Origin of the sequence: Mycetohabitans sp. B8, from assembly GCF_021991875.1 — a bacterium.
Classification (GTDB): domain Bacteria; phylum Pseudomonadota; class Gammaproteobacteria; order Burkholderiales; family Burkholderiaceae; genus Mycetohabitans.
This window is the reverse complement of the sequence record NZ_JAHLKR010000008.1, coordinates 1-57671: the sequence shown is the minus strand read 5'-3', so window position 1 is coordinate 57671 and position 57671 is coordinate 1. Positions and strand designations below refer to the sequence as shown.

Annotated in this window: 54 protein-coding genes and 1 pseudogene (1 of these 55 running past the window's edge); 28 read left to right on the top strand and 27 right to left on the bottom strand. The window is 62.3% G+C overall.

From position 1 onward, the window contains the following. On the top strand, nt 1–1183 hold the 3' portion of the coding sequence (locus KQH60_RS02775; protein ID WP_237575068.1) for an acetylornithine transaminase. Its footprint begins 5 nt before the window's first position; only the last 1183 of its 1188 coding nucleotides appear in the window; its start codon lies off the left edge, out of view; the stop codon is at nt 1181–1183. A gap of 194 nt (nt 1184–1377) precedes the next feature. Here the strand turns inward: KQH60_RS02775 and KQH60_RS02770 are convergent, their stop codons facing one another. From KQH60_RS02770 to KQH60_RS02745, 6 genes are all read right to left on the bottom strand, one after another. Then, complete coding sequence (locus tag KQH60_RS02770) at nt 1378–2094, bottom strand: ABC transporter ATP-binding protein (protein ID WP_237575283.1); 717 nt, start codon at nt 2092–2094, stop codon at nt 1378–1380. A gap of 25 nt (nt 2095–2119) precedes the next feature. Then, on the bottom strand, nt 2120–2896 hold the full coding sequence (locus tag KQH60_RS02765) for an ABC transporter ATP-binding protein (protein ID WP_237575067.1): 777 nt from the start codon (nt 2894–2896) through the stop codon (nt 2120–2122). A 28-nt stretch (nt 2897–2924) separates the two neighbouring features. Next, nucleotides 2925–4094: an ABC transporter ATP-binding protein gene (locus tag KQH60_RS02760; protein WP_237575066.1), complete on the bottom strand. Its 1170-nt coding sequence runs from the start codon at nt 4092–4094 to the stop codon at nt 2925–2927. Between the two features lie 22 nt (nt 4095–4116). Continuing rightward, the gene (locus KQH60_RS02755) at nt 4117–5067 is read right to left on the bottom strand and encodes a branched-chain amino acid ABC transporter permease (protein WP_237575065.1); all 951 of its coding nucleotides are present in this window, start codon (nt 5065–5067) and stop codon (nt 4117–4119) included. 1193 nt (nt 5068–6260) lie between these two features. Further along, nucleotides 6261–7214 (bottom strand): 4-hydroxy-3-methylbut-2-enyl diphosphate reductase, encoded by a 954-nt coding sequence (ispH, locus tag KQH60_RS02750; protein WP_237575064.1) that lies wholly within the window; start codon nt 7212–7214, stop codon nt 6261–6263. Between the two features lie 8 nt (nt 7215–7222). After that, entirely contained in the window at nt 7223–7678 is a 456-nt protein-coding gene (locus KQH60_RS02745) for a peptidylprolyl isomerase (RefSeq protein WP_237575063.1), read from the bottom strand. 91 nt (nt 7679–7769) lie between these two features. Here KQH60_RS02745 and radC point away from each other — a divergent pair, with 91 nt between their 5' ends. The 4 genes from radC to nadB all read left to right on the top strand — a co-directional run bounded on the left by radC (nt 7770) and on the right by nadB (nt 10832). Beyond that, nucleotides 7770–8489: a DNA repair protein RadC gene (radC, locus tag KQH60_RS02740; protein WP_237575062.1), complete on the top strand. Its 720-nt coding sequence runs from the start codon at nt 7770–7772 to the stop codon at nt 8487–8489. A 133-nt stretch (nt 8490–8622) separates the two neighbouring features. Next, nucleotides 8623–8856, top strand: coding sequence for a 50S ribosomal protein L28 (gene rpmB, locus KQH60_RS02735; RefSeq protein WP_104076087.1), 234 nt, complete (start codon nt 8623–8625; stop codon nt 8854–8856). An 11-nt stretch (nt 8857–8867) separates the two neighbouring features. Continuing rightward, complete coding sequence (rpmG, locus tag KQH60_RS02730) at nt 8868–9035, top strand: 50S ribosomal protein L33 (RefSeq protein ID WP_013434320.1); 168 nt, start codon at nt 8868–8870, stop codon at nt 9033–9035. Between the two features lie 198 nt (nt 9036–9233). Further along, nucleotides 9234–10832, top strand: coding sequence for an L-aspartate oxidase (gene nadB / locus KQH60_RS02725; RefSeq protein WP_237575061.1), 1599 nt, complete (start codon nt 9234–9236; stop codon nt 10830–10832). 39 nt (nt 10833–10871) lie between these two features. On the opposite strand, the gene nadC is transcribed toward nadB, so the two are convergent. From nadC to purN, 6 genes are all read right to left on the bottom strand, one after another. Next, entirely contained in the window at nt 10872–11699 is an 828-nt protein-coding gene (gene nadC, locus KQH60_RS02720; RefSeq protein WP_237575282.1) for a carboxylating nicotinate-nucleotide diphosphorylase, read from the bottom strand. A 98-nt stretch (nt 11700–11797) separates the two neighbouring features. Then, a complete protein-coding gene (gene nadA, locus KQH60_RS02715; protein WP_237575060.1) occupies nt 11798–12937 on the bottom strand; it encodes a quinolinate synthase NadA in 1140 nt (379 codons plus the stop codon). Between the two features lie 168 nt (nt 12938–13105). After that, the gene (locus KQH60_RS02710) at nt 13106–14302 is read right to left on the bottom strand and encodes a fatty acid desaturase (RefSeq protein ID WP_237575059.1); all 1197 of its coding nucleotides are present in this window, start codon (nt 14300–14302) and stop codon (nt 13106–13108) included. 259 nt (nt 14303–14561) lie between these two features. Continuing rightward, nucleotides 14562–15878, bottom strand: coding sequence for a mechanosensitive ion channel family protein (locus tag KQH60_RS02705; RefSeq protein ID WP_237575058.1), 1317 nt, complete (start codon nt 15876–15878; stop codon nt 14562–14564). A 1-nt stretch (nt 15879) separates the two neighbouring features. Then, complete coding sequence (locus KQH60_RS02700) at nt 15880–17166, bottom strand: RsmB/NOP family class I SAM-dependent RNA methyltransferase (protein WP_237575057.1); 1287 nt, start codon at nt 17164–17166, stop codon at nt 15880–15882. Beyond that, nucleotides 17163–17804, bottom strand: a complete 642-nt coding sequence (purN, locus tag KQH60_RS02695; RefSeq protein ID WP_237575056.1) for a phosphoribosylglycinamide formyltransferase — start codon at nt 17802–17804, stop codon at nt 17163–17165. The genes KQH60_RS02700 and purN overlap by 4 nt, the downstream gene beginning before the upstream one ends. Before the next feature lie 158 nt (nt 17805–17962). On the opposite strand from purN, the gene KQH60_RS02690 reads away from it, so the two are divergent. The 6 genes from KQH60_RS02690 (at nt 17963) to dut (ending at nt 25428) form a co-directional block, all read left to right on the top strand. Beyond that, nucleotides 17963–19021 (top strand): bifunctional riboflavin kinase/FAD synthetase, encoded by a 1059-nt coding sequence (locus KQH60_RS02690; RefSeq protein ID WP_237575055.1) that lies wholly within the window; start codon nt 17963–17965, stop codon nt 19019–19021. 146 nt (nt 19022–19167) lie between these two features. After that, a complete protein-coding gene (gene ileS, locus KQH60_RS02685; protein WP_237575054.1) occupies nt 19168–22005 on the top strand; it encodes an isoleucine--tRNA ligase in 2838 nt (945 codons plus the stop codon). After that, the gene (gene lspA / locus KQH60_RS02680) at nt 22006–22512 is read left to right on the top strand and encodes a signal peptidase II (protein WP_237575053.1); all 507 of its coding nucleotides are present in this window, start codon (nt 22006–22008) and stop codon (nt 22510–22512) included. Between the two features lie 58 nt (nt 22513–22570). After that, nucleotides 22571–23773: a bifunctional phosphopantothenoylcysteine decarboxylase/phosphopantothenate--cysteine ligase CoaBC gene (gene coaBC, locus KQH60_RS02675; RefSeq protein WP_237575052.1), complete on the top strand. Its 1203-nt coding sequence runs from the start codon at nt 22571–22573 to the stop codon at nt 23771–23773. A 70-nt stretch (nt 23774–23843) separates the two neighbouring features. After that, nucleotides 23844–24863 carry an LLM class flavin-dependent oxidoreductase gene (locus KQH60_RS02670; RefSeq protein WP_237575051.1) on the top strand — a complete coding sequence of 340 codons (1020 nt, stop codon included), beginning with the start codon at nt 23844–23846 and terminating at the stop codon, nt 24861–24863. Nucleotides 24864–24978: 115 nt separating this feature from the next. Beyond that, complete coding sequence (gene dut, locus KQH60_RS02665) at nt 24979–25428, top strand: dUTP diphosphatase (protein ID WP_199180390.1); 450 nt, start codon at nt 24979–24981, stop codon at nt 25426–25428. A gap of 55 nt (nt 25429–25483) precedes the next feature. Here dut and clpA read toward each other — a convergent pair whose 3' ends face one another. Beyond that, on the bottom strand, nt 25484–27784 hold the full coding sequence (gene clpA / locus KQH60_RS02660; RefSeq protein ID WP_237575050.1) for an ATP-dependent Clp protease ATP-binding subunit ClpA: 2301 nt from the start codon (nt 27782–27784) through the stop codon (nt 25484–25486). Beyond that, nucleotides 27781–28095: an ATP-dependent Clp protease adapter ClpS gene (clpS, locus tag KQH60_RS02655; protein WP_237575049.1), complete on the bottom strand. Its 315-nt coding sequence runs from the start codon at nt 28093–28095 to the stop codon at nt 27781–27783. Before clpS ends, clpA begins: the two co-directional genes overlap by 4 nt. Before the next feature lie 515 nt (nt 28096–28610). Between clpS and cspD the strand changes: the two genes are divergently transcribed. Beyond that, nucleotides 28611–28817, top strand: a complete 207-nt coding sequence (gene cspD, locus KQH60_RS02650) for a cold shock domain-containing protein CspD (RefSeq protein ID WP_237575048.1) — start codon at nt 28611–28613, stop codon at nt 28815–28817. A gap of 70 nt (nt 28818–28887) precedes the next feature. Here the strand turns inward: cspD and KQH60_RS02645 are convergent, their stop codons facing one another. From KQH60_RS02645 to icd, 3 genes are all read right to left on the bottom strand, one after another. Continuing rightward, nucleotides 28888–31035 carry a TonB-dependent copper receptor gene (locus KQH60_RS02645; RefSeq protein ID WP_237575047.1) on the bottom strand — a complete coding sequence of 716 codons (2148 nt, stop codon included), beginning with the start codon at nt 31033–31035 and terminating at the stop codon, nt 28888–28890. Nucleotides 31036–31123: 88 nt separating this feature from the next. Beyond that, nucleotides 31124–31492: a DUF2946 domain-containing protein gene (locus KQH60_RS02640; protein ID WP_237575046.1), complete on the bottom strand. Its 369-nt coding sequence runs from the start codon at nt 31490–31492 to the stop codon at nt 31124–31126. Nucleotides 31493–31771: 279 nt separating this feature from the next. After that, nucleotides 31772–33025, bottom strand: a complete 1254-nt coding sequence (gene icd / locus KQH60_RS02635; protein ID WP_237575045.1) for an NADP-dependent isocitrate dehydrogenase — start codon at nt 33023–33025, stop codon at nt 31772–31774. Between the two features lie 274 nt (nt 33026–33299). Between icd and KQH60_RS02630 the strand changes: the two genes are divergently transcribed. The 7 genes from KQH60_RS02630 (at nt 33300) to KQH60_RS02600 (ending at nt 41135) form a co-directional block, all read left to right on the top strand. Beyond that, entirely contained in the window at nt 33300–33869 is a 570-nt protein-coding gene (locus KQH60_RS02630; protein ID WP_237575044.1) for a pseudouridine synthase, read from the top strand. A gap of 331 nt (nt 33870–34200) precedes the next feature. After that, complete coding sequence (locus KQH60_RS02625) at nt 34201–34389, top strand: hypothetical protein (RefSeq protein ID WP_237575043.1); 189 nt, start codon at nt 34201–34203, stop codon at nt 34387–34389. Nucleotides 34390–34642: 253 nt separating this feature from the next. Further along, nucleotides 34643–35128, top strand: coding sequence for a DUF192 domain-containing protein (locus tag KQH60_RS02620; protein WP_237575281.1), 486 nt, complete (start codon nt 34643–34645; stop codon nt 35126–35128). Between the two features lie 259 nt (nt 35129–35387). Continuing rightward, nucleotides 35388–37499, top strand: a complete 2112-nt coding sequence (fusA, locus tag KQH60_RS02615; protein ID WP_237575042.1) for an elongation factor G — start codon at nt 35388–35390, stop codon at nt 37497–37499. A 130-nt stretch (nt 37500–37629) separates the two neighbouring features. After that, nucleotides 37630–37923, top strand: coding sequence for an ABC transporter substrate-binding protein (locus tag KQH60_RS02610; RefSeq protein WP_237575041.1), 294 nt, complete (start codon nt 37630–37632; stop codon nt 37921–37923). 257 nt (nt 37924–38180) lie between these two features. Continuing rightward, the gene (gene mdtD, locus KQH60_RS02605; protein WP_237575040.1) at nt 38181–39629 is read left to right on the top strand and encodes a multidrug transporter subunit MdtD; all 1449 of its coding nucleotides are present in this window, start codon (nt 38181–38183) and stop codon (nt 39627–39629) included. 201 nt (nt 39630–39830) lie between these two features. Next, nucleotides 39831–41135, top strand: coding sequence for an EAL domain-containing protein (locus KQH60_RS02600; protein WP_237575039.1), 1305 nt, complete (start codon nt 39831–39833; stop codon nt 41133–41135). A gap of 46 nt (nt 41136–41181) precedes the next feature. On the opposite strand, the gene sodB is transcribed toward KQH60_RS02600, so the two are convergent. After that, nucleotides 41182–41766 (bottom strand): superoxide dismutase, encoded by a 585-nt coding sequence (sodB, locus tag KQH60_RS02595; RefSeq protein ID WP_237575038.1) that lies wholly within the window; start codon nt 41764–41766, stop codon nt 41182–41184. Nucleotides 41767–42060: 294 nt separating this feature from the next. Beyond that, nucleotides 42061–43437, bottom strand: a complete 1377-nt coding sequence (xseA, locus tag KQH60_RS02590; protein WP_237575037.1) for an exodeoxyribonuclease VII large subunit — start codon at nt 43435–43437, stop codon at nt 42061–42063. Between the two features lie 435 nt (nt 43438–43872). Here xseA and lpxK point away from each other — a divergent pair, with 435 nt between their 5' ends. The 4 genes from lpxK to adk all read left to right on the top strand — a co-directional run bounded on the left by lpxK (nt 43873) and on the right by adk (nt 46754). Then, entirely contained in the window at nt 43873–44898 is a 1026-nt protein-coding gene (lpxK, locus tag KQH60_RS02585) for a tetraacyldisaccharide 4'-kinase (protein WP_237575036.1), read from the top strand. Beyond that, on the top strand, nt 44879–45073 hold the full coding sequence (locus tag KQH60_RS02580) for a Trm112 family protein (RefSeq protein WP_104076066.1): 195 nt from the start codon (nt 44879–44881) through the stop codon (nt 45071–45073). Before lpxK ends, KQH60_RS02580 begins: the two co-directional genes overlap by 20 nt. A 4-nt stretch (nt 45074–45077) precedes the next feature. Further along, nucleotides 45078–45893, top strand: a complete 816-nt coding sequence (gene kdsB / locus KQH60_RS02575) for a 3-deoxy-manno-octulosonate cytidylyltransferase (protein ID WP_237575035.1) — start codon at nt 45078–45080, stop codon at nt 45891–45893. Between the two features lie 198 nt (nt 45894–46091). Further along, nucleotides 46092–46754 (top strand): adenylate kinase, encoded by a 663-nt coding sequence (adk, locus tag KQH60_RS02570; RefSeq protein WP_237575034.1) that lies wholly within the window; start codon nt 46092–46094, stop codon nt 46752–46754. A gap of 220 nt (nt 46755–46974) precedes the next feature. On the opposite strand, the gene KQH60_RS02565 is transcribed toward adk, so the two are convergent. Then, complete coding sequence (locus KQH60_RS02565; protein WP_237575033.1) at nt 46975–47817, bottom strand: SirB1 family protein; 843 nt, start codon at nt 47815–47817, stop codon at nt 46975–46977. A 7-nt stretch (nt 47818–47824) separates the two neighbouring features. Next, nucleotides 47825–49375 carry a murein biosynthesis integral membrane protein MurJ gene (murJ, locus tag KQH60_RS02560; RefSeq protein ID WP_237575032.1) on the bottom strand — a complete coding sequence of 517 codons (1551 nt, stop codon included), beginning with the start codon at nt 49373–49375 and terminating at the stop codon, nt 47825–47827. A gap of 357 nt (nt 49376–49732) precedes the next feature. Between murJ and rpsT the strand changes: the two genes are divergently transcribed. Next, complete coding sequence (gene rpsT, locus KQH60_RS02555; protein ID WP_013434237.1) at nt 49733–50008, top strand: 30S ribosomal protein S20; 276 nt, start codon at nt 49733–49735, stop codon at nt 50006–50008. 252 nt (nt 50009–50260) lie between these two features. Here the strand turns inward: rpsT and KQH60_RS02550 are convergent, their stop codons facing one another. After that, on the bottom strand, nt 50261–50608 hold the full coding sequence (locus KQH60_RS02550; protein ID WP_237575031.1) for a DUF3579 domain-containing protein: 348 nt from the start codon (nt 50606–50608) through the stop codon (nt 50261–50263). Between the two features lie 584 nt (nt 50609–51192). Between KQH60_RS02550 and argF the strand changes: the two genes are divergently transcribed. Further along, entirely contained in the window at nt 51193–52125 is a 933-nt protein-coding gene (argF, locus tag KQH60_RS02545; RefSeq protein ID WP_237575030.1) for an ornithine carbamoyltransferase, read from the top strand. A 230-nt stretch (nt 52126–52355) separates the two neighbouring features. Here the strand turns inward: argF and murB are convergent, their stop codons facing one another. Continuing rightward, entirely contained in the window at nt 52356–53405 is a 1050-nt protein-coding gene (gene murB / locus KQH60_RS02540) for a UDP-N-acetylmuramate dehydrogenase (RefSeq protein ID WP_237575029.1), read from the bottom strand. 203 nt (nt 53406–53608) lie between these two features. Between murB and KQH60_RS02535 the strand changes: the two genes are divergently transcribed. Then, a complete protein-coding gene (locus KQH60_RS02535) occupies nt 53609–54094 on the top strand; it encodes a YajQ family cyclic di-GMP-binding protein (protein WP_237575028.1) in 486 nt (161 codons plus the stop codon). A gap of 12 nt (nt 54095–54106) precedes the next feature. Here KQH60_RS02535 and plsY read toward each other — a convergent pair whose 3' ends face one another. Both plsY and KQH60_RS02525 read right to left on the bottom strand, forming a co-directional pair. Further along, nucleotides 54107–54745 (bottom strand): glycerol-3-phosphate 1-O-acyltransferase PlsY, encoded by a 639-nt coding sequence (gene plsY / locus KQH60_RS02530; RefSeq protein WP_237575027.1) that lies wholly within the window; start codon nt 54743–54745, stop codon nt 54107–54109. Nucleotides 54746–54881: 136 nt separating this feature from the next. Then, nucleotides 54882–55373 carry an aminoacyl-tRNA deacylase gene (locus KQH60_RS02525; RefSeq protein ID WP_237575026.1) on the bottom strand — a complete coding sequence of 164 codons (492 nt, stop codon included), beginning with the start codon at nt 55371–55373 and terminating at the stop codon, nt 54882–54884. Between KQH60_RS02525 and KQH60_RS02520 the strand changes: the two genes are divergently transcribed. Then, a complete protein-coding gene (locus tag KQH60_RS02520) occupies nt 55372–55680 on the top strand; it encodes a hypothetical protein (protein WP_237575025.1) in 309 nt (102 codons plus the stop codon). The genes KQH60_RS02525 and KQH60_RS02520 overlap by 2 nt on opposite strands. Before the next feature lie 30 nt (nt 55681–55710). On the opposite strand, the gene KQH60_RS02515 is transcribed toward KQH60_RS02520, so the two are convergent. Together KQH60_RS02515 and KQH60_RS02510 are read right to left on the bottom strand one after the other, a co-directional pair. Continuing rightward, nucleotides 55711–55962 (bottom strand): hypothetical protein, encoded by a 252-nt coding sequence (locus tag KQH60_RS02515; protein WP_237575024.1) that lies wholly within the window; start codon nt 55960–55962, stop codon nt 55711–55713. Then, nucleotides 55959–56837: a hypothetical protein gene (locus KQH60_RS02510; protein ID WP_237575023.1), complete on the bottom strand. Its 879-nt coding sequence runs from the start codon at nt 56835–56837 to the stop codon at nt 55959–55961. The genes KQH60_RS02515 and KQH60_RS02510 overlap by 4 nt, the downstream gene beginning before the upstream one ends. A 593-nt stretch (nt 56838–57430) precedes the next feature. Here KQH60_RS02510 and KQH60_RS02505 point away from each other — a divergent pair. Then, nucleotides 57431–57671 (top strand): annotated as a pseudogene (locus tag KQH60_RS02505) (IS110 family transposase); the annotation flags it as partial.

Here is a 57671-nt window from a genome sequence, read left to right as displayed (position 1 = left end):
TTTTCAGGATTACCCCATGCAGTCGCTGATGTACATCACCGATCGTCCCGACATCGTTTTCACGCACGGCAAGGGATCGTGGCTACACGACAACAACGGCAAGCGCTATCTGGACTTCATCCAGGGCTGGGCGGTCAATGCGCTCGGGCACTGCAACGACGCCATGATCGATGCGCTGAACCGGCAGGCGCAACGATTGATCAACCCGAGTCCGGCGTTCTACAACGAGCCGATGGCGCGGCTGGCAAAGTTACTGACCAGCAACAGTTGCTTCCATAAAGTGTTCTTCGCCAACAGCGGCGCCGAAGCCAATGAGGGCGCGATTAAGCTCGCGCGCAAATGGGGCCGCAAGTTCAAGGGCGGCGCATACGAGATCATCACGTTCCACCACGGTTTCCACGGCCGCACGCTGGCAACGATGTCGGCAAGCGGCAAGCCCGGCTGGGACACGCTGTATGCGCCGCAAGTACCTGGCTTCCCGAAGGCCGAGTTCAACGATATCGGCTCCGTCGAGAAGCTGATCACCGACAAGACCGTTGCGGTGATGCTCGAGCCAATACAGGGCGAAGCCGGCGTGGTTCCCGCGTCACGCGAGTTCATGCAGCAATTGCGGGCCCTCACGCGCGAACGCGGCGTGCTGCTGATCGTCGACGAGGTGCAAAGCGGCTGCGGCCGTGCTGGCACGCTGTTCGCCTATCAGCTCAGCGGCATTGAGCCGGACATCATGACGCTGGGTAAAGGTATCGGCGGCGGCGTGCCGCTGGCCGCGTTGCTCGCCCGCGACGAGATCGCGTGCTTCGAAGCCGGCGACCAGGGCGGCACGTATAACGGCAACCCGTTGATGACCGCGGTCGGCGAAGCGGTGATATCGCAGCTCATCGCGCCCGGCTTTCTCGAGCGCGTGCGCGAGAATGCTCGTTACCTGAGCGATCGGTTGCTCTCGCTGTCCGAGGCGCGCGGGCTGGCCGGCGAACGCGGCGAAGGCCTGCTGCGCGCGTTGCTGCTCGGCCGGGACATCGGGCCACAAATTGTCCAGAAAGCACGCGAGCTGGCACCGGAAGGCCTGCTGCTCAATGCCGCCCGCCCTAACCTGCTGCGCTTCATGCCGGCATTGAACGTGACGCGCGCAGAGATCGACCAGATGTTCGCGATGCTCGACGACGTGCTGGACCCGTTGCTTTGAGCCGGGGGCGGCGCCGGCATGCGGGCGGGTGCCCGGTTGCCGGCAGTGTAGGTTGCCCTCGTCTTTAAAAAGGCGTGGGCTGCGCCACCCGTCCTTAAGCAGTATGGATGAGGTTCACCCGCGGTATCGATGGGGTGTTCACCGACGCCGGCCCGAAGTGCCGGGCGCCGGCCACGCGTCGACGCCTGGCTGGCTCACTCGCCGAGATAGGCGGCGCGCACCTTTGAATCGTCCAGCATCTGTTTGGCGTCGCCCGACATCGTGATCATGCCGGAGTCCATCACGTAGCCGCGGTTGGCTGCCTGCAGCGCAAGGCGGGCGTTCTGCTCGACCAGCAACACCGTCGTGCCTTCCGAGGAAATCGTCCGTACCACGTCGAAAATTTTCTCCACCATGATCGGCGACAGGCCCATTGACGGCTCGTCGAGCAACAACAGCTTTGGCCGCGACAACAGCGCGCGCGCCATCGCCAACATCTGCTGCTCGCCGCCCGAAAGCGTGCCCGCCAACTGCGTGGCGCGCTCCTTCAAGCGCGGGAAGAAACCAAACATGCGCTGCACATCGGCCTTGATGCCATCCGAGTCGGTACGCAGATACGCGCCCATCTGCATGTTTTCCAGGATCGACATGCGCGCGAAAATGCCTCGGCCTTCCGGCACCATCACTAAGCCCTGTTTGAGCAATTCGTGCGTGGGCACGCCCTTGATCGACTGGCCCAGGTAGAGGATATCGCCACCGGCCCATTCCTTGATCCCGGTGATCGCCTTCATCGTCGTGGTCTTACCCGCGCCATTGGCACCGATCAGCGTGACCAACTCGCCCTGCCCGACCTTCAGGTCCACTCCTTTGACCGCCTGGATGCCCCCGTAGGCCACCTGCAGCCCGTTGATCTCCAGCATTGCCCCGGTCATTGCGTTCACGTCGCTCGTTGCCATCTCAATGCACTCCTGCGCCCAGATAGGCTTCGATCACCTTCGGGTCCTTGCGCATGTCCTGCGGTAGGCCATGCGCGATGACCTTGCCATAATCGAGCACGGTCATGCGGTTGCACAAGTGCATCACCAGCTTCACGTCGTGCTCGATCAACAGGATGGTCTTGCCATCGTCGCGGATCTTCTCCAGCAGTCGCGTGAGTTCGACCTTTTCGGTCGCGTTCATCCCCGCGGCCGGCTCGTCCAGGGCGAGCAGCTTTGGGTCCGTCGCCAGCGCCCGCGCGATCTCCAGCCGCCGCTGGTGACCGTATGACAAATTGCAAGCCGTGTAGTCGGCGTACTGCAGCACGCCCACATAATCCAACAATTCCAGCGCGCGCGCCTTGATCTCGCGCTCTTCCTGCCGCTCAGCCGGCGTTTGTAATATTGCGCCGATCAACCCGTGGCGTGTGCGCACGTAACGCCCGACCATCACGTTCTCCAGCGCCGTCATCCCACCAAACAACCGGATGTTCTGGAAAGTGCGCGCGATGCCGGCCTTGGCCACCTGGTAGACCGCGGTTGGCGTGTACGGGCTGCCGTCCAGCATGAACTCGCCCGAATCCGGGGCGTACAACCCGGTGATGACGTTGAAGAACGTGGTCTTGCCCGCTCCGTTCGGGCCGATCAGCCCATAGATCTCGCCCGAGCGGATCTCCAGCCCTACATTGGAAAGCGCCTGTAGGCCGCCGAAACGCTTGTTGACGCCCTTCACGGATAGTCGAATCGTGCGTTCACTCATGGCTGTTGACTCCGTGTCTACAGGCACGTCACGCACGCCAGGACTTCTTGCCGTTGCGCCGCGTGATCTTGGCGATCTTATCCTCATGCTTGGCCGCCGGCCACAGCCCTTTTGGCCGATATAGCATGATCACCACCATCGCCAAACCATACAACAACTGTCGGATCACTTCCGTGTCGAGGATGGGCTGGCCAAAAATCGCATTCTGCAACGGTCCCATCGTCGAGCGCAGAAATTCCGGAAACACCGCGAGCAGCACCGCCCCGAGGATCACGCCGGGAATATGCCCCATGCCGCCGAGCACCACGCATGCGAGTACCACCACCGATTCCCAAAAGGTGAACGACTCCGGCGAGACGAATCCTTGGAATGCACCGAACATCGCGCCGGACAGCCCACCGAATGAGGCGCCCATTGCGAACGCCAGCAACTTCACGTTGCGTGTGTTAATGCCCATCGCTTTCGCGGCGATCTCGTCTTCCCGGATCGCGGCCCAGGCGCGGCCGATACGTGAGTGCTGCAGTCGCGTGCAGACGAAGATCACGAACAGCGAACAGAGCACGAACAAGTAGTAATACAGGTAGACCGTCGGGAATTTAAGGCCGAACAGTTCGTGGGTCTGCGCGAGATTGAAGCCGCCGATCTGCACCGGATCAATGCCCGTGATGCCCTTCGGACCGTTGGTCACGTTCACCGGACGATCCATGTTGTTCATCAAGATCCGCACGATTTCACCAAAGCCCAGCGTGACGATCGCCAAGTAGTCGCCCCGCAGACGCAGCGTCGGCGCGCCGAGCAACACGCCGCATACGGCGGCCAAGGCCATCGCCACCGGCACGATCAGCAGAATCGATACGTGCAACCCGCCGGGCGCCAGATGCGCGATCCACTCGAATTGGGTGGTGAGATGGGGCGAGGACAGCAGTGCGGCCGTATAAGCGCCCACCGCATAGAATGCGATGTAGCCCAAATCCAGCAGTCCACAGAATCCCACCACCACGTTCAGCCCCAACGCCAGCATCACGTACAGCATCGCGAAGTCCAGCACACGCACCCAATAAGTCCCGCCCGCGGCGCCAATGAGCAGTGGCGCGCAGACAACCAGCGCTGTCACCAGCAGCATGACCCTATGGTTCTTGGCCGTCTTTTTGACCGGAATCAGTGTCGTGGACGGCTCGATGGGTTGAATGGAAGTCATATCGATTGTTCCTCAAGACGCGTCAGGCACGATCGGCAACGCGCTCGCCCAACAAGCCGGACGGACGCAAGACCAGCACGATGATCAGCACAACGAACGCAAACACGTCTTGGTAGTTACTACCGATCACTCCGCCGGTGAGATCGCCAATGTAGCCAGCGCCCAGTTGCTCAATCAGCCCCAGCAGCACGCCCCCCACCATTGCGCCGCCCAGATTACCAATGCCCCCCAGCACCGCTGCCGTGAATGCCTTTAGGCCCGGGATGAAGCCCATGTAGAAGTGCACGTTGCCGTACTCGGAGGCGATCATCACGCCAGCCAGGGCCGCCAGCGCCGAGCCAATCATGAACGTCGCCGAGATCACGAAGTTCGGGTTCACGCCCATCAGGCTGGCCACATTCGGGTTCTCCGCGATCGCGCGCATTGCCCGTCCGAGCTTAGTCTTATGCACTAGCAGCAGCAAAGCGACCATCACGACAAACGCCGTGACGATGATCACCCCTTCTGTGGGCGAGATTACGGCGCCGGGCGACGTATCGGTGGCCTGGATGACATTGATCGGATCGGTGGAAATCAACTGCGGAAACGACAGCGGATTGCGTCCCCAAATGATCATCGCTAACGTCTGCAACAGGATGGAAGCGCCGATGGCGGTGATCAGCGGAGCCAGTCGCGGCGCACGACGCAGCGGCCGATACGCCACCTTCTCGATTATGAAACCAAGGCACGCACATACGGCGGCGGCAATCACTAGTGCAATGACCAGCGTGAGCACGCTGCCCAACCCGGGGAAATGTGCCTGCAGCACGCTGATCGCCGAGAGCGCGACCATCGCGCCCACCATCAGTACGTCACCCTGTGCGAAGTTGATGATGCCTAGAATCCCGTACACCATCGTATAGCCCAACGCGATGATCGCGTAGACGCTGCCCAGCACCAGACCATTCAAGATCTGTTGGATGAAAATATCCATCGAATGCTCCTTGGACCGTACGCGACGGAACGCAGCCTGGCCGCAGGTGGTGCGGCATGGTGATACGCAGCGCGCGGTGCGCCTGGTATCTAAAATGAACCGATAAAGATCTGCCGCCGGCGACATGGACGTATTCGTCATCGGAATACGCGAATGTACATGGCAGATACAAAAACGGCACCCAGGGCCAGCCCGGTGCCGTAGCGTTACACGCCGTTCCAACAAGTTCGATGTGGCGCGTTACCCCGCCGTAGTCAGTGAGCCGCACCCGGCGTGGCGCCGCGATCCGCATGTCGGCCTCGACCCAAAAACCGTTGCGCACGCATGACCGGTGACGGGCAAGCTGGATGCCGATTGCCCGATAAGCCACGTGGACAGCATTTAAGGAGTCGATCATTTCGTCAGTGGACAACTGTTTTCTGCCTCGTGCGAATAGCGGTCCCACTTTCCGAATATGACGATGCCGCACAATCTGCCAGTCTTCGTTTCATCTTGCTGCATGCGATCGATCGCCGCCGCAAGCGCTTCCCGGATGCAACGCCAGTCAATCCGCTCTGCATTCGTCAGCGCTTTCGCGCCTTACCACAAGACGACTCTCGTCCCTAGATAGGTCACGAAACGCGCGCATTGTAACGCCATTCCCGCGTTGAACAATATTCAAAAATGACAGGGTTTTCCTGCATTGCAACCTTAATTTAAGCGCAATAAACCGCAAAATGTGCAACTCGGTTGCACTCGATTCAATCCTCGAAGTTGCACTCGAGCCGCGCTGAAATTGAGCGCGATTGCACCGTATGGGATAAGCGGGCATTCCCCTAAAGTCATCGAATGAAGGAATGGACATCGTCGTATGGCTGCTGAAGCTGCCGCCGCCCGCTTCGGCCCATATTCAGACAACGTCATCATGGAAAGGGAAGACTCTTTGGCGTACTCGTCCAAACGCGGAACGCACGCGTTCCCGTCAAGGCTGGCAACTCGCACCTAGCAATTGGCAGCGATATCTGGCGACCGGTTTGATGGAATATCGGGACAAGACTTCATGCGCGCGCCGCGGCACACGAGCCCAGACGCCGCACACAAACATGAACACCCCGCCATTCGGGGGGCGGCCCGCTGGCTACACAAGAGGCCGCACGCGAAACACTGCGCGCGCGTCAACGTCGCGTCAGGCGCAAAGCGGCGCGACAGCGCGCTCAGGAGAGCAGCGCCAGTCCTTTGGGCAATGGAAAGGAAACGTTTTCCTGGGCGCCATCCAGCGTCCGGACATAGCAAGCGCCCAATTGGCGCAGCCGCTCGACGACCGCCTGCGCCAGTGCCTCGGGTGCCGAGGCGCCCGCCGTCACGCCAATGCGTTGCTTGCCACCCAGCCAGGCAGGATCGATTTGCTCCGGCGCATCCACCATGTAGGCCGGCACACCACGCTTTTCCGCCACTTCGCGCAGGCGGTTCGAGTTGGAACTGTTCGGGCTGCCGACGACGATCACGACATCGCACTGCGGCGCCATGAATTTCACCGCATCCTGCCGGTTCTGCGTCGCGTAGCAGATGTCTTGCTTCTTCGGCTCGCGAATGGCGGGAAAGCGCGCCTTCAGCGCACCGATCACCTCCATTGCATCGTCAATCGACAGCGTGGTCTGCGTCACGTAGGCAAGCCGGTCGGGATCGGCGACCTCCAGCGCAGCAACGTCCGCCGCGGTCTCCACTAGGTGCATGCCCGCACTGGCTTGCCCCATCGTACCTTCGACCTCCGGGTGGCCACGATGGCCAACCATCACGATCTCGAAACCTTCGGCACGCAGCTTGGTCACCTCCATGTGTACCTTGGTGACCAGCGGACAGGTGGCGTCAAAGACGCGCAATCCTCTGTCAAGCGCGCGAGCGCGCACTGCCTTTGGCACCCCGTGTGCGCTGAATATGAGCGTTGCGTCGTCCGGGACGTCGTCGAGCGATTCAACGAATACCGCGCCTTTGCGACGCAGGTCGTCCACGACATAGGCGTTATGCACGATCTCGTGACGCACATAGATCGGCGAACCGAACAGCGTCAACGCACGCTCGACGATCTCGATTGCCCGGTCGACTCCCGCGCAGAATCCACGCGGCTGTGCCAGCAATATTTCGCTCGGGTATCCAGTTGTTGCGGTCATGGCGCTTCCTACAGAATGCCGATGATCTGGACCTCAAAGGTCAGATGCTGGCCGGCCAGCGGGTGGTTGAAGTCGAACAGCGCGTACGTCTCGCCGACCTCCTTGAGCACGCCGGCATAGCGCGCTCCGCTGGGCGCGTTGAATTCGACCAGATCGCCAGGGGAGAAATCCTCGTCGATCATCGAATTTTCACGCAGCGTGGCCAGCGAGACCTTCTGCACCAGTTCCGAATTACGCAAGCCGAATGCCTGCTCCGGTGTTAGCCGAATGGTCGAGTGGTGCCCAACCTTCATGCCAAGCAGAATGTCCTCCAGAGGTCCCGCGAGCTGTCCCGCGCCGAGCAACAGCGTCGCAGGCTTGTCGTCGAACGTGTTGACGATGTCCGCGCCTCCCTCCAGCGAAAGCCGGTAGTGCAGCGTGACATGGGAACCGGGCTTCACCTCGGAAATATCAATGATGCTCATGCGCAAGTTTCGAATACCGTGCGTCGCGGGCTGCGACCACGCAAGCTGTCATTGTAAGCCACCGCAGCGACACCCACATGGAGGTTAATCAATGCAACCCGGAACCGACGATTCGACGGCGCGCCGACATGTGCCGATCCCAATCCGCCAATGGCCGGAAAATGAACGGCCGCGGGAGCGATTGTTCGTTGCCGGTGCAAGCGCGCTGACCGACGCGGAGCTGGTCGCACTGTACCTGGGCAGCGGTAGTCGCGGCCGCGATGCGGTCGGACTGGGTCAGCAATTGCTAGCGCGCTTCGGCTCACTGCGTGGGTTGTTCAGCGCGTCCCATGACGAGCTGATTCAGGTGACCGGCGTCGGGCCGGCAAAGATTGCACGATTACAGGCGGCCACAGAGATCGCGCGACGCGCGCTGGGCGAGCAATCGCGCGAGCAAGCAACACTGGATCGCCCCGAGATCGTCGAGGACTATCTGCGCCTGATGATTGGCACCCGGCCCTATGAGGTGTTCGTTTGCTTGTTCCTCGACACCCGGCTTCGTATGATCCATGCGGAAGAGCTGTCCCGCGGTTCGTTGTCACATGCCGCGGTCTATCCGCGCGAAGTCGTCAGGCGCGCGCTGCAGACCAACGCCGCCGCGCTGATCATTGCGCATAATCACCCATCCGGCGCGGCGCAACCCAGTGCGGCGGACCTGTCGATGACCCGCACGCTCAAGGATGCGTTGTGCCTGATGGACATCAAGCTGCTCGATCATTTCATCGTGACATCGGACACCATTTTGTCGCTCGCGCGCCACGGACTGCTATAACCGGGCGCGCGCGGCGGCCCGTTCGGATAACGCAAAGCAGGTTGATTTTTCTTGCCTTTTTCTGCTAGACTTGCGGTTTGCCCGTACCACCCCTTTCGTATCACCCGAATTTAAGCGTATTAGGAGTGCTCTGATGGCACGCAAATGTCAAGTTACTGGGAAAGCGCCGATGGTCGGCAATAACGTTTCCCACGCGAACAACAAGACCAAGCGTCGCTTCCTCCCGAACTTGCAAAGCCGCCGGTTCTGGGTGGAAAGCGAAAATCGCTGGGTGCGGCTGCGCGTTTCGAACGCGGGCTTGCGCCTGATCGACAAGAATGGCATCGACACCGTGCTCGCAGACCTGCGCGCGCGCGGTGAAGCTTAAGGAGCTGCGACATGGCCAAAGGCGCTCGCGACAAGATCAAGCTGGAATCGACGGCCGGAACCGGTCACTTCTACACCACGACGAAGAACAAGCGCACGATGCCTGAAAAGATGGCGATCATGAAGTTCGACCCGGTCGCGCGCAAGCACGTGGAATACAAGGAAACGAAGATCAAGTAATGGATCTACGGGACCTCCGATCGGCTCACCGGTCGGAAGCTCAACGTCTCTCTCGAGACTGCAGAGCCTGACGAAGAGCAAAAGACCCCGGACTCCGGGGTCTTTTGCTTTTTGCATGTCGTGTCGCATCGGGGTATGCTCCTTCGTTTCGGCGTACGGGTCCTAACCCATCACGTAGGGTATGAGGAGACCATCCCAATGAATTTCGACGTCGTCATCGTCGGTAGTGGGCTGGCCGGGTTGAGCGTGGCGCTGAACCTGGCGCCCACTTGCCGGGTCGCCGTCATCGCGAAGCGGGCCCTGTCCGACGGTGCTAGCGACTGGGCACAAGGTGGCATCGCAGCCGTGCTGGACTCGGCAGACAGTATCGACAGCCATGTCCGCGATACGCTGGTCGCCGGCGCAGGCCTATGCGACGAATCCGCGACGCGCTTCATCGTCGAGAACGGACGCACGGCGATCGAATGGTTGATCGGCGAAGGCGTGCCGTTCACCAAGGACAATAACACCGAATTAGGATTTCACCTGACGCGCGAAGGCGGACACAGCCATCGGCGCATCATTCACGCGGCCGATGCCACCGGCCATGCGGTGCTGTCAACGCTCATCGAACAAGCCCGTCAACGCCCGAACATCACCCTGCTCGAGCAGCATTGCGCGATCGACCTGGTCACGTCCGACCGGCTCGGATTGCCGGGCCGGCATTGCTTCGGGCTGTACGCACTCGACATTGAAAGCGGCAAGACACTGACGATCGAGACACCGCACACTGTGCTAGCCACCGGCGGCGCCGGCAAAGTCTACTTATATACGACGAACCCGGATACCGCGACCGGCGACGGCATTGCGATGGCCTGGCGGGCCGGCGCACGGGTGGCGAACATGGAGTTCATGCAATTCCACCCGACCTGCCTGTACCATCCGTATGCCGGCTCGTTCCTCATTTCCGAGGCGGTGCGCGGCGAAGGCGGACTGCTGAAGCTGCCGGACGGCACCCGCTTCATGCCGCAGTATGACGAGCGCGCGGAATTGGCGCCACGCGACATCGTCGCCCGCGCCATTGACTTCGAAATTAAGAAGCGCGGTATCGATTGCGTCTATCTCGATATCAGTCACCAACCGGCTGCATTCCTGCGTGAGCACTTTCCGACAATCCTTGCACGATGCCAGCAGTTCGGCATCGATATCACGCGTGCTCCGATCCCCGTCGTGCCGGCCGCCCATTACACGTGCGGAGGCATCGTGACCGACCTGGCCGGCCGAACCGATCTCACCGGACTCTACGCAGTCGGCGAAACCTCCTATACAGGCTTGCATGGCGCTAACCGGCTTGCAAGCAATTCGCTGCTAGAGTGCCTAGTGATCGGCAAGGCCGCGGCGCGAGCCATCGAAGACGCGGGGTTTCATGCGGCGCACAATTTTAAATTGCCGGAGTGGGACGAGAGCCGCGTGTCCGATGCCGACGAAGAGGTCGTCGTGGCTCACAACTGGGATGAGGTGCGGCGGCTAATGTGGAACTATGTCGGCATCGTGCGAACCGACAAGCGGCTGGCACGGGCGAAGCACCGACTGGCGCTGCTGCGCGATGAGATCCACGAGTACTATGCGAATTTTCGCATCAGCCGCGACCTGCTCGAGTTGCGCAACCTGGTCGATGTTGCGTTGCTGATCGTCGATAGCGCCCGCTCCCGACTCGAAAGCCGCGGCTTGCATTTCAGCCGCGACTGGGAGCAGGCGTTGCCTAAAGCCATGCCAACGGTGCTGAGCCCGAAGCGATTCCGCAACCGCTCGATCTGATCGCCCGTGGCTGCGCCCACGGCAGTCCAGCGCCGAGGGCTACGCGCGATCGAGGATTCGCATCGAATAGTCGGTCGCGCGCACGTCCTTGGTCAGTGCGCCAATTGATATGCGATCCACGCCGGTTGCCGCGATATCGCGTACCGTGTCTAAGCTAACGCCCCCGGAGACCTCAAGCAGGGCCCGATGATCGTTCAGCGCCACCGCATCACGCATCATGTCCAACGTGAAATTGTCCAGCAACACCGATTGAGCATGATGCGCCAGTGCCACCTGCAGCTGTTCGAGTGTCTCGACCTCGACCTGCACCGGCACGCCCGCCTGCAACGCATGCGCGGCCTGCAGCGCGGCGGCGACACCGCCCGCGGCCGCAATATGATTTTCTTTAATTAGGATGCCGTCATACAGCGCCAGCCGCTGGTTGTCACCGCCGCCGACCCGAACAGCATACTTTTGCGCCAGCCGCAGGCCAGGCAACGTCTTGCGCGTATCAAGAATTCGCGCCCGAGTGCCGGCAATCGCCTCGACGTATCGGCGCGTGGCCGTCGCGACGCCGGACAGCAACTGCAGGAAATTCAAGCCATTGCGCTCGGCCGTCAACAGTGCGCGCGCAGGGCCCCGCAACGAGCACACTGGCGTATCGGCGCGCATCCATTCACCTTCGCGATAATGCCATGACAGGTCGATGCGGGCATCGACGCTGCGCATCACTTCGGCGAACCAGAGCACGCCGCACAGCACCGCGGGCTCACGCACGATGATCCGGGCATCGAACACGTCGTGCGCGGGCACGAGCAAGCCCGTCCAGTCACATGCGCCAACATCCTCCGCCAGCGCGTCCTGCACATTCTGGCGCAGCGCGGTCATCAACGCATCACCGTAGTCGTGACGGACTTGCTCATAGCCATCCCATTGCGGCGCCGCCACCGTGCGGATCTCGCTGCCCGTTCCGGAGAACACGCCCATCACGCGGCCCCCACATGTCGAAATAATGCGTCATCGCGCGCCAGGTCGCCGCTGGCCCGCACATTGCGCTTCTTCTGCGCAGCGAAGTCCAGCATGCGGTCGATCGGCATCCGCGCACGCGCGGCGATGGCCGGATCGACGCCTATCTCGTTCGCACCGGACTGCAGCACGGCAGCAAGATTAGCGAGACCGTTCATCGCCATCCATGGACAATGCGCACAGCTTTTGCACGTCGCGCTGTTGCCCGCGGTCGGCGCGGCAATGAACGTCTTACCCGGCGCCGCCGCCTGCATCTTGTACAAAATGCCCAGGTCGGTGGCCACGATGAAGCGGGTCGCGTCAAGCGCCTTCGCCGCATCGATCAGTTGCGTGGTCGAGCCGACCACGTCAGCCTGCGCAACGACCGATTCCGGCGATTCAGGATGCACAAGTACCTTGGCGTCCGGATGCTCGGCGCGCAACAAGTCAAGCTCGACCCCCTTGAACTCGTCGTGTACGAGACACGAGCCTTGCCACATCAGCATATCGGCGCCGGTCTTGCGCTGGATGTAGCTGCCCAGATGGCGGTCCGGCGCCCACAAGATCTTCTCGCCGCGCGCATGCAGCGCAGCGACGATATCCAGCCCGATTGACGAAGTCACCATCCAGTCCGCACGGGCCTTGACCGCCGCGCTCGTGTTCGCGTACACGACGACGGTCCGGTCGGGATGGGCGTCGCAGAACGCGGCAAACTGGTCGGCAGGACAACCCAGATCGAGCGAACACGTCGCATCCAGGTCCGGCATCAACACGCGCTTTTCGGGGCTCAGGATCTTCGCGGTCTCACCCATGAAACGCACGCCGGCCACGACCAGGGTACGGGCGTCGTGATCACGGCCGAACCGGGCCATTTCCAGCGAATCGGCGACACATCCTCCGGTTTCCTCCGCTAGCGACTGCAACTCCGGGTCAACGTAATAATGGGCGACCAGCACGGCCTGCTGCCGAGTCAGCCACTCGCGGATGCGCACGCGCAACTCGGCGCGCTCGGCCGCCGACGGGCTCTGCGGCACGCGCGCCCATGCCTGCCCGACGCTGCAAGCCCCATCAGGCATCACCGGTTTGTCGAACTCGACCGTCCTGATCAAACGCTGGTCCATCGTCATCCTCTCGCTGCTCAATATCATCGCCCGCGCCACCACCCGCGTGTCATCCCGATGACGCACGCTGGTTGCCTCATCGTGGGCCAAAACGAAAAAACCCCGCCTGTGCGGGGTTTTTGTGGCAGGACGGACTTCAAGTGTAACGGAATTTACCGACGCCCGCCTTTACGCGTAGCGACGCAGGCGCAGTGCGAATTCCTGCAATGCCTGGATGCCGCTTTGCTCCGCGCGATGGCACCAGTCCTGCAAGTGCGACAGCAACTGCTCGCGTGACGCGTTCGAGCGATCCCATATCTGCGCGAGTTCCGTGCGCAATTGATAGTACGTGCGCAGGCGCTGGCTGCTGGCGAAGATCTGCACCAATTGCCGTTTCTGCGGCTCGTCCAGGCCGGCCTCGTCCTTGTGGATCCACTTATGCGCGCCCTTGATCAGCGCGTACTTTTCGCGCGCACCCAATTCTTTCAACTGCGCCAACTCCTGCCGGTACGCCCGCTTGACCGTTTTCGCGTAGCGCGCCATCACCTCGTAGCGGTTAGCCAGCACCGCGTGCAATGTGTCCAGGTCTGGCACCGCCTTGCGCGCCGCCAGCTTCGGCGTCGGCGCGATCTTCTTGACCTTCGCGAGGCGGCATGCAGACATGATCCGGATGTACACCCAGCCGATGTCGAACTCGTACCACTTGTTCGACAGCTTGGCCGACGTCGCGTAAGTATGGTGATTGTTGTGCAATTCCTCGCCGCCGATCAGGATGCCCCACGGAAACAGGTTCGTGCTCGCATCCGCACAGTTGAAATTGCGGTAGCCCCAGAAATGGCCGAGGCCGTTGACCACGCCGGCGGCCCAGAACGGAATCCACACCATCTGGATCGCCCACACCGAAATGCCGGCGATGCCGAACAGCGCCAGGTCGATCAACGCCATGATCGTCACGCCGAGCACCGCATGCTTCGCGTAGACATGCCGCTCGAGCCAATCGTCCGGCGTACCATGCCCGTACTTCTTCAGCGTTTGCGCATTCTTCGCCTCGGCGCGGTACAGTTCGGCGCCTTCGAGCAGCACTTTCCATATCCCGCGCGTCTGCGGACTGTGCGGATCCTCGTCGGTCTCACATTTCGCATGATGCTTGCGATGGATCGCCGCCCACTGACCGGTGACCATGCCCGTGGTCAACCATAGCCAGAAGCGGAAGAAGTGGCTGGCAATTGGATGCAAGTCCAATGCGCGGTGCGCCTGGTGCCGATGCAGGTAGACGGTAACACCGATGATCGTGATGTGCGTCATCACGAGCGTGTAGAGCACGATTTGCCACCAAGACCAGTTCAGCAGGCCATGGGCAACGAAATCAAGCACGGAATTCAGCAAAGTAATACCCAGAAAATAACACCCAAAAACAAAATCGGAAAAACCGCCCGATTGAAGCATCGGACGTGACCTGCCGCGGCGGTTAGCGAAAGGCTAGTTCAGGATTCTACCTGATCAGGCGCAAGTGCCTGTCACAAAGTGATTGCCTGTTGCGCGGCACACAGTCGCAGCTTCTGGTACGCGCTATATTCTAATGCGTGACATAGAAAAAAAGAATCAAGCTGGTTTTTCTGCTTCGACCGGGACGACCGGCATCGGTTCAATGGCGGGCGGGCACCGGTTCGACTGCGGCCACATTCTGGATCCGCACCTCGTGCTGCGCGGACGGAACACGGATACCGTGCGCATTGAAACCCGCCCAGATATTGTAGTTGACGGCCGAACGCACCGACATGGTGCCGAGTGCTGCGTCGGCGATCCAGAATCCCAGTTCCAGATTAATCCCGTCAGCATCGAATCCGGCAAGATAGGGGCAAGGCGCAGGTTCCTGCAACACGCGCTCCACACCCTGCGTGGCTTGGACGAGCACGCGCATCGCGAGGTCCACGTCCGTACCATACGCTACTTGGACCGACACCTTGGTCCAGCCGCGCGTGAGAAACGACGACTGGTTCTGCACGATGTCGGTGATCAGCTTCTCGTTGGGCACCAGCGTCTCGACGCCATCCAGCCCGCGCACCACTGTGTAGCGGGTGCGGATCTGCGTAACCCGGCCTCGCAGACCGCCCACGCAAATCGTATCACCGAGCCGCAGCGAGCGGTCCAGCAAGATGATGAACCCCGACACGTAGTTGCTGGCAATCTTCTGCAATCCGAAGCCCAGCCCGACGCCGAGCGCGCCGCCGAATACGCCGAGCACAGTGATATCGATGCCAACAATCGACAGGCTCACGAGCACCGCGGCCAGGATCAACGACGCACGACCGATGCGCGATAGCACGACCTGCAGATTCGCATCGAGTGAGTTGGCCCGCAGCAGCCGCTCATCCAGCGCGCGGCCCGCCCACAGCGCGCCGATCAAAGCGATCATGACCCACAGCAGCCCGTTGCACAGCGACAGCAGGCTCAGGTGCGCAGTGGCCACGCGAAACTCCACGCTCGACATCCAGTGCAGCACGTCGTCCTGAATGCCCATCACGGTCAGCACCATGCCGGCCCATACCAGCACGGTGACGATTTTCTCGATCAGGTACGCGAGCCCGTGCAAGTGCCCGTCCCGGGAAAACACCCGGCGCATCAGGTACAACGCCACATAGATCAGCGCAATACCGAACAGCGGTACCCGCGCCAGGTCCAGTAACGGCGTTTTCATCACCTGGCCCAGCACGAGCCCCGTGCCGCCGACGATCAACCAGCCGAGGAACGGAAACAACGCCTTGTCCAACCCGTGCGCGCCGAAGCGCACCGCCGCGTTGCGTGCGCGGCGATACGCGTCCAGCCGCTTGCGGGCGTAACTGGCGAGCCCCCCTGCCAGCGCTAGCGTGCCAATCAGCGCAACGACTTGCCAGAGCATCGCCGGCTGGCCGAGGTCGCGCATCAAGTCGCCGAACAAGTGGGTCAGTAGCCGATCCTGCATGTCACGCCACCCGTTGCATCACCGCCGCAAAGAAGCCATCGGTGCCGTGCCGGTGCGGCCACAGCGTCAGGTCATCGCCGGTATCAAGCGCGATCTTTTGGTCGGCCAGCACCCGGCTCGCCGGCACGCGTTCGAACATCGGATGAGCAGCGATGAATTGCTCAACGATGCCCTCGTTCTCGTCGCCAAGCAAGCTGCACGTCGCGTAGACGAGTCGTCCGCCTGGCTTAAGCAGTCGCGCGGCGGCGGCGAGGATCGATGCCTGTTTCACCGTCAACTCAGCGACCGATTGCGGCGTTTGGCGCCACTTAAGATCCGGATTGCGGCGCAGTGTACCCAGGCCACTACATGGCGCATCGACCAGCACGCGATCGATCTTGCCGGCCAACCGCTTGATCTTTACATCATGCTCACTATCAATGACGACCGGGTGCACGTTCGACAAGCCGCTGCGCGCGAGCCTGGGCTTAAGCTTGCTTAACCGCTTGTCGGACACATCGAACGCGTACAACCGCCCGGACGAGCGCATCATCGCACCCAACGCGAGCGTCTTGCCGCCCGCTCCGGCGCAGAAATCGACGACCATCTCGCCGCGACGCGGCGCAACCAGCTGGCACAACAGCTGGCTGCCCTCGTCCTGTACCTCGAACCATCCTTGCTGGAAAGCGGCCAACATATGGATCGCAGGCTTGCCGGCCACCCGGATGCCCAGCGGCGCATACAGCGTCGGCTCCGCCTGCACGCCAGCCTCCGCCAGCGCGGTGAGCACCGCATCGCGATTGGCGCGGATCGGGTTGGCGCGCAGATCCAGCGGCGCCGGATAGTTCAGTGCCGCGGCGAGCCGCGCCAACTCCTGCGCCACCGCATCTGGCCCCGCATCGGTGGTTGCCAGACGGATGCTCAGTGCAGCCTCAATCCATGGCGGCAGGTTCGTGCGCACGCGCGCCGGCAGGCTCGCCGGATCGATCTTCGACACATGGTCGAGCCACGCAAATTCCTGTTGCGACACATGCGGGCGCAACGCGTTCAGGCCGGCGGTCTGCATCAGACCCAGCAGCGCCAGTCGACGTGCCGGCGTGCCGCTGCCGCTCTCGGCCAAATGCCCATATTCCATCTTGCGGCGCAGCACCGCAAATACCGCTTCAGCGATCACACCACGCTCGGCGTGGCCAAGCTTCGGATGCGCGCGAAAGAATCGGCTCGTGGCCGCGTCAGCCGGACCGGCAAACTTCAGTACGTCGCCCAACAACGCCTCGGTCTGGCCGATCAAAAATCCATGTAGCTTCATACCGCATCCCCACCAAACAGCAGCCGCGGCTCGGCGGCCGCCAGTTCCACCCGGCCGTCACGCACGTGCAGCCGGTCCTCGACAAACCAGCACACCGCGCGCGGATAGAGCGTGTGCTCCAGGCGCAGCACCCGTGCCGCAAGCGCAGCGGCGTCGTCACCGGCGAGCACCGGCACCACGCCCTGCGCGATGATTGGGCCATGGTCCAGTTCGGCGGTCACGAAATGGACCGTGGCGCCGTGCACCGCGACGCCCGCGTCCAACACGCGCTGATGCGTATGCAGACCTGTGAAGCTTGGTAGCAACGAGGGATGCACATTCATCATGCGGCCCGCATAGCGTTCAACGAACGCCGGCGTCAGCACGCGCATAAAGCCAGCCAGAACGACGAGGTCTGGCTCATGCGCGTCCAGCACCTGCGCCAACGCCGCATCAAATGCATCGCGCCCGTCGAACTGTGTGTGGTCAACGACCGCCGTGGCGATGCCGTGCGCGGCAGCGAACGCCAAGCCTGCGGCGTCGGGGCGGTTGGACACGACCGCGGCAACACGCGCCGGCCAGCGTTGCGCGGCGCATGCACGCACGATCGCCTCCATGTTGGAGCCGCGTCCGGAAATCAGGATGACGAGTTTTTTCATCCATGGATTTTATCATCGGCGCCCCTGCTGCCTGCGCCGATCCGCCGGTTCCCGCCGAAACCCGGTGCGAGCGTTTATAATCATGGGCTTTGCGGCAACGCGCCGGCGCGAAGCGTCGGCGCGGCCATCGAACGCCGCAGCCCGACCGGCCAATCATCGTGAGAGTCTTCAGGGGTCTTCCAAATGCCGAGAGCCGCGCGCCTTGCGCGTTGACGATCGGCAACTTCGACGGCGTGCATCGCGGCCACCAGGCGTTGCTGGCGCGGGTTCGCGCCGCCGCCAACGCGCGCGCGCTGCCGGTCTGCGTGATGACGTTCGAACCGCACCCCCGCGAGTTCTTCGATCCGGCCGGCGCACCGCCGCGCATCGCGATGCTGCGCGACAAGCTCGAGGCATTGCGGCGCAACGGCGTGGACCGAGTCGTGGTCGAGCATTTCAATCACACGTTTGCCAGCCAGTCGCCGACCGCGTTCGTCGAGCACATCATCGTCAACGGATTGCACGCGCGCTGGGTGATGATCGGCGACGACTTCCGGTACGGGGCAAAGCGCGCCGGTGACTTCCTGTCGCTGAAGGCGGCCGGCGCGCAGTATGGCTTCGAGGTCGAGCAGATGCCCACCGTGGCGGACCCATGCGGCGCGCGCATCTCCAGCTCGGCCGTGCGCGCGTCGCTCGTTGCCGGCGACCTCGCAGCGGCTCGCACCGCGCTTGGCCGGGCGGTCGTGATCAGCGGCCATGTTGTGCATGGCATGAAACTGGGACGCGACCTAGGCTTTCCGACGCTGAATCTACCGATCTCGCACAAGCGTCCCGCGCTGGCCGGCATCTTTATCGTGCGGGTGCACGGCATCGAGGCGGACCCGGTGCCCGGCGTAGCCAGCCTGGGCTGGCGCCCGACCGTGGACAATTCCGGCCGCGTCCTATTGGAAGTGCATCTGCTGGACTGGCATGGCGACGCATACGGCAAGCTGGTGCGGGTCGAATTCCTTGAGAAATTGCGCGACGAACAAAAGTTCGTTGATCTGGAGGCGCTCGGCCGGGCGATCGCGTGCGATGTCGCCGCCGCCCGTGAATACTTCGCCCCACAAGGCGGCCGGGCGCCGGCCGACCCCGACCGGGCGGCGGTGCCGACCCATCCCGCCAAGCAGCCCGAGCAACGTGGCGGCCCCGGTCCAGGTGGCGATTTTGCGACGTCCGCCACCGACCGAATTAGATAGCGCGAGTCGCCGCGTACCGGCAAGGTGCGCGACGACGCGTGTCGGGGCCGACGACATGTGCCCCGCGCCCGCGCAACATGCCGTGCTTCGCCGATGCGGCCAGCATGCGCCGTTAGCGGCCACCGAACTTCTCCACCATCCCGATCATGAGTGATAAGAAAGCCGATTCCAAGCAGCCTTCCAAGTACCCCGTGAACTTGCTCGACACGCCGTTTCCGATGCGCGGCGACTTGCCCAGGCGCGAACCGCAATGGGTCCAGCAATGGCAGCAGAACAAGGTGTACGAAGCGATTCGCGAGGCCAGCCGGGGGCGGCCGAAATTCGTGCTGCACGACGGCCCGCCCTATGCGAACGGGGATATCCATATCGGACACGCAGTCAACAAGATCCTAAAGGACATGATCGTCAAGGCACGCAACATGGCCGGTTTTGACGCGGATTATGTCCCCGGATGGGATTGTCACGGCATGCCGATCGAAATCCAAATCGAGAAACGCTTCGGCAAGTCGCTGCCGGTCGAGCAGGTGCAACGTAACGCACGCGAGTATGCCGCCGAGCAGATCGAGCGCCAGAAGGCCGATTTCCGCCGGCTTGGATTGATCGGCGATTGGGACAACCCGTATCGCACGATGAACTTCGCGAACGAGGCGAACGAAATCCGCGCGCTCGCGCGCATCTTCGAGAAGGGCTATGTATTTCGCGGCCTGAAGCCGGTGAACTGGTGCTTTGACTGCGGCTCGGCACTTGCCGAGGCGGAAGTCGAATATAAGGACCGTGTCGATCCTGCCGTGGACGTCGCGTTTGCGTTTGCCGAGCCCGACCGGATCGCCGACGCGTTCGGGCTGCCGTCGTTGCCCGGTGCCAACGGCGCGATCGTGATCTGGACTACTACGCCGTGGACCATTCCCGCGAACCAGGCGCTGAACGTGAACCCAGAACTGTCATACAGCCTCGTGGACACACCGCGCGGCTTGCTGATCCTGGCTTCCGAGCGCGTCGAGCCGTGCCTGGCCACATACGGCTTGGACGGCACGGTGATCGCGTCGGCGCCGGGTGCCGCGCTGGGCGGTATCCGCTTCCACCATCCGCTCGCCAACCTGCACCCGGGCTACAAGCGCACTGCGCCGATCTATTTCGGCGACTACGTGACCATCGACTCCGGCACCGGCGTCGTCCATTCGGCGCCGGCCTACGGCATCGAGGACTTCCAGTCGTGCAAGGCGCATGGCCTCGACGATGGCGACATCCTGAGCCCGGTCATGGGCGACGGCCGCTATATCGAATCGTTGCCACTGTTCGGCGGCCTGTCGATCTGGGATGCGAACCCGAAGATCGTCGACGCGTTGCACAATGCCGGTTCGTTGCTGCACACGAACCCTTACGCGCACAGCTATATGCATTGCTGGCGGCATAAGACGCCGATCATCTACCGCGCGACGTCGCAATGGTTTGCGGGCATGGATCTGACGCCCGTCGGTGGCGGCAAGACACTGCGCGAAACCGCGCTCGACGGCATCGAGGCCACCGCGTTCTATCCGGCGTGGGGCAAGCAGCGACTACACAACATGATCGCGAATCGACCCGACTGGACATTATCGCGCCAGCGCCAGTGGGGCGTGCCAATGGCCTTCTTCGTGCACAAGGAGACGGGCCAGTTGCACCCCCGCACGCTGGAGTTGCTCGAACAGGTCGCGCAACGCGTCGAGCAACACGGCATCGAGGCATGGCAGTCGCTCGATGCACGCGAGCTGCTCGGCGACGATGCTGATCTGTACGAAAAGAATCGCGACACGATGGACGTCTGGTTCGACTCCGGCACGACGCACTGGCATGTGCTGCGTGGCTCGCACGCCCAGCAGTTGCAGTGGCCCGCCGACCTGTACCTCGAAGGCTCGGATCAGCACCGCGGATGGTTCCATTCGTCGCTGCTGACCGGCTCGATGCTCGATGGCAAGCCACCCTACAAGGCGCTGTTGACGCACGGTTTCACGGTCGATGGACAGGGCCGGAAGATGTCAAAATCGGTCGGCAACGTGATCGCGCCGCAGGAAGTCTCGAACAAGCTCGGCGCCGAAATCATTCGCCTGTGGGTGGCCTCGACCGACTACTCCGGCGAACTGTCGATCTCCGATGAGATCCTGAAGCGTGTGGTGGAAAGCTACCGCCGGATTCGCAATACGCTGCGCTTTCTGCTGGCGAATCTGTCGGATTTCGACCCGAGCCGGAACATGGTGCTGCCCGAGCAGTGGCTCGAGATCGACCGCTACGCGCTCGCGCGCGCCGCGGCGCTGCAAAAGGAAGCGCTCGACCACTACGACGTGTACGAATTCCACCCGGTCGTGGCCAAGCTGCAGACCTTCTGCTCAGAAGATCTCGGTGGCTTCTATCTCGATGTGCTCAAGGACCGGCTGTACACGTCGGCGCTCGACTCGCACGCGCGGCGCAGCGCGCAGTCGGCGCTGTACCATATCACGCAGGGGTTACTGCGATTGATCGCGCCATTCCTGTCGTTCACCGCGGAAGAAGCGTGGGCGATCTTCCAGCCGGGGCACACGACGATCTTCACCGAAACGTATTACGTCTATCCGCCGCTGGCCGAAGGCACGGCGTTGTTGGATAAATGGGCGCTCGTGCGTCAATTGCGTGGCGATGTCACCAAGGCGCTCGAAGCGGCGCGCGAAGCCGGCCAGATCGGCTCATCGCTGCAGGCCGAAGTCGAGATCCGCGCGCATGGCGCACGCTACGATACCCTCGCGAGCCTGGGTGACGCGTTGAAATTCGTGCTGATCACCTCCGCAGCGCGGGTGATCAAGGTCGACAGCCAGGCCGACGAGGCCATCGACGTGGTCGCGTCCCGGTACCTAAAGTGCGAGCGTTGCTGGCATTACCGCGAGGAAGTGGGCACAAACGCCGAGCATCCGACGCTGTGCGGGCGCTGCACGGCGAATCTATTCGGGGACGGCGAACACCGGAGCATTGCATAAATGGCGAAGACCTCATCTAGCAACGCCGCCCGTTCGGCAACGCTCATGCCGTGGCTGGGCATGTCGTTGATTGTAATCCTGCTCGATCAGTTGTCCAAAATCGCGGTGTCGCGCCTGTTCGTGTACGGCGACCCGCATCCGGTTGCGCCCTTTTTCAATCTGCTGCTGATCTACAACCGTGGTGCCGCGTTCAGCTTTCTGGCGACTGCCGGCGGCTGGCAGCGCTGGGCGTTCACTGCATTGGGCATCGTCGCCGCATTGGTGATCACCTGGTTGCTCAAGCGCCACAGCGGGCAAAGACTGTTTTGCACCGCGCTGGCGCTGATTCTCGGCGGCGCGCTGGGCAACGTCATTGACCGGCTGGTGCACGGCCATGTGATCGACTTCCTTGATTTTCATGTCGGCGGCTGGCATTGGCCGGCGTTCAACGTTGCCGACAGCGGCATTACGATCGGTGCGGTGCTGCTAGTGCTCGACGAACTCAGGCGCGTGCGCGCGGCGCGCTGAAAACCCGGATCGGCAGACAATGCCGGCACCGGACACACGCAATAGCGGAAGGAACGATATGGACCTTGCGGGCAAACACCTGGTGCTTGGACTGACGGGCGGCATTGCATGCTACAAGTCGGCCGAGCTCACGCGCATGCTGACCCAAGCCGGCGCCACCGTCCAAGTGGCGATGACAGAAGCGGCCACACAATTCATCACGCCGGTCACGATGCAGGCACTGTCCGGCCATCCGGTCTACACCAGCCAGTGGGACGCACGGATCGATAACAACATGCCGCACATCGACCTGTCGCGCCGCGCGGACGCGATCGTGATCGCTCCCGCGTCGACTGACTTCATCGCCAAGCTAGCCAACGGGCTGTGCGACGATCTCTTGTCCACGTTGGCCGTGGCACGCGACTGTCCGTTGTTGGTCGTGCCGGCGATGAACCGCCAGATGTGGCAAAACCCGGCGACGCAACGTAACGTCGCCCAGTTGCGCGCGGACGGTATCACGGTGCTCGGCCCGGATGCCGGCCCGCAGGCATGTGGCGAGATCGGCGACGGCCGCATGCTGGAACCCGCAGCGGTGTACGAGGCGATCATCGCCTTTTTTCAGCCGAAGAAGCTGGTGGGACAGCGCGTGCTGATCACAGCGGGTCCCACGTTTGAGCCGATCGATCCGGTCCGCGGCATTACCAATCGTTCGAGCGGCAAGATGGGATTCGCGCTCGCGCGTGCCGCAGCGCAGGCCGGTGCGCGCGTGCACCTGGTCGCCGGCCCGGTCGCGCTCGCTACGCCGTGGGGCGTGAGCCGCGAAGACGTACAGACCGCACGGCAAATGTACGACGCGGTCATGGCGGCCATCGCCGACACCGACATTTTCATCGCCGTCGCCGCGGTCGCCGACTGGCGTGCCGCTCAGGTGTCCGAGCACAAACTGAAGAAGGCCGCCGGTCAACCGGCGCCGCCGCTGGATTTTGTCGAGAACCCGGATATCCTGGCCAGTGTCGCCGCGCTGCCCTCGCCGCCTTACTGCGTCGGCTTCGCGGCGGAAAGCGGCGAGCTGGGCGTGAACGGTGAAGCGAAGCGGCGGCGCAAGAACGTCCCGCTGCTCATTGGCAACCTGGGGCCGAAGACATTCGGCGAGGATGACAACGAAGTCGTACTATTTGAAACCACTGGCTCGACGCCGTTGCCGCGCGCGGATAAGCAATCACTCGCGCGCACGTTGGTCGACGAGATTGCGCAGCGCGTGCCGGGCAGTCTTTTCGCGTAAGTCACGCCCGCGCGGGTGGCGCGCCCTGGTCTCGGCCCACCACGCGTGCGGCACGCTATCCGGTCCTCACATGACTCGACTGTCAATACTCGATCAAACGCCGGTGATTGACGGCCATTCGGTCGCCGACGCCATTGCCGCCACCGTCGAACTCGCGCAGCTTGCTGACCACCTGGGCTATACCCGCTTTTGGTGCGCGGAGCATCACGGCTTGCGCTCAGTGGCCAATCCCGCACCGGAAGTCATGCTCGCGCGCCTGGGCAGCGTCACGCAACGCATCCGGATCGGCTCGGGCGGCATCATGCTACCCTACTATAGTGCGTTCAAGGTCGCCGAGCAGTTCATGATGCTCGAAGCGTTGTTCCCGGGGCGTGTCGATCTAGCCGTGGGCCGCGCGCCCGGCGGTGATATGCGCACCGCGCAGGCCGTCGCGGCCGGCGCCTACAATCGTGGCGAGTTTTTTCCACGGCAAGTGGCCGAACTAGCCGGACTGTTTCGCGGGCAACTCGCCGACGACTCATTCGCCCGCGACGTGCTGCTGCAACCCCATGTCGCAACGCGGCCGCAGTTGTGGGTACTCGGGTCAAGCGACTTCGGCGGTGCACTGGCCGCGCAGCTTGGCATCCGGTTCGCGTTCGCGCACTTCATCAACGCGTTCTTTGGCCACACGGTCGCGCAGGCGTACCGGACGCAATTCAAACCCGGGCTTGAATCTCATCCCTACTTGGCCGCAGCGGTTTTCGTGATTTGCGCGGATACCGAGCAACAGGCCGACGCACTGGAAAAGGCCGTCGATCTGCGTCGCGTGCACATGGCGTATGGCTTGAACGAACCGATCCCGACCGTCGAGCAAGCGCTCGAGCAGACATATGGCGAACGCGAACGGCTGATCATTGAGCGCGAAAGAGCACGCAGCATCATCGGCACACCGGAGTCGGTGGTCCCGCGTGTGCTGGAGATTCAACAGCAGTTCAACGCTGACGAGTTGATTGTGCTGACCGTCGCGGCCAGCTACAAGGCACGGCTGCGTTCATATGAATTGCTTGCGCAGGCATTCGATCTGGCCGCGCAAACGCACAAGACGGCATAATCGAACCTTTTGCGTGCTTGTCGTGCCCTCGCGTCGTACCGCGCCGGCACTGCGACAGCATGTCATAGAGCATGCCGCGATGCTAGCACGCCCCGCTACTCCCACTACTGACTGATTGATGAACATCGACCTGAAGATTCTCGACCCGCGCATGCAGGACGCCCTGCCCGCCTATGCCACTGCCGGCAGCGCCGGTCTGGATCTGCGCGCCTGCCTGGACGAACCGCTAGTTCTGCAACCGGGTGCCACCGCGCTGGTGCCGACCGGCCTGGCTATCCATATCGGTACGCCAGGTTATGCGGCATTAATCTTGCCGCGCTCTGGATTGGGCCACAAGCACGGCATCGTGCTCGGCAACCTGGTGGGACTGATCGATTCCGATTATCAAGGCCAGTTGATGATCTCCACGTGGAACCGTGGCGGGACCGCGTTCACGCTCAATCCAATGGAGCGCCTCGCGCAACTCGTCGTCGTACCGGTGGCGCAGGTGCAATTCAACGTGGTCAACGATTTCTCGCACAGCGAACGAGGTGCCGGCGGCTTCGGCAGCACCGGCCGGCACTGAGCGACAAAAAAGCGCGGGACGTCGCCCGCGCGTTGTTATCGCACAATCGCTGCGATCACTCGACTTCGGCCGTTTCCGGGTTGGTCGGATTGCGCGGCGCCGCATTCTCGTCGAACGTGAGCTGCACCTTGTCGTTGTCGTCGATGTCAACCATCACGCGCCCACCCGTCATCAGCTTGCCGAACAGCAGTTCGTCCGCCAACGCGCGGCGGATCGTATCCTGGATCAGCCGCTGCATCGGCCGCGCGCCCATTAACGGGTCGAAACCGTGCTTGGCCAAGTGCTTGCGCAACGCGTCAGTGAATAACGCATCGACCTTCTTCTCGTGCAACTGATCCTCCAGCTGCATCAAGAACTTGTCGACCACGCGCATAATGATTTCCTCATCGAGCGAGCGGAAGCTGATGATCGCGTCGAGCCGGTTGCGGAACTCCGGCGTGAACATCCGCTTGATGTCCGCCATCTCGTCGCCGGTCTCGCGACGTGTCGTGAATCCAATCGTCGCCTTGTTCATCGCCTCGGCGCCCGCGTTCGTCGTCATGATGATGATGACGTTACGGAAGTCCGACTTACGGCCATTGTTGTCCGTCAACGTGCCATGGTCCATCACTTGCAGCAGCACGTTAAAGATGTCCGGGTGCGCCTTTTCGATCTCGTCGAGCAGCAGCACGCAATGCGGCTTCTTCGTGACCGCCTCCGTCAGCAGCCCGCCCTGATCGAATCCGACGTAGCCGGGCGGCGCGCCAATCAGTCGGCTCACCGCGTGGCGTTCCATATATTCGGACATATCAAAGCGCACTAACTCGATGCCCATCGTAAAGGCCAGTTGACGCGCCACCTCTGTCTTGCCGACGCCGGTCGGACCGGAAAATAGGAACGCACCAATCGGCTTGTCCGTCTTACCGAGCCCGGCCCGCGCCATCTTGATGGCCGCGGCCAACGCGTCGATCGCCGGATCCTGGCCAAACACCACGCTCTTCAAGTCACGGTCCAGCGTCTGCAGCTTACTGCGGTCGTCTTGCGACACACTTTGCGCCGGCACCCGCGCAATCTTGGAAATAATGTCCTCGATCTCCGTCTTGCCAATCGTCTTCTTTTGCTTGGACCTAGGCAAGATCCGCTGCGCCGCACCCGCCTCGTCGATCACATCAATCGCCTTGTCCGGCAAATGCCGGTCGGTAATGAACCGTGCGGACAACTCGGCCGCCGCCGATAGCGCGCCGGACGAGTACTTGACGCCGTGGTGCTCCTCGAAGCGGGACTTCAAGCCACGCAGGATCGCCACCGTCTGCTCAACCGTCGGCTCGGACACGTCAATTTTTTGGAAACGACGCGACAATGCCGCATCTTTTTCAAAGATGCCCCGGAATTCGGTGAAGGTCGTTGCGCCGATGCACTTAAGTTGACCGGAAGACAGCGCCGGCTTGAGCAGGTTCGACGCATCGAGCGTGCCGCCCGAAGCGGCGCCCGCGCCGATCAGCGTATGGATCTCATCGATGAACAGGATCGCATGCGGGCGGTCCTTCAACTCCTTGAGCACCGTCTTGAGCCGCTGCTCAAAGTCGCCCCGGTACTTCGTGCCCGCCAGCAACGCCCCCATGTCGAGGGAATACACTTGCGCATCCGCTAAAATATCGGGCACCTCGCCGCGCACGATCCGCCATGCCAGCCCTTCGACGATGGCCGTCTTGCCCACGCCGGCCTCACCCACCATCAGCGGATTGTTCTTGCGGCGCCGGCACAGCACCTGCACCATCCGTTCGACCTCGGGATCGCGTCCGATCAAAGGGTCGATCTTGCCATCGCGCGCCTGCTGATTCAGGTTTTGCGTAAATTGCGCCAGCGGCGTTTCCTTCTGCGCGCTGGCATCGTCACCGTCGACCGGCGACTCACCCGCCTTCGTCGCATCCGGCCCGGCAGCCTTCGCGATGCCGTGCGAAATGAAGTTGACTACGTCCAACCGGGTTACGCCCTGCTGCTGCAGGTAATACACCGCATGCGAATCCTTCTCGCCGAAGATCGCAACCAGCACGTTCGCGCCGGTCACCTCCTTCTTGCCGCTGGACGTCGACTGCACATGCATAATCGCGCGCTGGATCACGCGTTGGAAGCCCAACGTTGGCTGCGTGTCGACGTCGTCGGTCCCCGGCACGATCGGCGTGTTATCGTGGATGAAATTGCGCAGGTTCTGGCGCAGATCCTCGATGTTCGCGGCACACGCGCGAAGCACCTCCGCCGCCGTTGGGTTATCCAACAGCGCGAGCAACAGGTGTTCGACGGTGATGAACTCATGCCTCGCTTGGCGTGCTTCCATGAACGCCATATGAAGGCTGACTTCCAGTTCCTGGGCAATCATGCTTCCTCCATCACGCACCGCAGCGGGTGTCCCGCTTGCCGCGCGTGCGTTACAACCTGCTCAACCTTAGTCGACGCGATGTCCCGCGTATAGATCCCGCAAACTCCGCGCCCCTCGTGATGCACTTTCAACATAATCTGCGTCGCGGTATCGCGATCCTTGTTGAAGTATTGCTGTATTACCATCACGACGAATTCCATTGGCGTGAAGTCGTCGTTTAGCAAAACCACGCGGTACATCGACGGCGGCTTGGCCTTTTGTTCCTGCCGCTCCAGTACTGTACCGTCCTGCTTGTCCGGGATAATGGCCATACACCCATTCTAAACAACTCGGCCACGCAAGCAATCCCGCCAAAACGCTCAACGGGCACCCGATACGGCGCGGCACACATTCTTTCGTCACCAGAGCGCGACCGCCTCTCCGGCACCCTGCCAACGGTGAGCGCCTGCCCTACGGCAAGGCGCACAGTGTTGCGCTGATCCTGCATGCGCAAAATTCGTTCCGTGGCTATCTCGGTGCATTATGCGACTTTTCAAGCCCTCGCGCTGCGTGGGCGTCGGAAGCGCCCATTGAGATGACGTCAAGATGACTATCGTGCGTTGTTCAGGCCTGCATTGGGTGTCCATGCAACAGGGTTTTCGGGCGTCTCAAAATTTTCTTGACACTGACTTTTAGACCACCAACAATCAAGCTGGCACTTTTTTCCAGCTGTCTACACAGCCAGGAAAAATGCCGGGTGAGCTTGTTAGAGGGATCCGGCCGCATGGGGCACGGAGCTTTTCGAACGTGCTCGTGTAGCAAGGACGAGAGTGACAGGGGAAGTAGGATGGCGATAGGTACGGTCAAATGGTTCAATGACGCCAAAGGTTACGGATTCATCACGCCGGACGAAGGCGGGGAGGATCTGTTCGCGCATTTTTCGGCTATCCAGATGAACGGCTTCAAGACCCTCAAGGAAGGTCAGAAGGTCAGCTTCGAAGTCGTGCAGGGACCGAAAGGCAAGCAAGCTTCGAATATCCAGGCGGCTGCCTGATTGTTCGAATCGCTTGCGTCGCGAAGCAGAAAAACCCGGTTTCGAGCCGGGTTTTTCCTTTTCTGCACCGCTACAGTTTGACGCCGACGCGCAACCACACCGTGCGGCCGGACTCCATGACCGGTGAATGGGCCGGATAGCCAAAGCCCGCATTGCCCGCCAGATTGAGATGCTCGGTGTACGCGTTGTCGAACAAGTTGTCCACGCCCAGCGTCAGCGTGGCCGCCTTGCCGAACGCGTACTGCGCATGCAGTGACACGACGCCGAAGCCGGCGCTCGGCCCGAAATCCTTGCCGACCACGTTCCCTTCATTGAACGCGTACCGGCGCTGCGCCGCCACCACGCGCCACAGCGCCCCGACCGACCACGTCCCGTGCTGGTAGTGCGCGCCCACGCGCGCCTCCAGCGGTGGAATCTGCGGCAACGGCCCGCCCGTGTCGTTGTTACGCCCCCACGCGTACGCGAGCGAGGTCTCGAACCGCCACGCCGGCGTGGCGCGCCACGTGGCGCCCAATTCGCCGCCGAGGATCCGTGCACCCACCTGCGTCGCGCGACTGGCCGGTCCCATCGGCCCGGACACGTAGTCGAACAGGATGAAATTTTGCACGCTACCCGCATACGCCGACAACCAGGCGTCAAGGTGCTCGCCGCTGTACTGGGTGCCGATATCCAGTTGCGTGGTCTTTTCGGGACGCAACGACGAAAACGCGTTGACCGAACCATCCGGACCTCGTTTCGGCGAGAATAGCTCCCAATAATCCGGGAAACGCTCGGCATGCCCCACTCCGACGTACCACATCGCGGGCAACGTCGTGAGATCGCGCTCGTAACGCACGAAGCCGCTGGGCAAAGTACGCTCGCGTTGCACATCAGCCGTCGGATTCGGCGCTTGCATCGCACCGGAGCCGACGTTGACGCGCCGGTCGCGTACCGCGGCACGGTCCACCCGTAGCCCCGTCACCATCCGTTCAGCCTGCGTCGCGTACCAGGTCAGTTCGCCAAATCCGCCCATGCTCCACAAGGTTGCGGACGGCTTCCACGGACCGTTGCCGTTGGCGGCGGCCCGCTGCAGCGACCGGTTATCGAGCGCATGGTGCTGCCCATCCACTCCCGCCACCAGCTTGAACTGGTCCGTGAACCGCAGCGTTGCGGCACTGCGAGCGCCGAACGTGCGCCGCCGCACCTCGGATGCCATCGACATGGACCTGCCGCCGCCTGCCGGCGAGCGCAGCGTGAAGTTATCCATCACATGGTCGAAATCGGTGTAGTAGACCTGCGCCTCGACGCGGTCCAGCACCTCGCCCAGGTGCGAGCGCTCGGCACGCAGACCATAGCTATCGCGCCGGAACCGTGCACCGTCCATGCCGCGGCCGGCGTAGCGCGCATAGCCGTCACCGGTACCGGCGCTCGCTTCGATGCGGGTATGCTCGTTCGGCGTCCAGCCTAGTGCCGTGTCCACGTTCCATTTGTCCCACTGCGATGGCACCGTATTGCCGTTGCCGTCGCGGTAGTCTTGCTGATGCGCGTGATTAGCGATCACGCGCGCATAGCCTTCGCGCATGCCCGCGCTCAAGTCGACATTCTGGTCGTTGCGGCCGAACGAGCCGCCAACTAAGCTGCCATCGAAGCGCATGCCCGGCGCGTCGAAGCGGCGGGTCGTGCGCTCGAACAGCACCGTACCGGCCGATGCGCCCGGCCCATAGAGTACCGATTGCGGCCCTTTGACGACGGTCACCTTGTCGTAGCTCTCCGGCGCGATATACGAGGTCGGGGCATCCATGCGGCCCGGACAGGCGCCCAGCATCGGCGCGCCATTGCTCAGTAGGCTCAGCCGCGATCCAGACATGCCGCGAAACACCGCATCTGCATTGGTGCCGCCGCTGCGGATCGCCGAAAAGCCCGGCACCGTCTTCAAATAGTCGGCGCCGTCGCTCGCGGGCAGCGGCTGGCGCGGCTGCTTCGGGTCGGTCACCACGATCAGCGGATTCTTTGGCGCATTGGCGATAACCTCAATCGGCACGAGCACCGATGCAGCACCCACCGGGGGTGCGTCAGGCGGCAACGCATCAGCTTGCGCGTGAGCGCTCACTGTGCTCAACAGGCCCGCCACTGCGGCGAACACCGAAGGCGTCCAGCGCCGACAGCGGTGGTACGCCACTACAAGATGCGCGTTGATCAGGCGACGCGACGCCGCCTGATCCAGGAAGGTAAATTTCATGCAAACAACCCATGGCATGCCGTCCAGGCCGGCAGTTGGATGGCCGCCCCGGCCGGCATCGGTTACGGAATGAGCAAATAAGTAGCCGTCAAACCGCACCCGGGGGCGCCCGAGGATAGGAGACAAGATGCCGCGACGCGGGCCGGGGGGCGCCATCGATTACCGGCCGCGTGGCCGCGCGCCAACGCTGCAGCATGAGCGTCGGGACCTGTGGTGCGCCGATGGCCGGACTGTGGGCGAGCAGGCTGCAATAACCGCATGCGTCCAGGTGCCCACTCACGTGCGCCGATCCGTGGGCCGAGGCCCGTTCGCCCGTCGTGGCCGCACTGCACAGTACCGTGTCGACGCCGCGCCCAGCGTGGCTGAGCCACTGCGAGGCGAGCGGCATCGCGACGATCAGCCAGATCGCCGTCAGGCCAAGCCAGGCGGTCAGTTTTCGGGCGCGACGATCGGACATCGGGTAACAGCGCACAAGCGTCGCGGAGGCGACGGTGAAGAACGGACGGGTCAGGATTATCCGTCGCCAACGCCATTCTTTCAATTGTGTTTCAGCCACCGCCGCGGGTTAGTGGCGAATTGCCGCAGCTCGCCATGCCGTGGGCGCGACGCGGCGAAAGGCCGACGAATGGTCGGCGCAATGCGCGCCGTGCCGACGCAAAAAACCCCTGTGACACATCGCCTGCGCCACAGAGGTCCTCTTATTCCAGCGCGATACGCCAGTCCGTGCGGGGCACCGTTACATATTTTCGATCAACACCTGACCGAAGCCGGAGCACGACACCTGCGTCGCGCCCTCCATCAGGCGCGCGAAGTCATACGTGACGCGCTTTTGTAAGATCGACTTCTGCATCGCGGAAATGATCACGTCAGCCGCCTCGGTCCAGCCTAGGTGACGCAGCATCATCTCGGCCGACAGGATTTCCGAGCCCGGGTTCACGTAGTCCTTGCCAGCGTATTTCGGCGCGGTCCCGTGGGTCGCCTCGAACATCGCGACCGAATCCGACAGGTTGGCGCCCGGCGCGATGCCAATGCCACCAACCTGCGCTGCCAACGCGTCCGAAATGTAGTCGCCATTCAGATTCAACGTCGCGATCACGTCGTATTCGGCCGGACGCAGCAGGATCTGCTGCAGGAATGCGTCGGCGATCACATCCTTGATCACGATCTCGGTACCGCTCTTCGGATTCTTGATCTTCATCCACGGGCCACCGTCGATCAGCTCTGCGCCAAACTCCTTCTGGGCGAGTGCATAGCCGTAGTCGCGGAACGCGCCTTCGGTGAACTTCATGATGTTGCCCTTGTGCACCAGCGTGACCGACTTGCGGTTATTGTCGAGCGCATACTGGATGGCCTTGCGCACCAGCCGCTCCGTGCCCTCGCGCGACACTGGCTTGATGCCGAGCCCCGATGTTTCCGGGAAACGGATCTTCTTGACACCCATTTCCTCTCGCAGGAACTGGATGACCTTCTTGGCCTGCTCGGACTGGGCGGCCCATTCGATGCCCGCATAGATATCCTCCGAATTTTCGCGGAAGATCACCATGTTGGTCTTCTCGGGCTCGCGCACCGGCGAAGGCACGCCCTGGAAGTACTGCACCGGGCGCAGGCATACGTACAGATCCAGCTCCTGGCGCAGCGCCACATTCAGCGAGCGGATGCCGCCGCCAACCGGCGTGGTCAGCGGCCCCTTGATCGAGACGACATACTCCTTCAGGACCTGCAGCGTTTCCTCCGGAAGCCACACATCCGGCCCGTAGACCTTGGTTGCCTTCTCGCCGGCAAAGATCTCCATCCATGCGATCTTCTTCTTGCCACCATAGGCCTTCTCGATCGCCGCATCGACCACCTTAATCATCACTGGCGTAATGTCGAAGCCAATGCCATCGCCTTCGATGTACGGAATGATCGGCTGATCCGGAACGTTGAGCGAAAAGTCCTGATTGACGGTGATCTTCTCACCGGCCGGAACCTTGATGTGCTGATACGGCATGTTCGACTCCAATGATATGGACGGGCTGAAAGTATGCTGTGCGGCTACGCGCCAACATGCGTTATTCCTGCGTCGGCTGCTAAGGCAGCTCGCGACGGCCTCACTCGAGACTCGCGGGTCGCGCGTAGCAACGCACTATTCTAGCGCGCCGGCAAGACACCACGGTGCCGCGTCGACGCAAGTCTTATATAAGACATAAGACTTGCGTTTCGTATTATGCGCTAATATTTCGCCATTTGCCATAGGGACGGGTCCTGGCGCCCGCGCATCGCCCATGCGACTGATTGCATTGAACAAACCGTATGGCACAATTTGCCAATTCTCCGCCCACGAAACGCGTGCATCGCTGGCCACATGGGTCGACGTGCCCGATGTCTACCCTGCGGGCCGGCTCGACGCGGACAGCGAGGGGCTGCTGTTGCTCACCGACGACGGCACGCTACAGGCGCGCATTGCCGAGCCGCGCCACAAGCTGGTCAAGCGCTACTGGGCACAACTGGACGGCGCTGCACCCGCTTCGGCACTAGCCGCCCTGGAACGCGGCGTGGACCTTGGGGACTACGTGAGCAGGCCTTGTCGCGCCCGTTTCATCGAGCCGCCCACCGGCCTGTGGCAGCGCAATCCGCCGGTACGCTATCGCGCCGCGATTCCGACCACGTGGATCGAGTTGGCCCTCGGCGAGGGCCGTAATCGCCAAGTGCGACGGATGACCGCAGCGGTGGGCTTTCCGACATTGCGCCTGATTCGCGTCGGTATCGGCGCGCTGGATTTGTTCGCGCTCGGCCTAGCGCCCGGCCAATGGCGCGCGCTGCCGCCGTCGGCGCCGTGGCACGGCACGCGCTGACGCGCACATCAAGCCACCTGTCCCTAGCCCTGCCGCTGCCCTCGCGCCAGTCCCTGCCCCCGTGCCGCTTGCCGACATAGGGTTTTCACCCATTCGCCGAAGCGCGCGTCAACCCGATCGACGGGCACCGCGTTATTGGCCAGGATGCCGCCACAGCGTGCTCCGGCATCGGCCGACGTCGCCACCCCGCCGCACCCAGGATGGCACGAAAGCAACGGGCCCGCGCGAATTGTCGAACGAGCCTGTCAACCGAAAGCTGGATCCCGCGTTGATTGACATGACTCATCAAGCGGGTCATTTGGTTAATTCACTCAGTTTGAGGAAAAACAACATGAACAAACTAATCGCTGCCCTGATCGCTGGCCTGTTCGCCACCGCTGCTTTCGCGCAATCGTCGGCCCCGGAAGTCGCATCAGCCCCGGCGGCGGCTTCGAAGACCGAAGCGCACAAGCAGGCTCACAAGTCGCACAAGAAGGCGGCGAAGAAGGCTGCTGCTGCTTCGGAAGCGACTTCGAACTAAGTTTTCCGTCTCCCCAAACCACAAGAACGACGCTGCACTGCCGTTGCGACGGCATTCAAAGGCGGGTTGCCGCAAGGCAATCTGCCTTTTTGTTGGTCGGTACTGCCCAGCGATTCGCGTAACATGCGCGTATTGACGTTACGAGGAGTCTGCCGTGGTTGTTCCGGTGCGATCCGCGCTGTCTGTGTCCCGCTTGCTCCACGTGCTCGCCCGGCACGCGCGCCCCGCCTCGCCGCGGCCTTGCATCGATACCTTGAGGCCCGCACCGCTGGCCCGTGCCGCCGCTGCGCTGGTAACCGGCGTCACGCTCGCGCTGGGTGCCTGCGGCGCGCTGGCGCAGCCGCTGCCGGCCGCACTGAAGCGCCCCGAGCAATTTCCGCGAGCCTCATTGACGATCGGCATGTACGTGGTCGATGCGGCCATTGCCGCGAACCCGGCCGATCGCGAGCAAGGGCTGATGTTCCGCAAGTCGCTGGCGCCGAACGAAGGCATGTTATTCGTATTCGACGAGAACGCAGTCCATTGTTTCTGGATGAAAAACACGCCGTTGCCGCTGTCGATCGCCTTCATCCGCGCCGATGGCACGATCACGGATCTGGATGAGATGCAAGCGCAGACACAAAATAACCACTGTCCCACTCACAATGGCATATACGCGCTCGAGATGAGCAAGGGATGGTTTGCATCAAAGGGCATCAAGCCTGGCATGCGCGTGCTCGGCTTGCCGCCCGCACCTTGATGATCGCGCCCGCACCCTGATCGCGCCCCAGACCACGGCGCCCCAAACCGCGACACCTCACCTGCTGTCTGCCCGACCCGCTCGTCGGGCAACGCGTTTGCTCACCGAATCAAGCAAAACGGCCCACGCAACGCTATCCTATGTCTGTTGGCGCGCGCGCTACTAAGCGCCCGCGCAGGCCGTTTTTCCCGGTTCGTCGGGCGGACGCGGTGTCCGATGCCTGCCGGACCGGCCATCCATCGCGAGGAAGGAGATTCAAGTGGCCCGCAAAACTCCCATCGAGCGCTACCGAAACATAGGCATCAGCGCCCATATTGACGCCGGCAAGACAACGACCACCGAGCGCATCCTCTTCTACACCGGCGTGAGCCATAAGATGGGTGAAGTGCACGAGGGCGCCGCGACGATGGACTGGATGGAGCAAGAGCAGGAGCGCGGCATCACGATCACGTCAGCGGCGACCACAGCGTTCTGGAAAGGCATGGCGGGCAACTATCCGGAACACCGGATCAATATTATCGACACCCCGGGGCACGTGGACTTCACAATCGAAGTCGAGCGCTCGATGCGCGTGCTCGATGGCGCGTGCATGGTCTACGATTCGGTCGGCGGCGTTCAGCCGCAATCAGAAACGGTGTGGCGCCAGGCCAATAAGTACAACGTGCCGCGCATCGCGTTCGTCAATAAGATGGACCGCGTCGGCGCGGACTTTTTCCGCGTGCAGCGGCAGATCAGCGAACGGCTGCGCGGCGTCGCGGTGCCGATCCAAATTCCGATCGGCGCGGAAGACCATTTTCAGGGCGTCATTGACCTGGTCAAAATGAAGGCGATCATTTGGGACGAGGACAGCCTTGGCGTGAAATTCGAGTACCGGGACATCCCAGCCGAGCTAGCCGAACTCGCGCAACAATGGCGCGACAAGATGGTCGAGGCGGCAGCGGAAGCCAGCGAGGCACTGCTCGAAAAATACCTCGACGATCATCATTCGCTGACCGAGCAAGAGATCAAGGATGCACTACGCAAGCGCACGATCGCCAATGAGATCGTGCCGATGCTGTGCGGCAGTGCATTCAAGAATAAAGGCGTGCAGGCGATGCTCGACGCGGTCATCGATTACCTGCCGTCACCGGTCGACGTGCCGGCGATCCTCGGCCACACGCCGGACGACGAACAGGCCGAGCGGCATCCGGCCGACGACGAGCCGTTCTCCGCACTGGCGTTCAAGATCATGACGGACCCGTTCGTCGGTCAGCTCATCTTCTTCCGCGTGTACTCAGGGGTCGTCAACTCGGGCGACACCGTGCTCAATCCGACCAAGAGCAAGCGAGAACGGATCGGCCGTATCCTGCAAATGCACGCGAACGAGCGAACCGAGATCAAGGAGGTGCGCGCCGGCGACATCGCCGCAGCGGTCGGCCTGAAAGAGGCGAGCACCGGCGATACGCTGTGCGACCCGAACAACGTGATCATCCTGGAGCGGATGATCTTTCCGGAGCCGGTGATCTCGCAAGCCGTGGAGCCGAAGACAAAGGCCGACCAGGAAAAGATGGGTATCGCATTGAACCGCCTCGCGCAGGAGGACCCGTCGTTCCGTGTGAAGACTGACGAGGAGTCAGGCCAAACGATCATCTCTGGCATGGGCGAGTTGCACCTGGAAATCCTGGTCGATCGGATGAGACGCGAATTCAACGTTGAGGCGACGGTCGGCAAGCCCCAGGTGGCCTATCGCGAGACGGTACGCAACGCAATGCAGAACGTCGAGGGTAAGTTCGTCAAGCAGTCCGGCGGCCGCGGCCAATACGGGCACGCGGTGATCACACTGGAGCCGCAGCCGCCCGGCAAGGGCTATGAGTTCGTCGACGCGATCAAGGGCGGCGTGATTCCGCGCGAGTTCATCCCGGCGGTGGACCGAGGCATCCGTGAAGCGATGCAGGCTGGCGTGCTGGCTGGCTATCCGGTCGTAGACATCAAGGTGACGCTGACGTTCGGCTCATATCACGACGTGGATTCGAACGAAAACGCATTCCGGATGGCCGGCTCGATCGCGTTCAAGGAAGGCATGCGGCGCGCGCGGCCCGTGCTGCTCGAGCCAGTGATGGCGGTTGAGGTCGAAACGCCGGAGGATTTTATGGGCAACGTGATGGGCGATCTGTCCAGCCGCCGCGGCATTGTCCAGGGCATGGAGGACATCGCGGGCGGAGGCGGCAAGGTGGTGCGCGCCGAAGTGCCACTGGCCGAAATGTTCGGCTATTCAACCACGTTGCGCTCGCTGACACAGGGGCGTGCGACCTATACGATGGAGTTCAAGCACTACGCGGAAAGTCCGCAGCATGTCGCCGACGCCGTCATCAACGCGAAGTCGGCCCGCTAAGCCCCGCCCATGACCCACGCCCTTTCCGCGCCGCGGCCGCGCATGCCACGCGCCGCGGCGTGCCGCGACCCGGTGTGGCACCACGCGATTGACGAACGGCAGCAGATAAAAGTTTAGGCCGCGAAAGAACGTGCGTTTTCACGACAGCAAGCCGTTGACTGCCAACGACGTCGTCGCAACGTTCGAGCGGTTGTGCGACCCGCAAACCGGGTCGGCTGCTGCCTCCACCCTCAAGGGCGGGCCCAGCCTCAGCCCGGTGGCGCGGGCACGGGCACAGGCACGGGACAGCCATACCGTCGAATTCCATCTGGACGCCCCTAACGGCAACGTCCCGCACTACGATCGTCTGGCAACGACAATGCGGCCATCGTGCCGGCGCACGCGGCAAGACAACGCTGGCCAATGTCGTATTAGCGCTGGCTAAGGTCGCATTAGGCGTGGTCACGTCGGATTCCGGCGCAACGATCCAGTTCGCCGGCAGGCCCTACCGCCGCAATTGGCGCGGCGTAGTGCCGAGCAAATCGACGTGCTGCTGATCCGTGTTCCAGAGCCCGGAGTGCGTGTGAGCGTCGCGCTAACCGGCGATGCGCGGGCACGGCGCTTTATCGGGTAGACAGCGCGAGCGGCGGGCCAAAGCCGCCTAGAATAACGGCTTGTGCTGCGAAACCGTCCGATTAACCTATGTCCGGAACCCCGTCTCGCCCCTCCCGCCACGCCGTTGCACCGGAGCGCAAGCTGACCATCATGCTATGGCTGGTTGCAACGGGATTCTTCATGCAGGCGCTGGATACGACGATCGTCAATACCGCACTGCCAGCCATGGCGCGCAGCCTCGGCGAGTCGGCATTGCGAATGCAGTCCGTGGTGATCGCGTACTCGCTAACGATGGCGTTGATGATCCCGGTTTCTGGCTTCTTGGCCGACCGATTTGGCACGCGACGCGTGTTCTTCAGCGCCATCCTCATTTTCACGCTTGGCTCGCTCATGTGCGCGAGCGCGTCGGCCCTCTGGCAACTCGTCGCCTCGCGGGTGGTACAGGGCGTGGGCGGTGCGATGCTATTGCCCGTCGGACGGCTTGCCGTGCTGCGCAGCTTCCCACGCGAGCGCTACCTGCCGGCACTGAGCTTCGTGGCGATTCCCGGGCTGGTCGGGCCATTGATCGGGCCGACGCTGGGCGGCTGGCTGACCGACGTCGCGTCATGGCACTGGGTATTCTTGATTAACGTGCCGGTCGGCCTGGCGGGCTGCATCGCGACGGCGCTGTTTATGCTCGGCGAACCGCTGGACAAAGTCGAGCGCTTCGACGTGAAGGGCTACTTGTTGCTCGTCGTGGCCATGCTGGCGTTGACGCTGGCATTGGACGGGCTAGCCGAGTTGCGGTTGGCGCATGCGCTCGTGCTGGTATTGCTGGTGCTGGCCTTCGCGTGCCTGACGACCTATGGACTGCACGCGACGCGCAGCCCGCACCCGCTGTTCTCGCTCGAGTTGTTCCGTATTCACACGTTCAGCGTCGGCCTGCTGGGTAATCTGTTCGCGCGCATCGGCAGCGGCGCGATGCCCTATCTGTTGCCGCTGCTGCTGCAGGTAAGCCTGGGCTACACGCCGTTTCATGCGGGCCTGATGATGCTACCGGTGGCAGCGGCCGGCATGATGTCCAAGCGCATTGTCACGACGTTGATCATGCGCCACGGCTACCGCCGCGTGCTGCTGGCCAACACCGTCCTGGTCGGGGCGACCATGGCCAGTTTTGCGCTGATGTCGCCAGAGCAGCCGCTGTGGATCCGACTCATGCAATTAACCCTCTTCGGCGGCGTGAATTCGGTGCAATTCACCGCGATGAATACGCTGACGCTGAAAGATCTTGGACGCGAAGGGGCAAGCAGCGGCAACAGCCTGTTTTCGCTGGTGCAAATGCTGTCGATGAGCTTGGGGGTCACGATTGCCGGCGCGCTGCTCGCCACGTTCACAGCCCTATTCGGACACATCGCGCCCTCGCAAACGCTGCCGGCATTTCACGCGACATTTGTCTGCATCGGCGTGATCACCGCGTTATCCGCCTGGATCTTCGGGCAGTTGGCGCCGGACATCCGCAGCACGGGAAGGCACAATGGCGATGCCGAGACCCTCTAAGCGGCGCACGGCTGCGTGCATGTCACGCATTGCGCAACGCCATCGCTCCACGCGTACGCACCGCACCGGGGCACCGCCCGAAGCGGGCACCGCGTGCTGCCTACGCCGCGCCGGCGTATTGCTTCGCACAGAACTTGCAAACAGTCTGAATGCCGCTATGCTGAGGTTGTGAGCAGGACGCGACCCCGTGGTATTGAGTTTATGACGCCTTCTAAAGCATCCCCTTGGCCTTCCAGCCTGCTCGATGTCGAGTCAGCAGGCTTGTCGCCGGTTCGCCCGTTCTCCGGCGACGAAGGCGCGCGCCGGACCGTGCGCTACGGCGACTATACGATCTTCAGCGTTTTCCAGCCGGTATTGAGCGTGTCACACCGGCGCGCGATCGGGTACCACGCGTCACTGCGCGCGCGCGATGCGACACGCGAACACGTGCCGTCGCACGAGGTATTCGTGCAGGCAGCGCGACAAGGCGACCTACTGGAACTCGGGCGGCTCGCCGAATCGCTGCACCTGAACAACTTCTGCGCGCTCGAGAAACAAGACGAATGGCTGTTCCTGAGCCTGACGCCGGTCGCGCTGACCGACACCAGCTATGCAGACGCACTGGTCGCGGCAATGAAAACGCTCGGACTGGCGACGCAAGGTGTCGTGCTGGAGTTGCCAGCGGAACAGGCTGGCGGCGAAACGAAGCGATTCGCCGATGTCATCAACAACCTGCGGCGAGCGGGATTTCTGATCGCCCTAGACGGCTTCGGTGTCAAGCATTCGAATATCGAGCGTGTGTGGGCGTTGCAGCCGGACATCGTCACGCTGGACCGGTACATCATGCAGCAGGCGATCGAGCACACGCATATCGAACGGGTATTGCCCGGGCTCGTTTCGTTGCTGCACGAGTCGGGACAGCTCGTGCTGCTCGGTGGGCTCGCGACCGAGCGCGAGGCGCTGATCGCGCTGGAATGCAACGTCGATTTCATGCAAGGCAACTTCTTTGCGCCACCCGACGTCGACGTGGCGTCACAGGCCGACACGGCCGGCAGGCTGGATCACTTGAGCGGTGCGCTGCGTGAACGCATCACCACGCGCTCGGCGAACGAAAAAGCCCGCCTTGCACCTTATGTCGCGGCGCTGGAAAGCGGGGCGCGGCACCTGGCCGGCGGCGCATCCATGCAAGCGGCCAGTGCGGGCATGTTGGCACTCGGTCAAACGGCGCGCTGCTTTTTGCTCGACGACGCGGGCCTGCAGATTGGCGACAACGTGGTGGCGCCCGGACGCCAGAAACGGCGTGCGAAGCGCTTCGCGCCATTGCAGCATTCGGAAGGGGCCAGTTGGGAGCGCCGGCCGTACTTCACGTCGGCGGTTCATACACCGGGCTACGTGCAATTCACGCCGCCGTACCTGTCGATCAATGACGCGCAGCTTTGCGTGACTGCGTCGATTGCGGTACGGGTGGCGGACCGCCTCATGGTGCTGTGCGCGGATATCGACTGGAATGGCGCGTCGCTCGCGTAGGAGCGACGCGTTGCAGGTACACGCGCGGCGATGCCGCGCGCGAGCTTCACACGCCGAAGTTCTTGGCGGCAAAATCCCAATTCACAACGTTCCAGAATGCGTCGACAAACTTCGGACGCGCGTTGCGATAGTCGATATAGTACGCGTGCTCCCAGACGTCCAGCGTCAGTAACGGCGTGACGTCGGTCGTCAGTGGCGTCGCGGCATTGCTGGTCGAGACGATATCCAGTGAGCCATCGGCCTTTTTCACGAGCCAGGCCCAGCCGGAGCCGAACGTGCCGACCGCCACCTTTGCGAAAGCTTCCTTGAATGCGTCGTACGAGCCCCACTGCGCGTTGATCGCGTCACCGAGCTTGCCGGTCGGCGTGCCGCCGCCCTGCGGCGACAGGCTGTTCCAAAAAAACGTGTGGTTCCACACTTGTGCTGCGTTGTTGAAGATGCCGCCCGACGATTGCTTGACGATCTCCTCCAGCGACAGGTTCTCGAACTCTGTACCCGGAATCAGGTTGTTCAGGTTCGTCACATAGGCCTGGTGGTGTTTGCCGTAGTGAAATTCCAGCGTCTCTTCCGAGATGTGCGGAGCCAGCGCATTCTTCGCGAACGGCAGAGGGGGGAGCGTATGTTGTGCCATGGTGCAAACTTCCTTTATAACGGATTGGGGACCAGGGGGAGTCATGCTGCCGAACACTTGATTCTAGGTGAGTTGGAATAACCTCGCAAATCGTCGGCCCTTTATGCGCGGCATTGCTTTGCTTGCTCCTGTAAATGAGCAAGAACTGCTCGGCAGCGCGCCATTCTGCACACAACAGACGACGTCGATATCGCCGACGCCGCGGGCATGCGACGCTCACCTCCAGCCTGCCGGTTTCGCGCCCCCTTCGCGCCGCCCACCATCCGCACGAAAGGGCGCCGCCCGCGCGCCGCCCTAAAACGTCTCATCGAAGCGAGGTTGCACGTGCGCAATGCCGAGATCCGCGCTGCCGTGCGCGAGGTGTACCGTCACGCGGCGGCCCGGGTTGAGCGCGTCCGGTGCGCGCACCGCCGCGCCGCTGTGCGGGTCGATCAGCGCCGCATAGCCGCGCTCCAGCGTGCGCCGCGGACTGAGCAATTCGGTGCGGGCAGCCAACTCGGATACCTGCGCGCGGCGACGCTCGTGCTGCCTGTGCAGTGCATCGCGCAAGCGCTGCCCGAGCCGCTGCACACGTTCGGCCGCCCGCTCCAAGTCAGGCCGGCCGCGCCGCCAGCGCAACTGAACCATCGTTAGCCGCGCGCGCGCGTCCCGCACCGGACGCGCGCCGGCCGAGCACAACCGCAGCGACAATTGCCGCAGGTGCTGACGCTGCCTAGCGATCCGCTCAGACGGGCTCACGAGCCGGCGCGCGAGCCAGTCTAACTGCTGCGCGCGCCGCTCCATCATCCGGCCAAAACCGCGTGCCAGCGCCGCGTGGCGATGGTCCAACTCGCGCAACAGCACGGTGCGTTGCGCACTGACCAGTTCCGCGGCCGCCGTCGGCGTCGGCGCGCGAACATCGGCCGCGAAGTCGGCAATCGTAAAATCGGTTTCGTGCCCGACGCCGGACACGATCGGCAACACGCTGGAGGCGATTGCCCGCGCGAGCGATTCGTCGTTGAATGCCCACAAGTCCTCGATCGAACCACCGCCACGGCACACGATCAGCACATCGACTTCGGCACGGCGGTTGGCCGTGCCGATCATTGCCTCGACGCGCGCGGCCGCGTCAGCGCCCTGCACCGGCGCCGGGTAGACGATGACCGGCACATGCGGGGCGCGCCGTGCAAGCGTGGTCAGCACGTCGCGCAGCGCCGCGGCTTGCAATGATGTGACGATACCAATGGCCCGCGGGTGCGGCGGCAGCGCGCGCTTGCGTTCAGCGGCGAACAGGCCCTCGGCCTCGAGTTGCGCCTTCAGCTTCAAAAACGCTTCGTACAGCCGACCTTGCCCGGTGCGCCGGAGAGCCTCCACGTTCAACTGCAATTCGCCGCGCGGCTCGTACATCGCCACCGTGGCGCGCACTTCGATCCGATCGCCCTCGCGCGGCGTGAACTGCGCATATTGGGCACGGCCACGGAACATCACGCAACGAATCTGCGCACGATCGTCTTTGATCGAGAAATACCAATGGCCGCTGGCTGCCCGCGTAAAGTTCGAGACTTCGCCGGCGATCCAGGCGAGCGCAAACGCACGCTCGAGCAAGGTGCCGATCGCGCGATTCAAGGCAGACACGGGAATCACCGCGTCGCCGCCGACAAAGGGAGCCGAGGAGGAAAATTCTGCTGTCATCGGACGGTATTGAGGACGAGAGGATCTGGTACGCCCCGGCGGGGCCGCATCTGTCCACACGGTCGATTCTACCGGTCTTTGCGCCGCACCGGTCGGCCGTACCCGCGCGAGAGCGTCAAACCTTTTGCCGCGTAAGGCTTTGCGCGCTGCTCCAGGGGACGGCAAGTCACTAAAAACCTTTCTGATCCATGAGCTTACCGGCGGTAACCCCGGGATTTCCACAAAGTTATCTACAATAACTGGGGATAGTATGCGGGCATCAACGTATGTCGGCATCGAACCCATCGGGGACAAATATGATCGGCGCGCCCGTGCAGACATCAGGCCCACCCCGCCTGTCAGCCGGCTTGCCGCACGCGCCTGCGCCACGTTAGAGTGGCGGCCTGCCGTGCCGTTGTCCGGCGCCCTACCCCATCCGTACACACCGCCATGCCTATGCCGCTGCCCCGTGCCATCATCGCCCATCTCGAGCCTATGTTCTCGCGTGAATGGCAGCGCCGTGGCGTGTTTGCGTACACGCTATGGCCCTTGTCCCAGTTGTTTGCCGCCGTCTGCGCGCTGCGCCGACTCGCGTATGCGCGCGGCTGGCGCAAGACGTGGCACGTCAGCGTACCGGTCGTGGTGGTGGGCAACGTAACAGTCGGCGGCACCGGTAAGACACCCACCGTCATCGCGCTGATCGAGGCGTTGCGCGACGCAGGCTTCAAGCCCGGCGTGGTGTCGCGCGGCTATGGCGCGCGCATCGCGCGGCCCACCGCGGTCATCCCCGCGTCGCCGCCTGCACTGGCGGGCGATGAGCCACTGCTGATCGCCCGCCGCACCGGGGTGCCCGTGTGGGTCTGTCCGGACCGAGTCGCGGCCGCCCGTGCGCTGGTGCAGGCCCATCAGGAAGTGGATGTGATCGTCAGCGACGACGGCCTGCAGCACTACCGGCTCGCGCGCGACATCGAGTTGGTGGTCTTCGATCACCGACTAGGGGGCAACGGGTTCCTGCTGCCCGCCGGGCCGTTGCGCGAACCGCTGAGTCGCGCCCGCGACGCAACGTTGATCAACAGTCCTTACGAGCGCAGCCTGCCACCATGGCCGTCGACTTTCGCGCTGACGCTGCAGCCCGCCGACGCATGGCACCTGGATAATCCGCGCCTGCGCCGGCCGCTGGCGCAGTTTGCCGGCGAGCGTGTGCTGGCCGCTGCCGGCATCGGCGCGCCGGAGCGTTTCTTCGCGACCCTGCGTGCGAGCGGCCTTGTGCCCGCGACACGCGCGCTGCCCGACCACTATCCTTTCGATGAGAACCCGTTCGTGACCGATGCAGCCGATGCGATCCTAATCACCGAAAAGGATGCGGTAAAATGCACGGCTTGGCGTGACACGCGTCTATGGGCGGTGCCCGTTGATGCCACGCTCGATCCTCGCCTGATTGCGCTCGTTGTGGAGAAACTTCGTGGACGCTCGCCTGCTTGAAATCCTCGTCTGCCCGCTGTGCAAGGGGCCTCTGCACCATGATCGCAACGCGCAGGAACTGATTTGCCATGCCGATAAGCTCGCGTATCCAATCCGCGACGGCATTCCAGTGATGCTGGTCGATGAGGCGCGCCAGACGGTCGAAGGCACGCCGGTCGAGCCGGCCGGCAACTGATCCGATGCACGCCGCCGTTCCATTCATCGTCGTCATTCCGGCCCGCCTCGCGTCCACCCGTCTGCCAGGCAAGCCGCTCGCCGACCTAGCCGGCAAACCCATGGTGGTACGCGTGGCCGAGCAGGCCCGCGCGTCAGGCGCGAGCCGCGTGTTGGTCGCCACCGACGCCGAAGTCGTGCTCAATGCGTGCCGAGCGCATGGCATCGAGACGCTGCTGACCCGCACCGACCATCCGAGCGGCACCGACCGGCTGGCCGAAGTGGTCCAGGCTTGCCGACTGCCCGATGACGCGCTGGTGGTCAATGTGCAAGGCGACGAACCGCTGATCGAGCCGCGGCTGGTCGCCAGCGTCGCCGCGCACCTGGCCGCCAATCCCGATTGTGCGATTGCCACTGCCGCCCATCCGATCGCCGAGCCGGCGGAGGTCTTTAATCCGAACATCGTGAAGGTGGTCCTCGATGCCCGCGGCATCGCACTGTATTTTTCCCGCGCGCCGATCCCATGGTCACGCGATGCGTACCAGCCGCAATGGAGTCCGGAGGACGGCGCGGCGCCCGTGGTCGACATCGCGCGGCTGCCGGCGCCGAGCACTGCGGTACATCGTCATATCGGCCTGTACGCATACCGGGCTGGCTTCCTGCGCCGCTACCCCGACCTTTCGCAGGCCCCGGTTGAAATCGCCGAGGCACTCGAGCAACTACGGGCGATGTGGCATGGGGAACGGATCGCGGTGTTGCTTACGCCACACGCGCCGCCGCCCGGTGTCGACACGCCGGCGGACCTGGAGCGAGTTCGCGCGATTCTCGCCCGGCGAGGCTGAGGATCGGGCGCCGCGTGGCATAATCGGGCGCTTATGCCACGCGCCCGGTAGCGACAGGCGGGGGCAGGTACGGCGCCTATTGGCGACGCGTTGTCTGCCGCGCATACGCACCGTGCGTCAGGCTGCAGTCAGATTAGCGTGCGACGCTGATGGCTTGCCCGCTCACAGAATTCACAAGCAATCTCGGAGAGAATCATCATGCGTTTGATCCTGTTAGGCGCCCCTGGCGCGGGCAAGGGCACCCAGGCAAACTTTATCAAGGACAAGTTTGCAATCCCGCAAATCTCGACCGGCGACATGCTGCGAGCGGCCGTAAAGGCCGGCACGCCGCTCGGCGTGGAGGCCAAGCGCTACATGGACGCGGGCGAGCTCGTTCCAGATACGTTGATCATCGGACTCGTCAAGGAACGGCTTCAGCAGGCCGATTGCAAGAACGGCTACCTGTTCGACGGCTTTCCGCGCACGATCCCACAGGCCGATGCGATGAAGCAGGCTGGCGTGGCGATCGACTACGTGCTGGAGATCGACGTACCGTTCGACGAGATCATCGAGCGCATGAGCGGGCGCCGCACGCACCCGGCATCGGGACGCACGTATCACATCAAGTTCAATCCGCCGAAGGTCGACATGGTCGACGACGTGACCGGCGAACCTCTGGTTCAGCGCGACGATGACAAGGAAGAAACGGTCCGCAAGCGCCTGGAAGTCTACGTCGCGCAAACGTGCCCGTTGATCGACTACTATATGCAATGGGCACAGCACGGTGACGAGAATGGGCTGAATGCTCCCCGATACCGGAAAATCTCCGGGCTCGGCACCGTCGACGAGATCCGTCAACGCGTGTTCGACGCGCTGCAGTAACCGGCACAAAACGGCGCGATCCAAGACACAACGATTTAGGATCGCCACGATCGTGGCGCCGCCCATGCGCGCGGCTCACGAGGGTGCACGCGTATCGACATCAGCAGACAATCGACATGCCGATCCGCGACAACGTTTTTGTCATCACGGGTGGCGCCTCGGGCTTGGGTGCGGGCACGGCCCAGGCTAGACCCGGACCCGTTGCTGCCGCGTTGAGACGTTAATCGCCGTGACGCGTACGCTGGCGCAACTCCTGCAATTGCGACTCGATGACAGTCGCATCGGCCGCGTCGGGCTCCTGCTCCAGATAGCGCTCCAGATCGTCCAGTGCCGGTCGTAGATAGTCCAGCCGCGCATACGCGAAGCCGCGATCGCGGACTTCCTCGATGTTCTCCGGCAGCAAGATGACGAGTCGTTGTTGGACAGCCAACAGCCGTTGCCAGCGTTCGGTCTGCAGGTAGATCGCTTTCAAATTGCGCAACATCCGCGCGATGATCTCCCGCTCGGTAGCCGGCTGCAGCAGCGCGTGCAGCGTGCCAGCGATCGATTGCCCGCCCTTGTCCAAATACGGCTCGAGCATCTCGACCATACGCGACTTGCTCAGCGACTCGCCGGTTGTGGAGTCCAGCATCACTTCGCCTTCCGTGATAGTCGCCCGCAACAGAAAGTGACCCGGGAACGACACGCCCTTGACGGGTAATCCGAGTTGCTCGGCCATTTCCAAGTAGATCACGGCGAGCGAAATCGGAATGCCGCGTCGCTTCTTGAGCACCATGTTCAGATGGCTGTTGTCCGGATCATAGTAGTCGTTCAGGTTCGCGCCAAATCCCAACTCTTGGAAAAAGAATCGATTTAGCATTGACAACTTCTGCGCCACGTCGGCGCTCTGCGGCATGCGTCGACGCAGCCGCATCACCAGCGCGTCGATGTCCGCGAGGGTGCCCTGCACGTCCAGGTCCGGATAGGCATCCTGCGCTAGTGACAAGGCGGCCTCGGTCAGCGGCAGGCTCTCGTCCTGCGCGACTAATGCGGTGAAAAAATCGAGTATTCGGGAAGTCGTCATCGGCTCGTTATTTCACGCGGCGGCGGAAGTACGCATATTTGAAGCCCATCAAAAACAACATCGCAAAATAGAGCGCGGCAAGGATGAGCAGCGTAGCGCCTAGTACTGCAATGCGCATACCCGGGTGGAGCCCCAGTGCGACCCAATCGAACGACTGGTTGAACCAGCGCATCACGCCGGCAAGCACAAGGCATGCACCGGCCAACTGCACGAAAAACAGCCCCCATCCGGCCGATGGCACGTAGATCGAGCGCCGACGCAAGCCGGCGAACAGCAGCAGCGCATTCACGCATGCGCCAATGCCGATGCTCAGCGACAAGCCCGCATGGGCAAGATGGGGCACGAACACGACATTGCACAATTGCGTGACGACTAGCACCGCCAACGCGATCTTCACTGGGGTCTTGATGTCCTGTTTAGCATAAAAACCGGGCGCGAGGATTTTGATCAGGATCAGCCCGAGCAACCCCAACCCATAGGCGGCCAATGCACGCGACACCATCACGACATCGTGGCCCGAAAACCTTCCATAATTAAACAGTGTGGCTGTTAAGGGTTCAGCGTAGACGAACAGCGCGACAGCACTGGGGGCAGCCAGCAGAAAAGTGAGCCGCAAACCCCAGTCGAGCAGCGCCGAATATTCTGCCGCATCGGCATCCGCGTGCGCCTTAGATAAACTGGGCAATAGAATCGTGCCGAGCGCGACACCCAGCAACGCGGTCGGGAACTCCATTAGCCGATCCGCGTACGATAACCACGATACGCTACCGGGCGCCAGGTGCGAAGCGATATTGGTATTGACAATCAGTGATAGCTGGGCGACCGATACTGCGAAGCTGGCGGGCATCATTTTCCACAGAACGCGCTTGACCCCGGGGTGGGCCAGCGCGCGGACCGGATTGAGCCCGATTCGGGGCATCATTTGAACCCGTTTCAGCCCCGGCAGTTGCACAAGCAGCTGCAGCACGCCGCCGGCCAACACTGCGAAAGCGAGCGCGTAGATCGGGGTGGCCAGGCGCGGTGCAATGACCAACGCCGCGACAATGAAGCTCACATTGAGCAGGACAGGCGCAAATGCCGGCAGCGAAAAATTCCGATAAGTATTCAAGACGCCGGATGCCAGCGATGTCAGCGAGATCAGCGCAATGTATGGAAACATGATCCGTGTCATCGTCACCGAGAGCCCGAACGCCTGAGCGTCGTGACGCAACCCCGATGCGACCACCCACACGACGAACCCGGAGCCGGCGATACCCAGCACTGACAGGCCGACCAGCACCCAGGCCAGCACGGTAGCGGTCGCGTCGACTAGCGTACGCGTCGCCTCGTGCCCCTTCTGGCTCTTGAACTCAGCCAGGATCGGCACGAACGCCTGCGAAAATGCGCCCTCGGCGGACAGTCGCCGCAGCAGATTCGGGATACGGAATGCGACATTGAACGCGTCGGTGTACAGGCTGGCGCCAAAAGCGCGAGCAATCAGCGTTTCACGCGCCAATCCGGTGATCCGGGAAAGCAAGGTGAAGCCACTGACGGTGACGAGGGCGCGGAATAGATTCATGCGGCGGCATTATACGGACCCTATGCGACGGACACGACCACGGCACGCCGCGGTAGCAGCGCTGACCGATGGCAGCGCGGCGTGACGCTCGTCCCCCAAGACCCAAGGCAGTGGTCCATGGCAGTGATCCATGGCTGCGGTCCATGGCTGCGGCCCCGGAGCGATGGTAAATGGGCCGCCCGCGCCCGTCGCCACTGCAGCTGATCGGACGCGTCTACCTAGGTCGATCTGGGAGGGGGACGCCGATTGCGCATCCCGTTGTTTTATTGTTATAATCCGCCGTTTCGATAGTCCGCCGGGCAACCGTTCCCCGCGGCTCATACTCCAATACCGCTGGAAACAGGATAAGGAACCGTCATGGCTAACTCCGCACAAGCTCGCAAGCGTGCCCGTCAGGCCGCGAAAGCCAACTCACACAATTCTGCGCTGCGCTCCAAAATGCGTACCGCGATCAAGGCCGTGCGCAAGGCGATCGAATCCGGCGACAAGGCAAAGGCTGCCGAGGTGCTGAAGCAATCGTCGAAGACGCTGGACATCATCGCCGACAAGAAGATCATCCATAAGAACAAGGCCGCTCGCCACAAGAGCCGCCTGGCCGCGGCCATCAAAGGTCTGGCGCAGGCTGCAGCGTAAAGCCCCACGCGCCGGTTGATCGCCCGCGGCGCGGCCCGTCAAGCGGGGCGCGTCGTGTAAAGACCCGGTTTCGTCAAAACGCACCGAGTCAGCCCGGCACAACACCGGTGGCGCAGCGATGGAGTGGAGTAGTCGAAGCAAAAGCCCGCGATTGCGGGCTTTTTGCACTTAGATGGCAACCCTGCAGGGCGCTGCGCGGCCACGCAAATCCGGCGGCAGGCGCTGCCCGCGACAGTCGCTCGCCGTCGCCGCTTAGCCGACCTCGCGTTTGGGCGCGGCGCGTTGCACTGGATGTTCGATCGGCAACTCGCAGGCTTCGGTCACCACCAGATCGTTGTCCCGTGCGAAATTCATCACGAAATCAAAAGCCATCGGCTCAATGTCGCGCAGCCGCGAATCGACGATCACCGTCTTGATATCACCGAGCATTACAGGCCGCACGTATAGCGAATACTTCAGCTTCGCGTTCGGCCCCGTCGCCCCTGGACCAAACGACGACATCACACCGCACAGCCGCTCCGACCAGTCACTCGGCCGAAACTTCTTTCCGCTCTTGGTAATGCCTTGAATGAAGTATTCGGTTGAGGATGAGTCGCCCATGTGGAACACCTGAAAGACCGCCCCGCCAGCACCGACTCGACGGCACCCACGAACAGGGCAAATGAGGCTACGCGACGCACGGACGTGCTTTCCCACGCCGTACTGCCGCGCGCGCAGCGCGACACCACGGCGGCAGGCTCGCCGCGAAAGCCGTTTATTATAGCGCACGCGGTCCCTTGCCGCAGCGCACCACCCAGCCCAGGGATACCGGATCCGCGCTTTCCCGTCGTTGTCGCACCTTCGCGCTGAACCTGCCTGCACGCTGAACAGTCATCGCGCCGAACCGGGGGCACACGCAAAACGCACAAGCTGGCGCGCGCCGCCATCGCCGCCATCGCCGCCATCGCCGCCATCGCCGCCATCGCCGCCTTCACCGCCTTGTTACCCGCCGGCGACCCGGCCGCGTCGCCCGCACATGAGAACCGTCCGGCGCCGTGCAAAATAGCGATGCCCGGTTTGGCGCGGCAGCGGGCGTAGGCCGGCTCGTCAAAGGCACCGAAATCCTTTATGCTGGATAGAATGATCCACATAGCAAGCGGCGGCGCCCGGCGTACTGACCGGCTCAGTCCGCCGTATCTGTTTTTATGACCTCCACCAAGACGATCCGCCACTACCTGCAGTTCCGGGATTTTTCTGCCGACGATTACGACTACGTACTGGAGCGCGCCCGGATTCTGAAACAGAAGTTCAAGAACTACGAAACCTACCACCCGTTGCACGATCGCACGCTGGCCATGATCTTCGAGAAAAACTCGACGCGCACGCGGCTCTCGTTCGAAGCCGGGATCTTTCAACTGGGCGGCCACGCGGTTTTCATGAGCACGCGCGACACACAGCTGGGCCGCGGCGAACCGATCGAGGATGCCGCGCAGGTCATATCGCGAATGGTCGACATCATTATGATTCGCACGTTTGGCCAGGACATCCTGCGGCGCTTTGCGGAAAATTCGCGCGTTCCGGTCATCAATGGGCTGACCAACGAGTATCACCCGTGCCAGGTGCTGGCCGACGTCTTCACGTTCCACGAGCACCGGGGACCGATCCGCGGCAAAACCGTCGCGTGGGTAGGCGACGCGAATAACATGGCCTATACATGGATCGAGGCCGCGCACATCCTCGGTTTCAAGCTTCGCGTGTCGACGCCGCCGGGATACAGGCTCAATCACGCATCGATCGACCCGGCGCACCTGGCATCGGTTGAGGAAACCGACGATCCGCGCGCCGCCTGCGAAGGCGCCCACCTGGTCACGACCGATGTGTGGACTAGCATGGGCTTCGAACAAGAAAACGACGCGCGCAAGGCCGCGTTTGCGGATTGGTGCGTCGATGCGGAACTGATGGCGCTCGCACAGCCTGACGCGCTGTTCATGCATTGCCTGCCCGCGCATCGCGGCGAGGAAGTAAGCGCCGACGTCATCGACGGTCGGCAAAGCGTCGTGTGGGACGAGGCCGAAAACCGGCTGCACGTGCAAAAAGCGCTGATGGAGTTCTTGATGCTCGGCCGCCTGAATCATTAAGTCCTGTCGTCGGCCGTGCGCCGCGACGGCGGAACGAACCGTCGAGCCGGCCGTTGCAGGGCGCCGCGCAGATCCAGTACAACACGCCGCTCGCCCATGTCGCGGCGCACGGCCGACGCGCGTCGGGCGCCGCGCGACACGTCGTGCCCAGCACCCGATGCGCAACAGCCGCCCCGCAGTTCCGGCGGACAGCGGCAAGCCCGCAGCACCAGCGCTGCGGATGCGCGGATTCAGACGACGAGCGGCTCCATGTCGAGTTCCACGCCGAAGCGCTGGCTGACATCGGCGCGGATCGCCTGCGCCAGCGCCAAAACCTGTTCGCCGGTTGCGCCACCGCGATTGACCAGCACCAAGGCCTGGCGCTCGTGCACGGCGGCCGCGCCGATCGAGCGCCCTTTCCACCCGCAGCGATCGATCATCCAACCGGCGGCCAGCTTGACGCGGCCATCGCGTTGCGTGTAGTGCACGATATCCGGCTCCTTCGCACGCAGCGCCGCAAACTGCTCAGCGTCGACGATCGGATTTTTGAAAAAACTGCCTGCGTTGCCCAAGACCCCCGGGTCAGGCAGCTTTTCACGCCGGATCGCGGTAACCGCGTCGAAGATCTGTCGCGCCGTTGGCTCACCCATCCCGCTTGCGGCGAGCCGGCTTGCCACGTCCGCGTACGAAGCGCGGGCGCGCCATCGCTTCGGCAAGCGAAACGCGACGGATAGGATGATCAGCCGGCCGCGCGCTGCATGTTTGAATACACTGTCGCGATAGCCGAACGCGCAGGCTTGTGCATCGAGCTCCACGATACGCCCGTCGACCATGTCGAGCGCGCGCAACCGTTCGAAGCGTTCGGCAAGCTCGAGGCCATATGCACCAATATTCTGCACCGGCGCGGCGCCGACCGTGCCGGGGATCAGTGCGAGATTTTCTAGCCCGGCCATGCCTTGTTGCAGCGTCCAGTCAACGAAGTCGTGCCAGCGCTCGCCGGCCGCGGCCTCGACGATGTACGCATCGTCGGTCTGCGCGACGACGCGCCTGCCGCGCAAGTCGATCACGATCGCCACGCCATCGAAGTCGCGCGTGAGCACGACATTGCTGCCCGCGCCGAGCACCAGGCGCGGCATGCCGGCGATCCGCCGATCGGTGCGCAGCGCGGCGAGCGCGGCTTCCGAGCGGATCGCGCCGCCCAGTCGCGCGCGCATATCGAAGCCAAACGTATTGTGATCTCGCAGCGGATAATCCGTCTGCAGCGCATCGGGCGCCAGGTTAGCGTCAGTCAATCGGGGCATCGCAAAGGCCGTCATAGGTCATTGCCGCTGACGCGCACCGCGGCCCGCTGTGGCACAGCAGGCGTGACGCGCGATTTGGCAAAACGCAGGCCATCGGTAAAATGACGAAATGTGTCGCATTATAGCGGCTCGTCACGATCGTCCCGGCATCGCACACCGGGCGTCGCGCAGCCGCACTGACAGTTCTTTCGGGAGAAAATGCAATGCCGTCGTTCGATGTAGTCGTGGAAGCTAACATGGTCGAGGTCAAGAACGCGGTCGAGCAGTCGAACAAGGAAATCTCGACGCGCTTTGACTTTAAGGGATCGGATGCGCGTGTCGAGCAGAAGGAACGTGAGCTGACGCTGTTCGCCGACGACGATTTCAAGCTCGGTCAGGTCAAAGACGTGTTGTTGCAGAAAATGGCCAAGCGCCAGGTCGACGTGCGCTTTCTCGACTACGGCAAGATCGAAAAAATCGGCGGCGACAAGGTTAAGCAACTCGTCACCGTTAAAAAGGGGGTGTCGGGCGATCTCGCGAAGAAGATCGTCAAGCTGGTCAAGGACAGCAAGATCAAAGTGCAAGCCAGCATACAGGGCGACGCGGTGCGCGTGAGCGGCGCCAAGCGCGACGATCTGCAATCCGTCATTGCGATGCTACGCAAAGAGGTGAGCGACACCCCGCTGGATTTCAATAATTTTCGCGACTGAGCGGCGCGTCGCCTAGCGGCCCCCACCGTCACCATCGCGGCCGGGTGCGCCTTTCTTGTCGCCAATCCGGCTTTCCTGTCCGGCCAGTAGCTTGCTGATATTCGCACGGTGCCGCCACACCAGCAGCACGCTTATGGCAATGACAGCCCCGGCGATCGGGTTGCGACCGAACATGAACAGGTCAAACAACGGCGCGAACAGCGCCGAGATCAGTGCGGCCAACGACGAGTAGCGGAAAAAGAAAGCAATGATTAGCCACGTGGCGGCAGTCGCCATGCCAAGTACCGGGTCGATCGCGAGCAGCACGCCGGCCGCGGTAGCTACGCCCTTGCCGCCCTTGAAGCGGAAAAACACCGGATACAGGTGACCGAGGAATACGGCGATCGATGCCAGCGCCACCGAGAATGCGTCGAGCCCGTATGCGGCGCCGACATGCGTGACGAGCCAGACGGCAAGCCACCCCTTAAAAGCATCACCAAGCAGCGTCAGAACCGCCGCCGTCTTGTTGCCGCTGCGCAGCACATTGGTCGCGCCGGGGTTCTTCGAGCCATAGGTGCGTGGGTCGGACAGCCCCATCGCGGCGCTAACCACCACCGCGAACGATATCGAGCCGATCAGGTACGCCGCGACGGCGACAAGCAGGTTAGCCATGGAGAAGGACGTGCAACTCGTTCAAAACGCGTCATTCTACCTAACCCCGGCCGTGCTCAGGCGCGCGTGAAACCCGCTGTGCCGACGCATGACGCATCATACAAGACAGCGCGCAGCGTGCCGCGATCATCCGCATTCAGTCCCCGCTCGCGCAGTCCACCGGCGTGGCGGCCAGCAGTGTCGTGAGTACCGCCGGGGCGAGGCTCACGAGATACCCTCGACGCCCGCCGTTCAGGTAAATCCGTTCGAGCGACAGGATCGTGCGCTCCACATACACCGGCAGCGGCTTGCGCGTGCCGAATGGCGACGTGCCGCCGACCAGGTAACCTGAATGCCGGTTCGCGACGTCGGGCCTGCACGGCTCGATGCGCTTAGCGCCGATTTGCCGCGCCAGGTTCTTAGTCGACACCGTGCGATCGCCGTGCATCAGCACAATCAGCGGTTTCGCATGCTCATCCTCCATCACCAGCGTCTTGATCACACAATGCTCGGGTACGCCGAGCTGCCGTGCCGATTCAGCGGTGCCGCCGCGCTCCACGTAGTCGTAGAAATGCTCACTGAACTCAACGTGGTGATGTCGCAGCAGTTGGGTGGCCGGCGTTTGTGAAACGTGCTTATTCTTCGCCATGGAGATTAATTTTGCCATTCTCCCCGCTTCAATGCTGGGAATTCCTACGGCGCTCGCGCCGGCACGCGCCACGGTGAGTCGCTTCAATGGCTTCCTGCTGTTCGCCCAGACCCAACGCATCACTTTCCCACGGATGCAGATCACCAATGACCTGCTCGCTCACGCCGCATTTCTACCCGGTCAGTACGTCCTCTCCAGCATCGGTTATCGGCACCTGCGCCTTACTACCACACCAAAACATCATTACATGATCGGCGGCGTGCCCATTATCCCTAACACCGCAGTAGGCAAACGCCGCAGACGATGAACACCCAGCATATGCTGGGTGTTCATCAGACTATCGACCTGATGACTTTTTTTCACTGAACCACGTCACTGTTCCTGCGAACAAACTGAACAGAACAACAAACACCACCATTCGGCCAGCCCGATTCCACGTTGGCAATTGATATGGAATGTCATACAGCAGCCATTGCAGCGCAGGGCCGGCAGCAAGTTCAATGGTAGCGATACCGATTCCCATTGCAATCAGCCAGAGCAGCACGTAGTACATCCAGCGAAACCATTCAAAGCTTGTCTTCGGCTTCATTTCTTTGCAGCTTCTTCGTCAAGCTTGTTCTGCACAGTAGCACCCATTTTCTCTTGTGCCGCGCCACCCAATGCACTGCCTACCCACGACGGAATCGTACTCGGCGGCACATACTTCGACACTCCCATCCCAACATCCACCCACTCCTGCCGATACCAGGGATTCAGCACGTCATTGAGCTTGCTCTCAATTTTGGCCCCAATCGAATACCCAATCACCGTCCCCGCCGCCGCGCCCGCCATCGCCGCATTCGGGTTCTGACCTTGCAGTGCTGAGCCGGTCAACGCACCGCCGACGCCCGTCATGAACACCGGCACAAATTTCATCCCCGTCGATACCGCGCTCGTCACTCCCGACAACGCAAAGCTCGTCCAGTCAAACGGCTGGTCACCCATGAGTTGGACGCCGCCATTGGCTCCCAGCCCCAAAAGCGCACCCGCCCCCATCGTGCTCGCCGGAGCCAGCGAACCACCTGTCACCACCCCTAGTCCAATCATCCCCGCACCGGCCAATGTTGCGCCAACCGGATCTTTCTGAATGTTCGATTTGACTAATTCGTTATACGTCTGGCCTTGTCCAAACTGCTGCTGACCTAAGTCGTACGAAGATCGATTTGGTTCGATAAGTTCGCGATTGTAATCGTGATTCGCATATTGCGGATCCTTCTTATCACCAAAGCAATTCAGGTGCTGGCAGCCCACGATGTGGCGAATCTCGTAATCGTGCTTGCCGCCTGTCGCTTTTGCTGTCTGCTGATCCGAATTGCGCAATATCTCTGCGACGATCTGGCCTTCCGCTTCCTGTTCATTGATCCACAGCCTCTGCGCTACAAGCTCCGCGTGCTTCTTCACTAAATCGTATTCGCCCTGGTGCAACTGCCGGTTGAAGCGCTCATTATCCGATATCGCCCTTATCCAGAAATGTGTACGAGGTAAGATTAATTGAGCATCGCTTCTATTTTACCCTGTCCTTCTCAGTATCCCCCTTCTCCTTATAGTTTTTCCGAGCTTTGTGGTACAAGTTGTCGAACGGCTTGATCTTGAGCATAGCCGCTCGACTAGAATACCCCGCTATGGCCGCAAGAAATAGACCTAATGTAAAAATCAGCGTCGAATGCCAGTACTCCAAACTCACGTAGCCGAGCCCTATACCAATTGCATAAAATATAATGCGGATACTTCTAGTTAGGTTACCGTCATCAATAATCTTAAATCTTTTCATCTTTTCATAATCTCCGGATTCTTTTGTTTGGTTAACCAGTCCGATCCTTTTATGTAATTTCCTATCTCGTTGATCATTGCCCCCCAAAGTGGCTACTTTTCTGTTGCAGTGAACGTTCCAAGATCGATAAAACTATCAATTCCAAACGCAACCGGATTCGGCCTAATTAGATCCTATGTAGCGAGAGACCAACCGAAGCTTAAGTCGTAAGCTTAAGTGAATCAAGGCGAACGCAACGGAGGCTATCATGCGTACAGATCACTTAACCGGAGTCGATGCTGAGAACGTAATACTGGCAACATCACTCGAACTGGCGGGGGCCCAATGGAAGATTGCGCTGCATGATGGACGCAGACAGAGTCCAGCGGTGCACACGGTAAGGGGCGCGCAAGCGGCCATGCGAGTGCAAGCCCTATTGGAGGTGATTGAGCGGTACAAGCAGAAATGGTCGCTGCCCCAAGGTGTGCGTGTGGTGGTCAGTTATGAGG

Bases quoted from the DNA above. Each gene is read 5' to 3' on its own strand.
- rpmB (WP_104076087.1), top strand. From the start codon at position 8,623: ATGGCACGCAAATGTCAAGTTACTGGGAAAGCGCCGATGGTCGGCAAT.
- KQH60_RS02525 (WP_237575026.1), bottom strand. From the start codon at position 55,373: ATGGCGAAGAATAAGCACGTTTCACAAACGCCGGCCACCCAACTGCTG.
- KQH60_RS02705 (WP_237575058.1), bottom strand. From the start codon at position 15,878: ATGCAGGATCGGCTACTGACCCACTTGTTCGGCGACTTGATGCGCGAC.
- icd (WP_237575045.1), bottom strand. From the start codon at position 33,025: ATGCCGTATCAGCACATCAAGGTTCCGGCCGGTGAGAAGATCACCGTC.
- KQH60_RS02745 (WP_237575063.1), bottom strand. From the start codon at position 7,678: ATGAGCATCATTGATATTTCCGAGGTGAAGCCCGGTTCCCATGTCACG.
- nadC (WP_237575282.1), bottom strand. From the start codon at position 11,699: ATGACCGCGCTGCGCCAGAATGTGCAGGACGCGCTGGCGGAGGATGTT.
- cspD (WP_237575048.1), top strand. From the start codon at position 28,611: ATGGCGATAGGTACGGTCAAATGGTTCAATGACGCCAAAGGTTACGGA.
- KQH60_RS02765 (WP_237575067.1), bottom strand. From the start codon at position 2,896: ATGAGTGAACGCACGATTCGACTATCCGTGAAGGGCGTCAACAAGCGT.
- KQH60_RS02770 (WP_237575283.1), bottom strand. From the start codon at position 2,094: ATGACCGGGGCAATGCTGGAGATCAACGGGCTGCAGGTGGCCTACGGG.
- mdtD (WP_237575040.1), top strand. From the start codon at position 38,181: ATGTCCGGAACCCCGTCTCGCCCCTCCCGCCACGCCGTTGCACCGGAG.
- KQH60_RS02640 (WP_237575046.1), bottom strand. From the start codon at position 31,492: ATGTCCGATCGTCGCGCCCGAAAACTGACCGCCTGGCTTGGCCTGACG.
- KQH60_RS02630 (WP_237575044.1), top strand. From the start codon at position 33,300: ATGCGACTGATTGCATTGAACAAACCGTATGGCACAATTTGCCAATTC.
- KQH60_RS02700 (WP_237575057.1), bottom strand. From the start codon at position 17,166: ATGAAGCTACATGGATTTTTGATCGGCCAGACCGAGGCGTTGTTGGGC.
- adk (WP_237575034.1), top strand. From the start codon at position 46,092: ATGCGTTTGATCCTGTTAGGCGCCCCTGGCGCGGGCAAGGGCACCCAG.
- sodB (WP_237575038.1), bottom strand. From the start codon at position 41,766: ATGGCACAACATACGCTCCCCCCTCTGCCGTTCGCGAAGAATGCGCTG.
- KQH60_RS02645 (WP_237575047.1), bottom strand. From the start codon at position 31,035: ATGAAATTTACCTTCCTGGATCAGGCGGCGTCGCGTCGCCTGATCAAC.
- KQH60_RS02670 (WP_237575051.1), top strand. From the start codon at position 23,844: ATGACTCGACTGTCAATACTCGATCAAACGCCGGTGATTGACGGCCAT.
- xseA (WP_237575037.1), bottom strand. From the start codon at position 43,437: ATGACAGCAGAATTTTCCTCCTCGGCTCCCTTTGTCGGCGGCGACGCG.
- clpS (WP_237575049.1), bottom strand. From the start codon at position 28,095: ATGGCCATTATCCCGGACAAGCAGGACGGTACAGTACTGGAGCGGCAG.
- kdsB (WP_237575035.1), top strand. From the start codon at position 45,078: ATGCACGCCGCCGTTCCATTCATCGTCGTCATTCCGGCCCGCCTCGCG.
- nadA (WP_237575060.1), bottom strand. From the start codon at position 12,937: ATGGACCAGCGTTTGATCAGGACGGTCGAGTTCGACAAACCGGTGATG.
- ileS (WP_237575054.1), top strand. From the start codon at position 19,168: ATGAGTGATAAGAAAGCCGATTCCAAGCAGCCTTCCAAGTACCCCGTG.
- KQH60_RS02535 (WP_237575028.1), top strand. From the start codon at position 53,609: ATGCCGTCGTTCGATGTAGTCGTGGAAGCTAACATGGTCGAGGTCAAG.
- ispH (WP_237575064.1), bottom strand. From the start codon at position 7,214: ATGACCGCAACAACTGGATACCCGAGCGAAATATTGCTGGCACAGCCG.
- lpxK (WP_237575036.1), top strand. From the start codon at position 43,873: ATGCCGCTGCCCCGTGCCATCATCGCCCATCTCGAGCCTATGTTCTCG.
- argF (WP_237575030.1), top strand. From the start codon at position 51,193: ATGACCTCCACCAAGACGATCCGCCACTACCTGCAGTTCCGGGATTTT.
- KQH60_RS02625 (WP_237575043.1), top strand. From the start codon at position 34,201: ATGAACAAACTAATCGCTGCCCTGATCGCTGGCCTGTTCGCCACCGCT.
- KQH60_RS02550 (WP_237575031.1), bottom strand. From the start codon at position 50,608: ATGGGCGACTCATCCTCAACCGAATACTTCATTCAAGGCATTACCAAG.
- rpsT (WP_013434237.1), top strand. From the start codon at position 49,733: ATGGCTAACTCCGCACAAGCTCGCAAGCGTGCCCGTCAGGCCGCGAAA.
- KQH60_RS02515 (WP_237575024.1), bottom strand. From the start codon at position 55,962: ATGAAGCCGAAGACAAGCTTTGAATGGTTTCGCTGGATGTACTACGTG.
- murB (WP_237575029.1), bottom strand. From the start codon at position 53,405: ATGCCCCGATTGACTGACGCTAACCTGGCGCCCGATGCGCTGCAGACG.
- KQH60_RS02600 (WP_237575039.1), top strand. From the start codon at position 39,831: ATGACGCCTTCTAAAGCATCCCCTTGGCCTTCCAGCCTGCTCGATGTC.
- lspA (WP_237575053.1), top strand. From the start codon at position 22,006: ATGGCGAAGACCTCATCTAGCAACGCCGCCCGTTCGGCAACGCTCATG.
- nadB (WP_237575061.1), top strand. From the start codon at position 9,234: ATGAATTTCGACGTCGTCATCGTCGGTAGTGGGCTGGCCGGGTTGAGC.
- KQH60_RS02565 (WP_237575033.1), bottom strand. From the start codon at position 47,817: ATGACGACTTCCCGAATACTCGATTTTTTCACCGCATTAGTCGCGCAG.
- clpA (WP_237575050.1), bottom strand. From the start codon at position 27,784: ATGATTGCCCAGGAACTGGAAGTCAGCCTTCATATGGCGTTCATGGAA.
- rpmG (WP_013434320.1), top strand. From the start codon at position 8,868: ATGGCCAAAGGCGCTCGCGACAAGATCAAGCTGGAATCGACGGCCGGA.
- plsY (WP_237575027.1), bottom strand. From the start codon at position 54,745: ATGGCTAACCTGCTTGTCGCCGTCGCGGCGTACCTGATCGGCTCGATA.
- KQH60_RS02760 (WP_237575066.1), bottom strand. From the start codon at position 4,094: ATGACTTCCATTCAACCCATCGAGCCGTCCACGACACTGATTCCGGTC.
- coaBC (WP_237575052.1), top strand. From the start codon at position 22,571: ATGGACCTTGCGGGCAAACACCTGGTGCTTGGACTGACGGGCGGCATT.
- radC (WP_237575062.1), top strand. From the start codon at position 7,770: ATGCAACCCGGAACCGACGATTCGACGGCGCGCCGACATGTGCCGATC.
- purN (WP_237575056.1), bottom strand. From the start codon at position 17,804: ATGAAAAAACTCGTCATCCTGATTTCCGGACGCGGCTCCAACATGGAG.
- KQH60_RS02755 (WP_237575065.1), bottom strand. From the start codon at position 5,067: ATGGATATTTTCATCCAACAGATCTTGAATGGTCTGGTGCTGGGCAGC.
- KQH60_RS02520 (WP_237575025.1), top strand. From the start codon at position 55,372: ATGGAGATTAATTTTGCCATTCTCCCCGCTTCAATGCTGGGAATTCCT.
- murJ (WP_237575032.1), bottom strand. From the start codon at position 49,375: ATGAATCTATTCCGCGCCCTCGTCACCGTCAGTGGCTTCACCTTGCTT.